Annotated in this window: 45 protein-coding genes and 1 riboswitch (1 of these 46 only partly in view); of the genes, 7 read left to right on the top strand and 38 right to left on the bottom strand. The window is 32.9% G+C overall.

The genetic code is table 11. The annotated features are described in order from the left end of the window. The first annotated feature begins 84 nt into the window (after positions 1-84). On the top strand, positions 85-1,896 hold the full coding sequence (pepF, locus tag CN946_RS01315) for an oligoendopeptidase F (RefSeq protein ID WP_098859569.1): 1,812 nt from the start codon (positions 85-87) through the stop codon (positions 1,894-1,896). Positions 1,897-1,948: 52 nt separating this feature from the next. On the opposite strand, the gene CN946_RS01310 is transcribed toward pepF, so the two are convergent. The 5 genes from CN946_RS01310 to CN946_RS01290 form a co-directional block, all read right to left on the bottom strand. Continuing rightward, on the bottom strand, positions 1,949-3,337 hold the full coding sequence (locus tag CN946_RS01310; protein ID WP_098859568.1) for an APC family permease: 1,389 nt from the start codon (positions 3,335-3,337) through the stop codon (positions 1,949-1,951). 252 nt (positions 3,338-3,589) lie between these two features. Then, a complete protein-coding gene (locus CN946_RS01305) occupies positions 3,590-4,237 on the bottom strand; it encodes a nitroreductase family protein (RefSeq protein WP_098428996.1) in 648 nt (215 codons plus the stop codon). 11 nt (positions 4,238-4,248) lie between these two features. After that, complete coding sequence (locus CN946_RS01300; protein ID WP_098859567.1) at positions 4,249-6,084, bottom strand: ABC transporter ATP-binding protein; 1,836 nt, start codon at positions 6,082-6,084, stop codon at positions 4,249-4,251. After that, the gene (locus CN946_RS01295; protein ID WP_286133780.1) at positions 6,065-7,804 is read right to left on the bottom strand and encodes an ABC transporter ATP-binding protein; all 1,740 of its coding nucleotides are present in this window, start codon (positions 7,802-7,804) and stop codon (positions 6,065-6,067) included. The genes CN946_RS01300 and CN946_RS01295 overlap by 20 nt, the downstream gene beginning before the upstream one ends. A gap of 145 nt (positions 7,805-7,949) precedes the next feature. Further along, complete coding sequence (locus CN946_RS01290; protein WP_098859565.1) at positions 7,950-9,731, bottom strand: M3 family oligoendopeptidase; 1,782 nt, start codon at positions 9,729-9,731, stop codon at positions 7,950-7,952. 626 nt (positions 9,732-10,357) lie between these two features. On the opposite strand from CN946_RS01290, the gene CN946_RS01285 reads away from it, so the two are divergent. Continuing rightward, positions 10,358-10,918 (top strand): 3D domain-containing protein, encoded by a 561-nt coding sequence (locus tag CN946_RS01285; RefSeq protein ID WP_025671360.1) that lies wholly within the window; start codon positions 10,358-10,360, stop codon positions 10,916-10,918. Between the two features lie 13 nt (positions 10,919-10,931). Here CN946_RS01285 and CN946_RS01280 read toward each other — a convergent pair whose 3' ends face one another. After that, complete coding sequence (locus CN946_RS01280) at positions 10,932-11,213, bottom strand: hypothetical protein (RefSeq protein WP_098859564.1); 282 nt, start codon at positions 11,211-11,213, stop codon at positions 10,932-10,934. Positions 11,214-11,378: 165 nt separating this feature from the next. Between CN946_RS01280 and CN946_RS23710 the strand changes: the two genes are divergently transcribed. Further along, positions 11,379-11,513, top strand: a complete 135-nt coding sequence (locus CN946_RS23710) for a hypothetical protein (protein WP_091021372.1) — start codon at positions 11,379-11,381, stop codon at positions 11,511-11,513. Between the two features lie 388 nt (positions 11,514-11,901). Here the strand turns inward: CN946_RS23710 and thrB are convergent, their stop codons facing one another. From thrB to CN946_RS01235, 8 genes are all read right to left on the bottom strand, one after another. Further along, positions 11,902-12,810, bottom strand: a complete 909-nt coding sequence (thrB, locus tag CN946_RS01270) for a homoserine kinase (protein ID WP_098859563.1) — start codon at positions 12,808-12,810, stop codon at positions 11,902-11,904. After that, positions 12,807-13,865, bottom strand: coding sequence for a threonine synthase (gene thrC, locus CN946_RS01265; protein WP_098859562.1), 1,059 nt, complete (start codon positions 13,863-13,865; stop codon positions 12,807-12,809). The genes thrB and thrC overlap by 4 nt, the downstream gene beginning before the upstream one ends. Then, positions 13,858-15,162 carry a homoserine dehydrogenase gene (locus tag CN946_RS01260; protein ID WP_098859561.1) on the bottom strand — a complete coding sequence of 435 codons (1,305 nt, stop codon included), beginning with the start codon at positions 15,160-15,162 and terminating at the stop codon, positions 13,858-13,860. Before CN946_RS01260 ends, thrC begins: the two co-directional genes overlap by 8 nt. A gap of 132 nt (positions 15,163-15,294) precedes the next feature. After that, entirely contained in the window at positions 15,295-16,200 is a 906-nt protein-coding gene (gene metA / locus CN946_RS01255; RefSeq protein WP_098859560.1) for a homoserine O-acetyltransferase MetA, read from the bottom strand. 129 nt (positions 16,201-16,329) lie between these two features. Continuing rightward, complete coding sequence (gene metH / locus CN946_RS01250; RefSeq protein ID WP_098859559.1) at positions 16,330-19,707, bottom strand: methionine synthase; 3,378 nt, start codon at positions 19,705-19,707, stop codon at positions 16,330-16,332. Continuing rightward, entirely contained in the window at positions 19,704-21,530 is a 1,827-nt protein-coding gene (locus tag CN946_RS01245) for a bifunctional homocysteine S-methyltransferase/methylenetetrahydrofolate reductase (protein ID WP_098859558.1), read from the bottom strand. The genes metH and CN946_RS01245 overlap by 4 nt, the downstream gene beginning before the upstream one ends. Before the next feature lie 81 nt (positions 21,531-21,611). Beyond that, positions 21,612-21,715, bottom strand: a riboswitch (SAM riboswitch). Positions 21,716-21,827: 112 nt separating this feature from the next. Beyond that, complete coding sequence (locus CN946_RS01240) at positions 21,828-23,693, bottom strand: terpene cyclase/mutase family protein (protein ID WP_098859557.1); 1,866 nt, start codon at positions 23,691-23,693, stop codon at positions 21,828-21,830. Between the two features lie 14 nt (positions 23,694-23,707). Beyond that, positions 23,708-24,016, bottom strand: a complete 309-nt coding sequence (locus tag CN946_RS01235) for a hypothetical protein (RefSeq protein ID WP_098859556.1) — start codon at positions 24,014-24,016, stop codon at positions 23,708-23,710. A gap of 244 nt (positions 24,017-24,260) precedes the next feature. Here CN946_RS01235 and CN946_RS01230 point away from each other — a divergent pair, with 244 nt between their 5' ends. Beyond that, complete coding sequence (locus tag CN946_RS01230) at positions 24,261-24,704, top strand: hypothetical protein (RefSeq protein WP_286133779.1); 444 nt, start codon at positions 24,261-24,263, stop codon at positions 24,702-24,704. 198 nt (positions 24,705-24,902) lie between these two features. Here the strand turns inward: CN946_RS01230 and CN946_RS01225 are convergent, their stop codons facing one another. The 12 genes from CN946_RS01225 to CN946_RS01170 form a co-directional block, all read right to left on the bottom strand. Further along, positions 24,903-25,151 (bottom strand): DUF3892 domain-containing protein, encoded by a 249-nt coding sequence (locus CN946_RS01225; RefSeq protein ID WP_483295362.1) that lies wholly within the window; start codon positions 25,149-25,151, stop codon positions 24,903-24,905. A gap of 376 nt (positions 25,152-25,527) precedes the next feature. Further along, positions 25,528-25,935 carry a LysR substrate-binding domain-containing protein gene (locus tag CN946_RS01220; RefSeq protein ID WP_176547162.1) on the bottom strand — a complete coding sequence of 136 codons (408 nt, stop codon included), beginning with the start codon at positions 25,933-25,935 and terminating at the stop codon, positions 25,528-25,530. Next, positions 25,929-26,258, bottom strand: coding sequence for a LysR family transcriptional regulator (locus CN946_RS01215; protein WP_098859553.1), 330 nt, complete (start codon positions 26,256-26,258; stop codon positions 25,929-25,931). Before CN946_RS01215 ends, CN946_RS01220 begins: the two co-directional genes overlap by 7 nt. Before the next feature lie 339 nt (positions 26,259-26,597). After that, positions 26,598-27,302 (bottom strand): HAD family hydrolase, encoded by a 705-nt coding sequence (locus tag CN946_RS01210; protein WP_098859552.1) that lies wholly within the window; start codon positions 27,300-27,302, stop codon positions 26,598-26,600. A gap of 338 nt (positions 27,303-27,640) precedes the next feature. Then, on the bottom strand, positions 27,641-27,829 hold the full coding sequence (locus CN946_RS01205) for a hypothetical protein (RefSeq protein WP_098859551.1): 189 nt from the start codon (positions 27,827-27,829) through the stop codon (positions 27,641-27,643). Positions 27,830-27,940: 111 nt separating this feature from the next. Continuing rightward, positions 27,941-28,510: a dihydrofolate reductase family protein gene (locus CN946_RS01200; RefSeq protein ID WP_098859550.1), complete on the bottom strand. Its 570-nt coding sequence runs from the start codon at positions 28,508-28,510 to the stop codon at positions 27,941-27,943. Between the two features lie 455 nt (positions 28,511-28,965). Then, positions 28,966-29,925, bottom strand: a complete 960-nt coding sequence (gene hutG, locus CN946_RS01195) for a formimidoylglutamase (RefSeq protein WP_098859549.1) — start codon at positions 29,923-29,925, stop codon at positions 28,966-28,968. Beyond that, positions 29,906-31,129, bottom strand: coding sequence for an imidazolonepropionase (gene hutI, locus CN946_RS01190; protein ID WP_218012626.1), 1,224 nt, complete (start codon positions 31,127-31,129; stop codon positions 29,906-29,908). The genes hutG and hutI overlap by 20 nt, the downstream gene beginning before the upstream one ends. 54 nt (positions 31,130-31,183) lie before the next feature. After that, positions 31,184-32,842: a urocanate hydratase gene (gene hutU / locus CN946_RS01185; RefSeq protein WP_098859547.1), complete on the bottom strand. Its 1,659-nt coding sequence runs from the start codon at positions 32,840-32,842 to the stop codon at positions 31,184-31,186. A gap of 17 nt (positions 32,843-32,859) precedes the next feature. Next, on the bottom strand, positions 32,860-34,368 hold the full coding sequence (gene hutH / locus CN946_RS01180) for a histidine ammonia-lyase (protein WP_098859546.1): 1,509 nt from the start codon (positions 34,366-34,368) through the stop codon (positions 32,860-32,862). Positions 34,369-34,476: 108 nt separating this feature from the next. Further along, positions 34,477-34,908, bottom strand: coding sequence for a histidine utilization transcription antiterminator HutP (gene hutP, locus CN946_RS01175; protein WP_098859545.1), 432 nt, complete (start codon positions 34,906-34,908; stop codon positions 34,477-34,479). 236 nt (positions 34,909-35,144) lie between these two features. Next, complete coding sequence (locus CN946_RS01170) at positions 35,145-35,579, bottom strand: VOC family protein (RefSeq protein WP_098859544.1); 435 nt, start codon at positions 35,577-35,579, stop codon at positions 35,145-35,147. 336 nt (positions 35,580-35,915) lie between these two features. On the opposite strand from CN946_RS01170, the gene CN946_RS01165 reads away from it, so the two are divergent. Further along, the gene (locus CN946_RS01165; RefSeq protein WP_098859543.1) at positions 35,916-36,848 is read left to right on the top strand and encodes a glycine-rich domain-containing protein; all 933 of its coding nucleotides are present in this window, start codon (positions 35,916-35,918) and stop codon (positions 36,846-36,848) included. 104 nt (positions 36,849-36,952) lie between these two features. Here the strand turns inward: CN946_RS01165 and CN946_RS01160 are convergent, their stop codons facing one another. The 8 genes from CN946_RS01160 to CN946_RS01130 all read right to left on the bottom strand — a co-directional run bounded on the left by CN946_RS01160 (position 36,953) and on the right by CN946_RS01130 (position 44,576). Continuing rightward, a complete protein-coding gene (locus CN946_RS01160; protein WP_098859542.1) occupies positions 36,953-37,363 on the bottom strand; it encodes a phosphate-starvation-inducible protein PsiE in 411 nt (136 codons plus the stop codon). A gap of 78 nt (positions 37,364-37,441) precedes the next feature. Next, positions 37,442-37,786: a Na-translocating system protein MpsC family protein gene (locus tag CN946_RS01155; RefSeq protein ID WP_097977583.1), complete on the bottom strand. Its 345-nt coding sequence runs from the start codon at positions 37,784-37,786 to the stop codon at positions 37,442-37,444. A 388-nt stretch (positions 37,787-38,174) separates the two neighbouring features. Next, positions 38,175-38,909 carry an SIMPL domain-containing protein gene (locus tag CN946_RS01150; RefSeq protein WP_141546840.1) on the bottom strand — a complete coding sequence of 245 codons (735 nt, stop codon included), beginning with the start codon at positions 38,907-38,909 and terminating at the stop codon, positions 38,175-38,177. Between the two features lie 176 nt (positions 38,910-39,085). Continuing rightward, a complete protein-coding gene (locus CN946_RS23265; RefSeq protein ID WP_176547161.1) occupies positions 39,086-39,226 on the bottom strand; it encodes a hypothetical protein in 141 nt (46 codons plus the stop codon). Positions 39,227-39,533: 307 nt separating this feature from the next. Next, positions 39,534-40,505, bottom strand: coding sequence for a DUF4822 domain-containing protein (locus CN946_RS01145; protein ID WP_098859540.1), 972 nt, complete (start codon positions 40,503-40,505; stop codon positions 39,534-39,536). Between the two features lie 67 nt (positions 40,506-40,572). Continuing rightward, entirely contained in the window at positions 40,573-41,247 is a 675-nt protein-coding gene (locus CN946_RS01140) for an ankyrin repeat domain-containing protein (RefSeq protein ID WP_098859539.1), read from the bottom strand. Between the two features lie 360 nt (positions 41,248-41,607). Further along, positions 41,608-43,242 carry a peptide ABC transporter substrate-binding protein gene (locus CN946_RS01135; RefSeq protein ID WP_286133778.1) on the bottom strand — a complete coding sequence of 545 codons (1,635 nt, stop codon included), beginning with the start codon at positions 43,240-43,242 and terminating at the stop codon, positions 41,608-41,610. Positions 43,243-43,391: 149 nt separating this feature from the next. Continuing rightward, positions 43,392-44,576, bottom strand: a complete 1,185-nt coding sequence (locus CN946_RS01130) for an amidohydrolase (RefSeq protein ID WP_098859538.1) — start codon at positions 44,574-44,576, stop codon at positions 43,392-43,394. 166 nt (positions 44,577-44,742) lie between these two features. Here CN946_RS01130 and CN946_RS01125 point away from each other — a divergent pair, with 166 nt between their 5' ends. After that, entirely contained in the window at positions 44,743-45,666 is a 924-nt protein-coding gene (locus tag CN946_RS01125; RefSeq protein ID WP_098859537.1) for a S66 peptidase family protein, read from the top strand. A 129-nt stretch (positions 45,667-45,795) separates the two neighbouring features. On the opposite strand, the gene CN946_RS01120 is transcribed toward CN946_RS01125, so the two are convergent. After that, complete coding sequence (locus CN946_RS01120; protein WP_098859536.1) at positions 45,796-46,482, bottom strand: response regulator transcription factor; 687 nt, start codon at positions 46,480-46,482, stop codon at positions 45,796-45,798. Then, a complete protein-coding gene (locus CN946_RS01115) occupies positions 46,479-47,927 on the bottom strand; it encodes a sensor histidine kinase (protein ID WP_098859535.1) in 1,449 nt (482 codons plus the stop codon). The genes CN946_RS01120 and CN946_RS01115 overlap by 4 nt, the downstream gene beginning before the upstream one ends. A 257-nt stretch (positions 47,928-48,184) precedes the next feature. Between CN946_RS01115 and CN946_RS01110 the strand changes: the two genes are divergently transcribed. Further along, positions 48,185-48,907 (top strand): nuclease-related domain-containing protein, encoded by a 723-nt coding sequence (locus tag CN946_RS01110; protein WP_098859534.1) that lies wholly within the window; start codon positions 48,185-48,187, stop codon positions 48,905-48,907. Between the two features lie 977 nt (positions 48,908-49,884). Here the strand turns inward: CN946_RS01110 and CN946_RS01105 are convergent. Both CN946_RS01105 and CN946_RS01100 read right to left on the bottom strand, forming a co-directional pair. Continuing rightward, positions 49,885-54,045 carry a S8 family serine peptidase gene (locus tag CN946_RS01105; protein ID WP_176547160.1) on the bottom strand — a complete coding sequence of 1,387 codons (4,161 nt, stop codon included), beginning with the start codon at positions 54,043-54,045 and terminating at the stop codon, positions 49,885-49,887. A gap of 931 nt (positions 54,046-54,976) precedes the next feature. Then, on the bottom strand, positions 54,977-57,671 hold the 3' portion of the coding sequence (locus CN946_RS01100; protein WP_286133782.1) for a S8 family serine peptidase. It continues 1,328 nt past the right edge of the window; 2,695 of the gene's 4,023 nt are visible here — the last part of the coding sequence; its start codon lies beyond the right edge, outside the window; the stop codon is at positions 54,977-54,979.

Genomic DNA, 57,671 nt, shown 5'->3' with positions numbered 1-57,671 from the left:
AATTTTATCGAATAATTTCACCATTAAAATGTTTTTATACAGTATAATAGACTCGTACCAACTACTACTAAAGGAGGCAATTTGATGGAAAAAATGTTAGTAAAACGTTTAACACGTGCTGAGGTTCCAACAGAAATGACATGGAAATTAGAGGACTTATATCCGACTCGTGCAGAGTGGTTAGTTGCTTTAGAACTAATTGAAAATGATTTAATAGAGGCAAAATCGTTGAAAGGTTCTGTCCTAAAATCTGCTGAATCTTTAAAAAAGGCATTATTAACTTATGAATCTATTATGCTTCAATTAATTCGTTGTGGTACATATGTAAGCTTACGTCAATCAGGAGATGGCTCAGATTCTCAAAATCAATCTGATAGTTTACAATTTTCAAGCTTAAGTACAAAAGCAAATACTACTTTAACGTTTATTCAGTCAGAGCTTTTACATTTAAATAATGAAATGTTAGAAGCATTTATTAAGGAAGAAAATGAAATTGAGGTTTTTAAATTATTATTAGAAGAAATTATTGCATCTAAAAAACATAAATTACTCCCTGAAACTGAAGAGGCTTTAGCTGCGCTTGGTGAAGTTACTTCTGCCCCATATCGAATTTACCAAACTAGTAAGGCCGCTGATCTAGAATTCGATTCATTTGAAGATGAAAATGGAAAAGAATTAGAAAATTCGTTTGCCATGTTTGAAAACTTATATGAATTCTCTCCAAATCATACAGTGCGTAAACAAGCGTATGAATCTTTTACTAAAACTCTTGCCCAATACAAAAATACATATGCTTCGATCTATGCTACTCAAGTAAAAAAAGAAGTCGCTTTAAGTAAATTACGTAATTATGAATCAGTTACGCAAATGCTACTTGAAGATCATAAAGTATCTTTAGAAATGTATCATAATCAATTAAATATCATCTTTAAGGAACTATCACCACATATGCGTAGACTAGCTAACTTAAAGAAAAAACAACTTGGACTTGAGACAATTCATTTTTATGACTTAAAAGCACCACTAGATCCAGATTTCAACCCAAGTACTACATATGAAGAAGCAAAAGAAACGATTTTAAAATCACTAGAAATTATGGGACCTGACTATGTTTCGATTATGGAAAAAGCGTATAATGAGCGCTGGATTGATTATTCCGATAATGTTGGAAAATCAACAGGTGCATTTTGCTCTAGTCCATATGGTGTGCATCCATATATTTTAATTAGCTGGCAGGATACTATGAGAAATGCATTTGTACTTGCTCATGAGCTTGGACATGCTGGTCATTTCTATTATGCAAATAAATATCAACGTGCTGTAAATACTCGCCCTTCTATGTATTTCGTTGAAGCACCATCGACTTTTAACGAGATGTTATTAGGCCAATATTTATTAAAACAAACGAATGATCCAAAAATGAAGCGTTGGGTCATCCTTCAATTACTAGGTACTTATTATCATAATTTTGTGACTCATTTACTTGAAGGTGAGTTCCAAAGAAGAGTTTATGAAATTGCTGAAAAAGGTACGCCTCTTACAGCGACAACATTCTGTGAAGTTAAAGGTAATGTTCTGAAAGAATTTTGGGGAGATTCTGTTGAAATAGATGAAGGTGCAAGTTTAACTTGGATGCGCCAGCCTCATTATTATATGGGACTTTATCCATATACTTATTCTGCTGGATTGACTGCATCTACTGCTATTTCACGAAGAATTGAATCAGAGGGTCAACCTGTTATTGATTCATGGATTGAAGTATTAAAAACAGGTGGATCGAAAAAACCTGTTGAACTTTTAAAAATGGCTGGCGTAGATCTAACAACAAGTGCACCAATCAAAGAAGCTGTTGATTATGTTGGTTCATTAGTGACTGAATTAGAGTCTCTTTTCTAAAAATATCAAAAAAACCTAAATTATTTTAATATAAATAATTTAGGTTTTTTTATTAGTTTTTCATTTGTTTCTTATTACCTTTTGTTCCATTACTGTAAAGAATAAATCCAATACATCCGAATAAAATCGGTCCAAGTACGATTGGTAAATATTCTAATAATGTAGTATCTGGAGCTGGAATAAGTGTTAATCCAATTGTTCCAACTACTGAAATCATTCCAATGAGTGCAACGAATATAGCTAGTGAATTGCTTTTAATTTTAAACGGTCTGTTTATTTTTTTATCAGTCATACGAAGTTTAAGATATGCACTAATTAGAAATAGATAAGGAATAAAAAATGCCAATGTCGACATTAAAATTAGCATATTTAATGCCTTTGAGACACTTGGTACAAAAGCAGAAAGAATTAAAATGAATGTAACTGCAACTGCTTGACCTAATATTAAAATTGATGGCATACCATCTTTATTTTCTTTTAATAAATTTTTAGGAAGAACATCCTTTGCACTTTCAGCAATCATCACACTAGGATTCAAAATTAAAAATGAAAGAGATCCTACAAATGCTAATAAAAAGCAGATTCCTAAAATTTGAGAAAGTGAAAAATTCAGTCCAAATTGTGAAGTTATTTTATCCGCAAATAAGTATAGTGCAGTCGCAGTTTGATCAGATGAAATTGTAATGACAAACTGGAATGCAACTGTTGCCAGTATATAGACTAATGCAATAATAATTGATGTAATAAAAATTGCTCTCGGAAATGTTTTTTGTGGGTTTCTTACATTCCCCGCAATTGTTCCTAGCATTTCTGCCCCTGAAAAACCAAACATTAATGTTGATAAAAACATAATCGTTCCAAAAGACAAATTATTTGGCATGATTGTACTTTGTGTAAAGTGAGTAGCGCTTGGTTGACCGCTAATCATACTATAAAATCCGAAGCCAAATATTAAAATTGCTGGAACTAATACTCCAAGTGGTGCGCCGATCGATGCAAGCCTTCCGCTCATTTTAGTACCTTTTAATGTTAGTAAAGTAACAATCCAAAATATAACACTAGATATAATAGCTGTTTTCATAGGATGACTTGCCATTTGTGGCTGGTTAATTCCATATGCAATCGCAATTGTAGTAGTTAATAAAAGTGACGGATAATATGTAAAATTAGCAATCCAAAAAAACCACGAACATAAAAATGAAGCTTTTTCTCCAAAAGCTCTTCGAACCCAAACACCCATACCGCCTTGATTTGGATAGGTTGTAGATAATTCAGCTACAATCAATCCGATTGGAATAAAATAAATTAACGCTGCAACAATCCAATAAAATATAGCTGAAGGACCAATTGTTGAAGCGAAAGCAATATTACGTAATCCTAAAATAGCATTTATACTTAAAAATGATAAACCCATAACACCTAATTTTTTAGTCGAATCCATGATGATACTGCACCTTTCAATAAAAAAATCTTCAATTTATTAATCACTTGAGTAATTATACAAATATATTAATATAAATTCAAACGTTATTTTATACTAGTATAATATTTTGAATTGATGTAAAATTTCATCTTTAACGGATGGGGTATTGATCAAGTTTAGAACTCCGTTAATAGAGTCAATATCTAATTGATTCTTCTATAAAAACACAAAAAAACCCACGAGTAATTTCCTCGTGGGCTACTTAATTTTTCAATCAACGTAACGAATAATTTCTGCAACTTCTTTACGTGCAAGTTTTTTCGCTGGTTCTGATGGATATCCAAGTGAAATGACCATGTTAATTTCGCGGTTTTCCTGAATATCTAAATACGTTCTAAGTTTATCTTGAGCTAATAGTACCGGACCTGTCATTGGACATGTTCCTAAGCCTAATGCATGTGCAGCTAACATTAAGTTTTGCGATGCTAAGCAGCTACTCTTAATTCCTTCTTCTTTCCAAACTTCATTTTCAACAAAACCAATTGGATCAAATATTTTAGTTCTGAATTTTGATTCATAAGGTGTTGCTAAACAAATAATTAAAACTGGTGCTTCTCTAAATGCTGTTGCATAAGGACCAAAAGAACGAACTAATAATTTCCCCTCTTTTTCTAATCCTTTTTCCTTGGCTTTTTCAGCAACTTCATGTAGAGAATCCCAAGTCATCTCTTCAATTTTTTTAATTTTGTCAGTGTTTTTAATAATGATAAACTCCCAAGTTTGTGAGTTTGTATCACTTGGAGCATAACGTGCGCAATCAATAATTTCTTCGATTATTTCATTTGATACTGCTTGATCAGTAAATTTTCGAATACTTCTTCTTCCGTGAATAATTTCTTTAAACGAATTGTAATCCATGCTTCCACCCTTTATTGTATATGCTGATCTTCATTCATCCCTTGATGTTTTACTAATTCATAGTAAAAACCTTGTTTATCAATTAATTCTTCATGTGAACCTCTCTCTATACACATTCCATTTTTCAAAACAAGTATTTGATTAGCATTTTTAATTGTATTAAGTCGATGAGCTATGACAAAGCTTGTTCGGCCTTGCATTAGTCTTTGTAAAGCTTCTTGAATTTTAATTTCAGTAATTGTATCAATACTACTTGTTGCTTCATCTAAAATTAAAATTGCAGGATTTGCTAGAATAGCTCGAGCAATTGAGAGAAGTTGCTTTTGACCTTGACTAATTTGCTGATCATCTTGTTGTAAAATTGTATCATATCCTTTTGAAGATTTCATAATAAAACTATGTGCATTGGCAAGCTTTGCAGCCTCTTCTACTTCTTCATCTGTTGCATCTAAACGACCATATCGAATATTTTCTCGAATTGTTCCTTTAAATAAAAATGAATCTTGTAAAACAAATGCCATTTGCTGTCTCAAGTTTTTTCTAGAATATTCACCAATACTTACATTATCTATGAGTATATCACCACTATTGATTTGATAAAAGCGTGAAAGTAAATTTACTACTGTAGTTTTACCTGCACCAGTTGGTCCGATTAAGGCAATTTTCTCACCTTGTGATACTTTGAATGAAACATCTGTTAATGTATTTGAATTCTTCCCATAAGAAAAATTTACATTTTTAAATTCAACTTCACCTTGAATAACTTTTTGATCGTTAATAATATGGGATTCATCAATCGCTTCAATATCCTCATCGATGATGGAGAATACTCTTTCAGCTCCAGCGATCGCAGAAAGTAATGTATTAAACTGATTTGATAAATCGTTTAATGGACGAGTAAATTGTCTTGAATACTCAGTAAAAACAACGATTGTTCCAATCGAGATATGACCCTTATAGGCAAAATAGCCACCAATACCTGCAATGATTGCAAAGCTTACATTGTTTAATACATTCATGAATTTAGGAATAAATCCGGCAAAGATAAATGCCCAAAATCCTGAGTTTTTCAATTTTTCATTTTTATTTAAAAAATCTCGAATCATTTTATCTTCTTGAGAGAAAGTCTTAATGATTCTTTGGCCGGAAACTGTTTCTTCGATAAATCCATTTAACTCACCTAAGTTACGTTGTTGGATTTTATAAAGTTGGCCAGTACGGTGCGTTATCCATTTTATACCAATTATTAAAATTGGAACAATTGATAAAGTCAATAAAGTTAAAATTGGACTATACCAAAGCATTACTGAAACAGTACCGACTAAAGTTAAAACACTTGAAAATACTTGGATTACTGATGTATTTAAAGTCGAACTTACATTTTCCAAGTCATTTGTTACACGGCTCATTAACTCTCCGTGTTGTCTCTTTTCAAAAAATGACATTGGTAATTTATGAAACATATTAAATAATTCTGTTCTCATTTTTGTTACAGTGTTTTGTGCAATATCAATCATCCAAAAATTTTGTAAAAACAAAGATGCTGAATAACCTAAGTAAATAAACACTAAAGCAACAATTAACCAACTTAAACCACTTAAATTATCTTTTAGAATATAATGGTCGATTGAATAGCCAACTAATATAGGTCCTAATAAACCGAGTACAGAGCTTACTAAAACCATAGAAAGTACGACAACTAATTTACCTTTCATTAATGCTAGGTAGGACCATATTCTTTTTAATGTTGAGGAAACGTTATCTGCTCGAGACGCTTCCTTTTTCTTCTTATCCTTTGATAATTGTAAGTGGTTATATTGGAAAGGTTTAGTTAGCTCCTTTAACATTATGAATTTCCTCCTTTCCATATTGTGAATAGTAGATTGCTTTATATAGTTTTGAACTCTTTAATAATGATTCGTGTGTACCCTCTTCTACAAGTTCACCTTCATCTATAATTAATATTTTATCTGCATTTTTAGCAGTGCTGATTTTTTGAGTGATGATTAATGTGGTACACTCGTAATTTTTTAAGGCTTCAATCAAGCTAGCTTCGGTTTTTAAATCTAATGCACTAGTACTATCATCAAGTAATAAGATACTTGGTTTACGAAGAATTGCTCTTGCAATCGAAAGTCTTTGTTTTTGCCCACCTGAAAGGTTAACTCCTTTTTGACCAATTAAACTTTCATATCCATTTGAAAAATCCAGAATTGAATCGTGAATTTGTGCATGTTTAGCAGCTAAATAAACTTCCTCATCTGATGCACTTTCTCTACCCATTAGTAAATTTTCTTTGATTGTTCCTGTAAATAGTAGAGCCTCTTGTGGTACATATCCAATTTGTCCTCTTAGTTGCTTACTATTTATTTTACGTATATCTTGATCATCAATTAAAATTGTTCCAGAATTAACATCGTATAAGCGAGGGATTAATTGGAATAAAGATGTTTTTCCAGAACCTGTTGAACCCAAGATTGCAATTGTTTGTTCGGGGTATGCAACAAATGATATATTTTTTAGCACTTCTTTTTCAGAATTTGGATAACTAAAAGAAACTTGATGGAATTGAATTTTTCCTTCTAAACGATTTGCTAGTTGATTTCCTTCATTCTTTTCTACAAAGTCTTCTTCAATCGTTAATATTTCATCGATTCGTTCAGAAGAAGCTCTCATTCTTGAAAACGCACTAATAATAAATGAAAAGACAGTAAATGATGAAGTAATACGGGAAATATAATTTACGATTGCAACAATATCTCCAATATTCGTTTCGTGTGAATGAACTTTACTATTTCCAAACCACAATACGATCAGAATGGAAGCATTCATAAATAGAAGCATGACTGGCATCGTAATTTCCATTGTTCGTAATGCAACAGAGGTTTTTTGTTTTAAATTTTGATTTATATGTTGAAATCGATTATTTTCATGGTCATTTCGTACAAAGGCTTTAATTAATTTCATTCCTACTAAATTTTCTCTTAGCACACTATTTACAATATCCACATTATCTTGAACATTCTTAAATAGCCTTCTACCTTTTTTAACCATCCAATTTAGGAATATGAATAAGAAAGGTAAAATTAAAAATAGTATAAATGAAAGCTTCCAATTCAAAATTAATGCCATTACGACACTACCAGTTACGATTAATGGTGCTCTCAAAATAATTCTTAAGCTCATAAAAACTGCACTTTGTAATTGTGATACGTCATTTGTCAATCTAGTAATGATTGATGAAGTTGGTAAATAACTAAACGTCGTAAATGAAAAAGTTTGAACTTTCTCAAATAATGTTTTCCTTAACGTAAATGAATAGCTTTGAGCAATATGAGTAGCATAAAAAGTATTTAATACTCCTCCAATAAAAGCAACGATCGATAACACGATCATGACGATTCCCCATTTTGTAACATAAGCCATGTCTTTGTGAACTATTCCATTGTTAATGATATTAGATAAAATATATGGTTGAAATAATTCAACTACTAACTCTAAAAGTAAAAAGACGATTGCTGCAAAAATAGATATTTTATATGGTTTTAAAAATTTAAAACTATTCACTTTAGTCACTCCCCTACTAAAGAGGTAATGATTAGAAACCCCTCCGTATTTTCTTATCTTTTTTTAATAAAACTACAAAAACCTTAATAAAATCATTTAAAACAGGAAAAGAACTCGTAATTAAACGAGTCCTCATAAAAAGTTATCATTCAGTGATCGATAAAAATTCTTCAACGTCTTTAAGAGATAGTTTTACTGCCTTCTCCCAGAAATCACGTTTTGTTAAATCTACACCTAAATGTTTTTGAGCTAATTCTTCAACTGTCATAGAAGCTGTATCTTTTAAAAGAGCAATATATTTCTGTTCATAGCTCTTGCCTTCTTCCAATGCTTTTGCATAAATTCCTAATGAGAATAAGTATCCAAAAGTGTATGGGAAGTTATAAAACGGCACACCTGTAATATAAAAGTGTAGCTTTGATGCCCAAAAATGTGGATGATACTCTTCTAAAGCTCCACAATACGCTTCTTTTTGAGCTTCTTCCATTAGTTCATTTATTTTATTTTTACTTACGACACCATTTTTACGCTCTTCATAAAAACGCGTTTCAAACAGGAAGCGAGCATGAATATTCATATAAAATGCAACACTACGTTGAATTTTATCTTCTAAAAGAGCTAAACGCTCCTGATCGGAACTCGCATTTTTAACAGCTGCATCAGCTACGATCATTTCTGCAAATGTAGAAGCTGTTTCAGCAACATTCATTGCATAATATTTATTAAGTGTATGAACATCTTTCATCGCAAATGAATGGAAAGCATGCCCTAATTCATGTGCTAATGTCGAAACATTCGAAGGTGTACCTGAATACGTCATGAAAATACGAGATTGGCTACTTTCAGGAAATCCTGTACAGAAACCTCCTGGACGTTTGCCCGCACGATCCTCTGCTTCAATCCAAGAGTCTTCAAACGCCATCTTTGTAAAACTAGTTAATTCATCACCAAACTTACCAAATTGATCCAATATAAATTCTGCACCTTCAGAATATGAAACGGTAGAATCAATATCAGCCACAGGTGCATCTAAATCATACCAACTTAATTTCTCTACGCCTAGTAATTTAGCTTTTCTTTCTAAATATTCAACAAATGGAGCTTTATTGTCGATTATCGCACCCCACATTGAATCAAGTGTTTCCTGACTCATACGATTAATTGATAATGGTTCTTTTAATACATTATTCCATCCACGTTGTCCATATACACTTAAACGGAAACCTGCAAGATGGTTTAATATTTTTGCGAAATAATCTGACTCTTCACCCCATGTTTCTTCCCATTTTTCAAAAATCTCTTTACGCTCATTGCGTCCCTTAGAAGAAAATAGATTTGATGCTTGACCAACAGATAAAAGTTTATCATCATGTTCGATCTGCATTTTTCCAACAACAGTATCGTACATTTGGCCCCAACCATGATATCCGTCAACTGAAAGGGCAGTAATTAATGCCTCTTGTTCAACTGATAATAATTCACTAGCATTTTGACGACGCTCATTTAATGCGAAAGAAATTTCCTTATACTCATCAGTTTCTAAAATATCTTTCCAAACAGAATCTTCAATTTTAGTTAATTGACTATGGAATCTTGTTAAAGAAGTAGAAAATGTTGCATAAAGCTGTGTTAAAGTTCCTCTTAATAAATTAGCCTTTTGATCAGCCATATTTTGAGCTTGTAAACAGCTAACAAATCCACCAGCTTGCGATAATTTTTTTCCTATTACTTCAATATTACCTATGATATCAGCTAATTCCTCAACTTCATCACTACTTTTAGGAGCAGAAAACAAAGAAACCTGTCTTTCAATTCTTTCTACTAAATTAGTAATTTCTTTTATGTATGAAGCGAATACAGGAGATTCACTGCCTCCTTTAAAGAAAACATCTAAATCCCATGTAAGTGAATATGTATTTGTTGACATACGACCCCACCTTTTGGTTTTATAAGTACATTTGTTATTATACATTATTCAAAATATTTAGTCTAATCATACTACTTTTTACCAATTTTAAATCCTACACAAGCTTGTTGAATTTTGGTGTAATCGTACATTTTGTCTATTTAATAGTAAGTAATGTTTAGCATGATTCATTCTGAAGGTAGTTTTTAGTAAATTTCAGTAGATTTTGAAACTAAAATTCAGGATTATTTAACCTTAAATATGAAGTAAATATTACAAAACCTCACTAATTGTTACATAGTTTTTAATTCTAAATTAATAAAAACCATCTCAATTGTCCTAAAAAAATATGTTTTTCTAGACTATTTAATACCATATTGAAAAGTTTTTACTGTTTAACTTTCTCCCTATTAACTTTTCAATTCATCGCTTCAGCCCTTTAAAATCAAGTATCTTGGCCCATAAATCAGCAATGAACATTCTTAAATGGGAAATTTGTCGAATTAACCTGTAGCTATTTTGCAGAATTTATAGAAAATTATAAAAAAAGGTAATATATTTGTAATATAAAATAAAACTACTGAAATCTTACTGTCACATTCCCATGGTAAAGTATTATACATAGAAGATGGACAGGAGCGGGAAATATGAAAAAATTAATGACATGTTTTGTTACTACTGTTATTCTAACAATGGGATTTACGACAAATACATACGCAGCAACTTACAAAGTTAAATCTGGAGATACCTTATCTGCTATCGCAAAAAAACAAAAGGTAACAGTTTCTCAGATTAAATCTTGGAACCATTTAAAATCAGACCTAATTAAAGTAAATCAAGTATTGCAAATTAAACCAGCAACTAAGAAAAAAACGACAACAACTAAAAAAACAACAGCTAAAGCTGCTACACCTTATAAAGTAATTAAAATGAAAGCTACAGCTTACACTGGTAGCTGTAAAGGGTGTAGTGGTAAAACAGCTACTGGAATAGATTTAAAAAAGAATCCAAAAGCAAAAGTTATTTCTGTGGATCCAAAAGTAATTCCACTAGGTTCTAAAGTATATGTAGAAGGCTACGGCTATGCAATTGCTGGAGATACTGGCGGTTCACTAAAAGGAAATAAAATTGATGTATTTATCCCAAGTCAGAAAAACGCCCAAAAATGGGGAGTTAAAACAGTTACTGTAAAAGTTTATAAAAAATAAGAAAAACGAGCCCTTAATTCGGGCTCGTTTTTCTATTTCTAATTCCATTCGGATTTAAATCAAATAATCGCCAATCTAATTTATATAAGAATTCATTTCTCTTTTCCTCATTTGATCGAATCTCTAGCATCTCTAATTTTACGATTAATTTTCGAATACTTTTTCTTTGAGAAATTTCCAATGCATAGATTTTGTATGGTTCAAACCAAGGTTCCTTTTTTAATAAGTAAATTTTCCCTTGAATTAATTCATCATCTTCCTCATTAAAAGGATAACCAAAAAACTTTTTTGGCAAATAATCAAAGAACCAGTCACCCCCTATCCCTTATATTACCAATAATTTTATCATTTCTTTATTTCAATAAAAATAACGATTTAATGACATAATCTTTTAAAAGCATATTTTCTGTCTTACAAATAAATAATAAAATTAAATATTTTGTTTTGGAGATGAAACCACATGAAAGATAAACGCTTTACGATAACCGGAACCGACATTAACGAAGTGAAAAGAAAAAATGCAAATTCTGGTTTAACTTATAATCAAGTTAAACAATTACTTGCAGAAAAATATATGAAAGAACGAGAAAAATAAAGAATTATTGATTCCTTATTCTAATTTATTGTTAGTTCTTGTGATTTTCGCTTAATTTATTTATAGATGATGCTCTTATTTGCTGTATTAGTGATTTTATTTGCAGATTCGAATTTTTTAATTGCAGTTTAGTAATTTTTATTTTCAGTTTCACATAATTTAATTGCAGCTCTACCCTTTTTATTTACACTTTAGATTTAATTGCAGTTCCACTGATTTTAATTGCACTTCCCTCCTTTTTATTTGCACTTTAGATTTAATTGCAGTTTCACAATTTTTATTTGCACTTTCACTGATTTTAATTGCAGTTCCACCCTATTTTATTTGCACTTCAGATTTATCCGAAAAATAAGAAACCACTCAACTATCCTTAGTTGAGTGGTTTCTTTTAATTCGAATGGATTGAATGTTTAACTGTTGCACCTTTGTTTTCTATTTTTATTTCACTTACATCACAATTTGGAAATAAACCTGTAAAATAGTCAATTGCTTCAGTGCAACCTTCGATCGAAACAAATGCTAATACTGTTGGACCGGCACCACTTAATACAAATCCATGAACATATTCAGGTAATTCGATTTGTTTTAGGGTGTCTAGCTCTTTTACAATTTTGCATCGATATGGTTCGTGAAATAGATCTCGTTTCATCATATCGCCTGCTAATGCCCAATTTTCCGTTAAGAGTGCTAAAACTAATATATTACTATAGCTGCTAGATTGAATAGCGTCCTTATAAGGAATCGTTGAGGGTAATATATTTCTTGCATGGACAGTTTCTAATTCGTATTTTGGTATAATTGCTACTACTGACACTTTATTTAATGTCGAGTTTTGGATATATGCTTTTCCATCTATAAAAGTCCCAATAACTAAGCCGCCATAAAGTGATGCTCCGACATTATCCATATGACCTTCAATTGAAGTTGCGATTCTAAGCTGTTCTTCTAAAGATAATTGAAGATTACAAAGTTCATTTGCTAGAATAATGCCACCTACTATTGCTGAGGCACTACTTCCTAAACCTCTTGTTAACGGAATATTACTTTCAAGCTTTAAATGACATGTTGGCAAAGATTTATGATTTACTTTTGCAACATCAATTGCTGTTTTTAAGATTAAATTTGTCTGATCAAGTGGTATTTCTTTCAAATATTCACTAAATCCCTCACAGCTATATTGATCATGTTCATATACTTCAATAGTTAAGTATCGATCTAAAGCAATACCAATTGAATCAAAACCAGGTCCCACATTTGCAGTGCTTGCAGGAACTGTTATTTGTAAAAGTTTTTTCATATCGAAACCACACCTTGTAAATGATCTAATACAATTTTTTCTTCATTTGGTAACAATATTGGTTCAATTTTACTTGATTGTATTGCGATATCTGGATCCTTTAATCCATTACCTGTTAAAATGGCTACTACTTTTGAGCCTTTTTTGATTACACCAGACTGTACTTGTTTAAATATTCCAGCAATACTTGCACATGAACCTGGTTCTGCAAATATGCCTTCTTTTGACGCAATCCATTTATAAGCTTGTAGAATTTCTTCATCTGATACACTATCAATTGCTCCGTTTGACTGTTCAATTGCATTTACTGCGTGCTCCCAGCTTGCTGGGTTACCAATACGAATAGCTGTTGCAATTGTTTCGGGATTATCAATCTTTTTATTATTAACAATTGGTGCTGCACCTTCTGCTTGAAAACCATGCATTTTAGGTAATTGATAACCTTTTGATAATTTGTATTCATTAAATCCTTTCCAATAAGCTGTAATATTCCCTGCATTTCCAACTGGAATTGCTAATATATCTGGAGCTTCTTCCAATTGCTCACAAATTTCAAAGGCAGCTGTTTTCTGGCCCTCGATTCGATATGGGTTTACGGAATTTACTAGGGTGATTGGTTCAGACTCACTAATTTTCCTTACCATTTGTAATGCGTGATCAAAATTTCCATCGATACTAATTATATGTGCTCCATACATGACAGCCTGCGCAAGTTTACCATATGCAATTTTGCCATTAGGAATTATAACAAAACATTTCATACCAGCTCTTGCAGCATAAGCAGCAGCGGCAGCAGATGTATTACCTGTTGATGCACAAATAATTGCTGAACTTCCTGCTTCCTTTGCTTTAGCAACTGCCATTACCATCCCACGATCTTTAAATGAACCTGTTGGGTTTAGCCCTTCTAACTTAACAAATAATTCAATTCCCCACTCCTTTGATAAGTGAGGTAAAAATAATAATGGTGTATTTCCTTCATTTAAAGTTAATTTTGGTGTTTCTTCATTGATTGGTAAGAAATTTGAATATTTTTCAATTAATCCTTTATACATCAAGATCTTCACCTGCAATTCGATAATAGCTACGTACTTCATCGACTACCTCAGATGTTTCTAAATTTTCCAATACTTTTTTGTATGCTGAATATGAAGCATGGTGTGTTACTAAGATGATTTCAGCAAGACCTTTATGCTTTAATGGAACTTGAATAATTTTCTCAAAACTTATATCAGATTCTGTAAAAATTGAAGTAATTTCAGCGAACGAACCTAATTGATCTTTTACTGTAAAGCGGAAGAAAGATTTAAAATAAATTTCATGATCTTCCTTAATTTCTTTTGGATATTGTGGTAAAACAGCACTTGTACCGTTTACACCAAGTCGCATATTTTTCATTACTGCAACTAAGTCTGATACGATTGCAGTTGCAGTTGGTAAACTACCAGCACCTGGGCCATAGAACATCGTTTCTCCTACAGCTTCCCCATATACATAAACTGCATTAAATTCATTGCTAACTGATGCTAATGGATGATTATGGGCAATTAAAGTTGGTCCAACACTAACTTCAATTCGATTATCGTTTCTTTTCGCATAACCGATTAATTTCATTGTATAACCAAAGTATTTAGCAAAATCGATGTCTTCTGAAGATACTGAACTAATTCCACGTACTTGCACATCTTCTAGTTCAACATCCATTGAAAAACCTAATTTAGCTAAAATTGTCATTTTTCTCGCAGCATCTAGTCCTTCAACATCAGATGTTGGATCTGCTTCTGCAAAGCCGAGTTCCTGAGCTTCTTTTAACACATCCTCATATGCTTTTCCTTCATTGCTCATCTTTGTAAGAATAAAGTTTGTCGTTCCATTTACAATTCCCATTAGCTTAGTTACACGGTCTGCAGCTAATCCATCTACTAAACTACGAATAATCGGAATACCACCAGCAACACTAGCTTCATAGAATAAATCGCATTTATTCTCATTTGCTACACGGAGTAATTCAGTACCATATAAAGCCATTAAATCTTTATTAGCTGTGACTACATGCTTTTTATTACGAAGAGCATGGAGTATGTATTGTCTAGCATCTTCAATTCCACCCATTACCTCTACTACAACATCTACTTCTGCATCATCTAAAATTTCATATGCATCTGTTGTTAATAAATCCTTTTGAATTGAAATTGAGCGTTCCTTTTCAAGATCCTTAACAAGAACCTTCTTTACTTGAACAGAACAACCGATTTGATGGGCTAATCTATCCTGATGATCTTCAACAATTTTTACAACACCACTTCCAACAGTTCCTAGTCCTAATAGGCCGATAGATATACAGTCTTTCATATGATCTCCTCCGTTAAAATTTGATATTATTTCCATTATGGGAATGTTTTATGAAAATAGCAAACATTTTTTTAAATTTTCCAATTATTTTTATTTAGTATTTGACGAAATTATGAAACTTAAAATAAAAAATTATAAATTGTAAGGGGTTTCTTGATAAACGTAATAATTTAACCAATTCGAGAAAAGTAGATTAGCATGGCTTCTCCAACGTACAATAGGTGGTTTTTCAGGATTGTCATTAAGGAAATAGTTTTTTGGAATAGTAATTTCCGCTCCTCTTTGTACATCTCTTTCATATTCTGATTTTAAAGTATTAATACAATATTCATGATGTCCAGTTGCGAAAATTTGTTTTCCATCCTCACTAGTAACAAGATGAACACCTGCATCATCTGATAGACTTAAAATCTTCAAATCTCCTATTTGATCGATATCTTCCTTCCTAACTTCAGTGTGTCTTGAATGCGGTACATAATACTCATCATCAAAGCCACGTACTAGTTTCACAAAACGATCCTCTACTGAGTGAGGGAAAACACCAAACATTTTTTTATTTAAAGTGTATTTTGGAACTCCGTAGTGATGATAAAGACCTGCTTGTGCACCCCAACATATATGCAATGTAGATGTTACATTTTCAGTTGTGAAATCCATGATTTCTTTAAGTTCCGACCAATATTCAACTTCTTCAAAGTCCAATGTCTCAACAGGAGCACCGGTAATAATAAAGCCATCATATTTTGTATTTTGAATTTGTGAAATGGTTTTATAAAAGCTTGAAACATGCTCTTCTGAAACATTTTTTGGCTTGTATGATTCAGTACCGATTAAATCGATATCTACTTGTAAAGGTGAATTTGCAATTAAACGTAATAATTGCGTTTCGGTTTCAATTTTAGTTGGCATTAAGTTTAAAATCCCTATTTGAAGCGGTCTTATATCTTGTGACTCCGCTCGATCTTTTGTCATATAAAAAACATTTTCTTTCGTTAGAATTTCCGTAGCAGGTAGATCTTTGTTGATAATTACAGGCATTTTTTCCACTCCTCTTTTTTCTTAAGAAAAAGGTAGTAGATTGATGCATGAACTATTTCTACTACCTATTTGAAATATCTAAACTAAATTATGGTTTTATTGAATCAAATGAATAATTATTCTCACTTTTTAAACTGAAAAATATCTTCCATCTTTATGCGAGAATACCATTGCAGTTACAGATGCTTCTGGTAGCATCATAAATCCTTCTGTCAGATTAATCCCAATTTCATTTGGGTTAATTAACTTAAATAGCTTTTCTTGATCCTCAAGATTTGGACACGCAGGATAACCAAATGAAACCCTGATTCCTTGATATCTTGCTTTAAAGCGCTCAGACATCGTGAAATCCGGACGATCTGGGAATCCCCATTTTTCTCTCATCAACATATGTGTTTTTTCAGCTAAACCTTCTGCTAATTCTAGGGCTAATGAGAATAAAACGTGACTTTTTAAATACTCCCCTTCTTGTTTCAATCTTTCAGCAATATTTCTTACTCGTGGTCCCGATGTTACAGAGAAGAATCCAACATAATCCATCTCTTCACCAACAGGATTTAAAAAGTCGCTTATACAAAGATTTGGTTCTTTTCTTTGTCTAGGAAATTGAAAACGTTCAATCGGTTTTTTCGTTTCAGAGTCATAGATAATGACATTATTGCCATCACTTTGAGCAGGGAAAAATTGATAGATTACTTGGCAGTCAAAATATTCATTTCCATCTTTTAAGAATTCTTGAACTAACTCGTATAATTCTTGGCCACGTTCTTGATTTTCCCATTTACCTTTTACACCCAAATGATGTCCTATTAGCATTTGATAATTAATAAAAGGTGCCACTTGAGCTACTGGAATATTTTTAATGACCGTTTTACTTAATGATGAAGGAACTAGGCAATCTGATTTTTGTATTGCTGATCTCTTTGTACTAACTTCAGGAACAGGCAATTCAATAACATTGTCTATTTTTTTAATTGCCTTTTTCTTTTCTTCTAATACTTTTAATTGATCTGGATTAACAATCTTATTTGCTAAATCTAAACCAGTCATTGCATCATTTGAGTAAACAACTAATCCATCGTAAATTGGCTGAATACGGTTTTCAGTAAATTTTCTAGTTAATGCAGCGCCACCAACTAATATTGGTGTATTAATTCCTGCACTTTTTAAGTCACCAGCAGTAATAACCATTTGTTGAGCAGACTTTACTAATAAGCCTGATAAACCAATAATGTCTGGTTTATTTTCACGTATCTTTGTAATTAAATCATCTGGTCGAATATTAATGCCTAAGTTGACAACATCAAAGCCATTATTCGTCAAAATAATATCAACTAAATTTTTTCCGATATCATGAACATCACCTTTAACAGTTGCTAAAATGACTTTACCTTTTCTAGAGCTTTCCGTTTTCTCCATAAATTGCTCTAAAAAGTTTACAGATGCCTTCATTACTTCTGCACTTTGTAATACTTCAGCTACGATAAGCTCATTATTATTGAAAAGTCTTCCAACCTCATCCATCCCGGTCATAAGTGGGCCATTAATAATGTTTAACGGTATGTCACCACGGTCGAGACAAGCTTGCAGATCTTCTATTAATCCTTGCTTTGAACCTTCAATTACACACGCAGCTAATCTTTCTTCAATCGGAAGCTGTTCTTTCGGTTTTTCTTCTTTCTTTACTGAATTTCTAAAATGCTCAACAAATTTATCTAATGTTTCTTGAGACGTATGGAATAATAAATTCTCAGCAAGCTCGCGTTCTTCTGCAGGAATTGAAGCAAATCGTTCTAATTTCTCAGTATTTACAATCGCATAATCAAGACCAGCTTTTGTAGAATGATATAAGAAAACTGCATTTAACACTTCACGACCAGCATTTGGTAATCCGAATGAAATATTACTTAAACCTAAAATCGTTAAACATTCCGGAAATTCATCTTTAATTAATTTAATGCCATCAATGGTCGCTTTTGCAGAACCGATATACTGCGTATCACCTGTTCCAACAGGGAAAACAAGCGGATCAAAGATGATGTCTGTCGCACGAATTTTGTATTTTTCAGTTAATAATTGATAACTTCTTTTTGCAATTTCTAATTTTCTTTCTGCCGATACAGCCATCCCATCTTCATCAATCGTACCAACTACAACTGCAGCACCATATTTATGAATGAAAGGTAAAATCTTTTCAAATCGTTCCTCCCCATCTTCAAGATTAATCGAATTAATGATCGCTTTACCTTGAATATAAGTTAGTGCTAATTCAATTACTTTTTCATCAGTTGAATCAATCATGATTGGTACTTTTACTTTATTAACTAATTGCTTAACGAAATTTTCTATATCTTCAACTTCATCTCGATCAGGATCTGCCATACATACGTCGATGACATGCGCACCTTTTTTCACTTGAGCTCTCGCAATTTCTGAAGCTTCTTCAAATTTCCCGTCAGCTATTAAATTTTTAAATTTACGAGATCCAATAACGTTAGTTCTTTCACCGACGAAAAGTGGTCTCATACTATCGTCATAGCGAAGTGATTCTAAACCACTAACCGCATGATCCTCTCTTTTTTTAGGTTGACGAGGAGTTATTCCATTTACCGCTTCTTTCATTGCCCTAATATGTTCAGGAGTTGTTCCACAACAACCACCTATAATGTTAATCCATCCTTGTTCAGCGAAATCACGTACTTTGTGTGCTAATGATTCTGGTGATTCATGATAATGTCCATCTTCATCTGGTAAACCAGCATTTGGATAACATGAAACAAATGTCTCAGATAGTTCTGACAATGAACGAACATGATCCCTCATAAACTCAGGTCCTGTTGCACAGTTCAATCCAATTGAAATAGGAGAAATATGTTCAATGGCTAAATAGAAAGCATCAATTGTTTGACCTGCTAATGTTGTCCCCATTGGTTCAATCGTTCCGGAAATCATAACGGGTAATTTTATATTTAATTCGTTAAATGCGTTACTAATCCCAATACAAGCAGCTTTAACATTTCTCATATCTTGACAAGTTTCAACTAATAAAACGTCTACACCACCTTTAATTAATCCAGTTGCTTGTCGATTATATGCAGTAATTAATTCATCAAAAGTCACACCACCTGTAACACTGATTGCTTTTGTTGTTGGCCCCATCGCACCTGCAACATATACATCTTTACCCGACGCTTCAACAGCTTGCTTTGCAATCCTTGCTGCAATTTCATTTAATTCAATATCTAAATGCTGTAAATTATAATCGGATAATACAATATTTGTTGCTCCAAAAGTGTTCGTTTCGATTATGTCAGACCCAGCAAATATATACTCCTCATGAATTTCTTGTATAACATCTGGTCTTGTAACAACTAAATATTCATTACAGCCCTCGTATTCTTCTCCACCAAAGTCATCTGCTGTTAAGTTTCTTTGCTGGATCATCGTTCCCATTGCTCCATCAAGAAGTAATATTTTTTCTTTTAATGCTACGTCTAAAGTTTTCATAGTTGAATCTCCTCTTTATTGCTGCTTTTAGTAAATTGAATTAAGTCCTGAGTTATTTCATACTTCAAAAATGGAGTGATAAAATAAATGCCGTTAAATTTATCCTTAATATAATCAATAAGCTCTTTTGCAATTTTTTTACCTTCATCAACTGCTCTCTCTGGTTCAACTGATGAAATTCTGTTTCTTACCTCTTCGGATAAAGTAATTCCTGGAACTTCATAATGAATAAAATCAGCATTCTTCTTACTAACAAGTGGCATAATTCCAATAAAAATTGGCTGTTTAATATGACGTGTTGCCTCATATAACTTATCAATCGTTTCAAAATCATAAATTGGCTGAGTTAAAAAATAATCTGCTCCCGCTTCAACCTTTTTCTCAAGCCTTTTAATTGCGGCATCAAATTTTCGAACATTCGGGTTAAAAGCAGCTGCAACAGAAAACCTCGTTCCATTTCCTAAACTTTTACCGGAATAAAGCCTACCATCGTTCATTTCCTTAATCATTCGAATTAGTTCAAGTGAGGCTACATCATATACTGAAGTTGCACCCGGAAAATCTCCTACCCTTGCTGGATCACCTGTTATAGCAAGAACTTCATTTAATCCTAATGTTGATAGCCCCATTAAATGAGATTGAAGTCCAATCATATTACGATCTCTACAAGTTAAATGCGTCAAAACTGGAACATCCAATCTTTGAAGCAGTGAGGCCATCGCCACGTTCGAAATTCTAGGTGAAGCTAGTGGATTATCTGCTAGCGTAATTGCATCAGCCCCTGCGCTATGTAATGCTTTCGCCCCTTCAAAAAACTTTCTAGTTTGTAATGTTTTTGGCGGATCTAGTTCTGCAATGATCGTCGTTCTCTTTTTTGCCTTTTCTGCTAAAGTTTCATTCTTTTGTTCTTCTTGCTTAGGGATTGTAATTTTAATTGTTCTGTTTTTCACTTCTTTTTTTGTAACAGGCTGTAAAATTTCAATCTTACTTCGTAAAGCAGCGATATGAGCTGGTGTAGTACCACAACATCCACCGATTAGTCTTACACCTTGTTCAATAAATGGTTTTGCCATATCTTCAAAATATTCTGGATTCGATTTGTATACGTATTTTCCCTCATTGTATAGCGGTAATCCTGAATTAGGAAATGCCGATAAGTAACCATTTGTTGGTAATGAAACGGTATTTAATGACTCCAACATATGAAGTGGTCCTAGATGACAATTGATTCCAACAACATCTGCACCCAAATCGATTAAATTAGGAAGAATTTTTTCAATATATTGGCCACTTTGCATGATGCCAATTTCTTGTAGTGTTACTTGCGCAATAATTGGTAAATCCGTTCTTCCTCTTAATAGATTTACAGCATCATATAATTCATTTTCATCATAAAATGTTTCAAGCATGATACCATCTACGCCTTCTTCTAGTAACGCTGAAGCTTGCTCAAGTAGCATCATCTCTCGTTCTAAAGGTGTCGTAAAAGTAGAACCTACATATTTCATTCCACCTATACCACCAATTACTAAAGCTCTTCCTTTTGAAGCCGCTCTAGCATTTCTAACAGCCATTTGATTAATTTGCTTAACCAGCTTTTCCAAACCATATTGTCTCAGTTTTCCAGCATTCGCACCGTACGAATTTGTTTGAATCACTTCTGCGCCAGCATCTATATATTGTTCATGTATATGAATGATTCGATCACGCTCAGTAATATTCAGTTCTTCAAAACAACTGTGAAGTCCGCCAGAATACAAAAGCGTTCCCATTGCACCATCACCTAAAACAATTCCATCTTTTAACTTTTCCAATAAGCCCATTCAATCACTTCCCGTTTATATAAAATAAAAAACGTCATTCTCTCAAAAAAAATGAGAGAATGACGTTTAAGTACAGATCACGCCTTATCTCTCATGTTTTAAACATGCTGGATTTAGCACTTTTTAGCTTTCGCTAAAGTTGCCGGGTTTCAAAGGGCCAGTCCCTCCACCACTCTCGATAAGGATTATTTAGTTATATTTAATATAAATCAGTTTACTATATTTATATGATAAAGAAAAGACATTTATGGAAAGATTTCCAAAAATAAATTTATTTTGTTTACATAATAGTATTATTTAACTATTTTTATAGTGTGCTAGTGCTAATAGCGGATAAATTTCATTATAGCTATGATAGTGAATATAAAACTGACCAGGTAATCCTAATCCAGTTGGATAAGTTAATGATTTATTTGTTAATTCACTTTGAGTAGTTAAAAATTTAATCGCTTTTCTAATTACTTCATCTTCTTTATTACGAATTAAAAGTAATGTATCAACTGCCCACGCTGTTTGACTAGGTGTACTATATTTTAATGGAATATATTTATTTTTTACAGGTGCAAGACCTGATTCACCCCAACCTCCATCTTCATTTTGAATACTAACTAACCATTTCTCCGCTTTTTTAATTGCCTCATGATTTTTAGGAATTCCCACGGCTCGAAGACCAGTAATCGCTGCCCAAGTCCCATAAATATAACAAATACCCCATCTACCATACCAACTACCATTTGTTTTTTGGTTTTTTAAAAGCCAATTAACCGCCTTTTTCACAATCGGATCATCGTTTGAAATCGTCGTATAGTGTCCAATAAATTCTAATATTCGTCCAGTTAAATCTGGAGTAGAAGGATCGATGATTGCATCTTTTGCATTTTCAATTGGTAAAAATGTTAACCACTTATTTGTTACATTTTTTTCGAATGCTCCCCATCCACCATCGTCATTTTGAAGTCCAAGTAAAAAATGAACTCCCTTCAACCAACTTTCATGAATTGTGGATTGATCCAAAGCACTTCTTGCAAGCGCCCTTAAAACTGCTCCTGTATCATCATTATCTGGGATAAAAGAATTAACATCAGAAAAACCCCAACCGCCAGGACTTAAGTTTTTAGCATGAACCTTCCAGTCACCATTCATATTTTGTTGTTTCTTTATCAGGTATTTTATTGATTTCGAAACAATCGGATCACTTACCTGGTGACCAGCTTCTTGAATTGCATATGACAATAATGCAGTATCCCAAACTTTTGATGGCGAATTTTGAATATGAAGTCCCGCTTCAGTATTGGCTGCATATGAAAGAAGTCCTTGTAGAGCATTTTGAATGACAGATGAAGCTGCTTCATAGCCTAAAGCCATTAAAGCATAAATCATATAAAATGTAGAACTAGCATAGCTAAAAAAAGTTCCATTTGTTTCAATACGATCCAGAATAAATCTTTCAGCCTTTTCATATCCTTTCTGGTGAAAATAGAGAGGATATGAAGCTAGCTTCTTACCTTCTTCAAGTAAAAATTGATAAAAACTTCCTCGCTCTTCGTAAAACCATTCTACCTCACTAGTTTCCAGAAGATGATCGATAGTTAGATCCTCATCCAATTTCACTTTAAATCGCTTATTTATACAAAGAATCATTGGAACTAAATGAACTCGAGCATAATTACTTAGATCAAATAAACTTAACGGCATTTTATCCGGTAGCAAAAAATAACTCATTGGAAAGTAAAATAATTTAGGATATTCAATCAAACCATGAGTAGCTAGAATCATTTTTAACATAAAATGCGTTTTTTTAATTCCACCGTTTTCACGTATAAATTTTTCAGCTTTCTTCATACTTGAATGTTCTTTTGAATACTTTTTTGAGATTAATAGAGCTATGTAAGCTTGTACTGTTGCATTTATGTTTCCATCTTTTTCATCTTCGTATAATTTCCAAGCTCCATTAGGATGTTGAAGATTGATGATACGATCGATAATCCCATCAATCACCTTTTGATTTTTGTATTCAAGATCATTCAATAATAAAATCATAAAACTATCCGTTATTATTGAACCTTCAAAACAAAATTCCCAAGAACCATCTTCATCTTGTTTTGCTCTTAGCCGTTTGATCCGCTCTTCAATATTTCGTAAAACAATATTTTCGAGGTCCATTTTACCACCTCAGTTCAATTTTTTTCTGCCTGATGGTATTTTTCCATTCTTGTTGAATGCTCAATTTCAATTTCAATTTCAATTTCTTCAAGATCATCAATTTCTTCTGATACCTCAATTTCTATTTTTTTACTAAAATAAACAATTGAAATAATAAATGCTAAAAGGCTAAAAGGTAAAACAATTATGTTAAATCCGAACCAAGTAAATGAATGTAAAATATGAAAATAGCTACCTAGTAACAAGCAATAAATAAGTAATAACAGATCGATAACAATTACACCGCAAAATGATTTTACTATTTTTAATAATAAAGGATTCAACTAGATCACACTCCATTACTAATCTATGATTTAAATGTGAAAAAATGAATTATTCTGTGTAATTTGTACCTGTTACTTGGAAAAAACAACATTTTATAGTGGGAATTTCAGGGGAAATAAATTATTTACTATAAACTTTTTTCTCTAAAGTATTTAAAAAATTGAAGAATCTATTAAATGTCTAATCAGAAACTATTAAAACTGAATATAGTGAGAGTATTGATAGAAAGGAGTGTTTTTTACTATGGCAGCAGAATTTGAAGATTTCAAAGCTTTAAAAGAAGAAATTCAAGAGGTGCTTGCAGCAGCTAATCAAGATGGTTCAATCAATTTTAATTTTTTCAACATTGAACTTAAAGATGTCCGTTTCCAGCTCGAGCAAAGAGCAGAAGGCGGAGGTCAGATCAATAGAAATGTTGGAATGAACGCAAATCAAGGTGGACAAAACGCTAGAAATAATAGTCAAACTGCGAATACCAATTCTCAATTTGCAGATGGTAATGGAAGAAGTGGCATTGCAGGACAAAATAATGATGAATTAGGAGGACAGCAAGGAGTAAAAGTTAGAGACAGTAGACTTAATAGAAGCAGAATTCGAACTAATTCCGAGCATAACGAAGGAGGAGCAATGGAAGCAGCGAGCGCTGAACAATTCCAATTACCAAGAATAAGAAATCTTGGCAGTTAATCTAAAGTACTTGTTGGTTAATCTTAAAGTCTAAGAATGGTCTATCAATTTTAAATAGCAAAAATTTGGACAAGTTATATTTCTTCTTATAGCTCGAAATAGTATGAATAAAACTATTTAAATTATTTTCTTGTTTTTCAAAATTGACAATGTAAAAAGCTCAGTAATTTGTACTGAGCTTTCTTTTTTATCCATATTTTAAAATTCTGGTAAATTACTCAAATTATTCTCTGCTATACCATCCGGTTCACTTCTGAGTATGTCACGACCATACTTATGAATTACATCTACATGTGCTAAATTTCCACTTTTTGCTTCCTGCAAAGCTTGAAGATAATCTAGTTCACGATTAAAACTTGTTCTGAAGCCAATTAAATCACCATCTTCATTTTTACGAACAGCAACAATATGCTCCTTGTCCTGATTTACTGAATCCTCTACCATCATTTGTTCGTCATCACTTTGATTTCTATACATTTCATATGCTTCTTCAAATCGATCTTGAGTCACTTTTGTATCCTCCTTTTATCATTAGTTTTGCCATTGATGGAGGATGTAAAACTAATTAGTCCTAGATGAAGGATAATATTATCTTTTATAAAAAAGAACTGATTTTACATTTAAATATTTACTGATTACTATCTTTTTATTAATTATACTTTTTTAAAATGTTCTATAAAATCTTCAAGAAACTCATTATACAAATTCGATAAACCTTTTGTTTCTAAATAGATTAGCCAAAAATCAAGTTCGAATAATCGCATCTGTTTATCCTTCAGTGGGATTATTTTCAAATCTCCATTTAATACCATTGGAAAATTCTTTAGTGCAAAGTCGTGAAGATATATAAAGCATCACTTTCTTTTACTAGCTTAAAAAGCATGCTAGTCCTATTTGAACTAATTATCACTTGCTCTGGGTTTATTTTCGTAAATTTTAAAATCTGGTTATAATCAGATGTTTCATAAGTTACTAATTTAGTATTTTTTAGATCACTTGGAGTTACAAAGTCTAATGTATAAAAGGGTGAGTTTCTTCCAACTGCTATACATATATGTCCTTTGTAAATGTGCTTATAAGAAATATTTTTACCTTTTTTCAACTCATCAACGGTTGCAGAGATAAGCGCAAAATCAAAATCTTCCTTATTAAAATTCTCAATAATCTTTGTAGGATTTTGTTCAATTAATTCAAAGGTTAAATCTTCATTTTCTAGTTTAAGCTTTACCAAAAATTCTTGAAGTATATAAAAAAAGCAGGTGCAATTTTTACTTTTAAATGCATTTGATAACTGTTTTTATAAATGTTCAGTTTTTTATTCATTTCATCTATAGTTTTCAGAACTGAATTTGCTGTTGAAACCACTATTTCACCTTCAAAAGTTGGCGTAATACTTTTTTTGGATCGATTAAAAATTTTTATTCCAAGCTCGTTTTCAAGTTGGGTAATAGATTGACTCAAACCTGGAGTAGATATAAATAGTTTTTCTGCTGCTTTTGTAATAGACTTTTCAATTTCGACAGTGACAATATGCTCCATTTGTTCAAAATTCATATTTATCCTCCGCAAATAATTTTTTTAAAAGTTCAATATGTAGGTAACTGCCCTTTTATTTCTTTTTCTGATACTAAATCCGGATTATCATTGTAATCTATGTTGACACTAAAGTTATTCATATTTGAATTCCCCAAAGATGTTTATTTATTATTAAGATATCATATTATCCAAATGCTAGTTCAATTATCACTCATAAGTAAAATAGAGGATGATCCATTAAAGATCATCCTCCATTTGTTGTTGAACTATTGCATGAATAAGTTCAACAGCATGATTAAATATTCGAAAGAGATGTTAATTGAACTAACGATAACTAAAATGGACTAAAAACAATCCTCAAAGTTTTACCAAATTACCAAATAAAAGTAATTTTATTTCAACTAAAGACTTAATACTATCTATTTTGTGATTATGTTCAATTTCGTCATAAGACCATGAATCTCTAATTATATGAATTGCTTTCATTCCTGCATCTAAAGCAGGTACAATGTCACTTCTTAGAGAGTTTCCGATCATTACTGGATTACTTAATTTTTCATTTAACTCAACATAGGTATTTATATCTTTTTTACTTGTAATAAATACGTTGTCAAAATGTTGCAATAGGCCAGTCTCCATTACTCGCTTAGTTTGAACGTCTTTTTCACCCAAAGTCAATATAGTCATACTTGCTACATCTTTGTGATTTGATAATTCTTCTATTATAAATGTGTCACTTTGCAGTGGAATATTTACTTTAAATATCGTTTTTGCTAATGATTGTAATTGATCATTGACAATACTTGATATTTCTATATTAAATCGTGTTGCCCATAAATCTAAAGTGGATTCCCATGCATAAGGATATCGGGCTTTACTGAAACCCATCTCTTTAATTAGTTCCAGATCGATTTTATTAAAAACTTCTTTAATGTCATTTATTATTACTTTTTCATCTAGCGCTTGATGTACTAGATTCGAACATAAATCTACATTATGCCGAAATGCGGCTTGGGTTTGAATTAATGTATCGTCTAAATCAAAAACTAAATCATATTTCATAATTATTTTACTCACTTTCCAACTGAACCATATTGTTATTAATTTTCACATACGCCTATTGATTCGGCTTTTCTAATTATATATGCTAATTTGCAAAGTGTCCTTAATTTATTCTTAAAATAATATAAAAGTAAACCAATAGTTTGTTTTGGCAAATTACAGTAAAATTTTATTTACATTCATTTTGCTAATATTCTTTTAGCAAAAAAGAGGAAGATCCTAAGATCATCCTCTTTTTGTTGTTCTATTAATAAATGCTTCAGCTACATAAGTTATCAATACCTAAGTAAAAATTAATTTATTGATAATATAAATAAATAGTAACAAAGTAAAATACATTAAGATTTCTTTAGTTTTCCATTATCAACAAATAAAACAATGATAAAAACATAGAGGACAGACAAAATTAACATAATGAAATCGGCTAAATGAAAAAAGTATTGTAAATATGAAAAAACGATAATAAATAAGAAGACATGAAGACCCTCGAGATCTTTTTTACCTTCTTCTTTGACTTCATCACTCATAGCTTGTCACCTCATAGAAGAGAACGTTATATTCAACTAAGATATCGGTCAAACATACCTCGCATCTTCTGTAAAGTCATTCCCCAAATATAAATGTTGCTCTTAACAAACTTATTCTTCATTTAAATGATATGTTACCTGCACAACTCCAGAAGAAAACGTTCTTGTGTTTATCATGATTAAATTCTTTCTCTGTTTAATATCAACAAATAATGGTTTTCCTTCTCCCAATATAACAGGATGTATTGATAATCTAAATTCATCTACTAGCCCTAAATTTATAAATGATGTAATAAGGCTTGATCCTCCATACAACCAGATGTCTTTGCCGGGCTTTTCCTTCAATTTATTTACTTCTTCAATTATATTTTCATTTATAAATGTTGCATTATTTTCATCTGTTGATTGAGTTCTGGAAAACACATATTTTTCCTTGCTATGAACTAAACTCCACATTTCTTTATCAGATTCAGAGTCATCTATATTTGGAATATAATTTCCCCACAAATCATAGCTTTTTCGACCATATAAAATCGTATCAATTTGATTCAAGAAATTTGTGAATTCCATTTCAGGATCCATTATGCACCAATCAATTTCTCCGTTTTTCCCTTCTATATAACCATCTAATGTAACCGCTAGATCTAAAATTATTTTTCTTTGTTTTATGCTATTTGACAAAGCCGTTCCTCCTAATTCGTTTAGACATTTTTTAATCTTATACTTCTCTCTAATAACGAAATCGAATATTTGTTCTTATTTTAATTATAACAAGCATGCTTGGTGCTATCAAATATCGATATTTTGGTTTAAAAGAACTAAAAACTTCATGATTTGTTATTTTAGAACGTTTGTTCAAAGTTTATTTGCACTTTGGTTAATTTTAACCTGATTTGCAGTGTTACAAGTTTTATTTGCAGTCACTCTTATCTTTTTTGCACCTCGATCCTTATTTGCAGCCCAGGCACTCTTATTTGCACTGTTTAATCTTTTATTTACAGTCTCACATCTTTTATTTGCACTTCGACCCTTATTTGCAGCTCACAAGCTCTTATTTACACCTCAACCTTTATCTCCCCCCTGCCTATAAAAAACAAAAAAAACTCGCAAACAACAAAGTTTACGAGTTTCACATTTTACTTATTTAACAACTTAACCTTCTCAACAAGAAAGTTTAAGATAACATGTGCTGCGATTCTGCTTGTCATGTCACGGAAATCGATTGTTGGGTCAAGCTCAACAATGTCCATTCCACAAACTTTAGGATGTGATGCTAGATAACAGATGCCATCTAATAGAGTTTGACTGTCCATTCCTCCAGGTCCAATTGCTGGGCAACCAGGAGCAAAGGCTTGGTCTAATACGTCCATATCTAGGCTAATATAAATTGCATCTACTTTGTCTACTAAATGGTTGATGCTCTCTTTAATAACTTTTGAGATTCCTAATTCACGAACATCACGCATTGAATAGATTGTTACTCCGTTATTAACACCGAATTCAGTGTATGGAGCACTATTTGAGAAATTTCTGATTCCAATTTGAACTAAGTGTTCACCTTTTAGAATGCCTTCGTCAATCAAGCTTCGGAAAGGTGTACCGTTTGAACGTCCACCATCTTCAGTATTTCTTAAGTCATGATGAGCATCAAATTGGATAACTCCTACTGTTCCTCGTTCTTTTGCAAAAGCTGAAATGCTTGGAAAGCTAATTCCGTGATCCCCACCTAAAATGATTGGCATCGTTTCTTTGTATTGACCTAGCAATTCAGAGATTGTTGATTTAATACGATTTCTAGACTCTTCAAAATCAGTCACATGCATCGTAATATCACCAAAATCAGTTACCTTATAATCTTTTAAATCAATTTGGTCTTCAATATGATAAGTGCTGTAGCTACTTAGCATTTTTCGAATTGAAGCAGGTGCGAAGCTTGCGCCTGAATGACTAATTGATGTTTTAGATAATGGCACACCGATAATTGAGAAATTTGATGCTTCTGTTCCATTCCATGCAGAGATGATTTCATTGGCTTTTGTTACTTTTGAATCAATGAAAATTGCATCCCCTGCTTTTTTAAGATGTGAAAGCGACATCGTGTTCACCCCTACTTACTACTAATTTACCATTCTTAAATACTGATTCTACATGATTTACACCAAAATGGTAAGGTACATAAGTATAGTTTGGTACATTCCAAATAACGACATCTGCCTTACGACCAATTATTAATTTACCAGCTTGGTCTCCACGTTTAATCGCATGTGATGAGTTAATCGTAACGGCATTCCAAATTTCTTCAGGCGTCATTTTTAGTTTAAGCATTGCGATTGTCATGATTAATTGTAAATTTTCAGTCGGGCAGCTTCCTGGGTTGAAGTCAGTTGCTAATGAAACTGCTACGTTATTTTCAATCATCGCTCGTGCAGGTGCAAATTCAGGTTTATTTAAATAGAAAGTAGTTCCCGGTAAAATGACACCAATTGTGTTGCTCTTACCAAGCATTTCTACACCTTTTTCAGATGCTCCACATAGATGATCAGCAGAAATAGCGCCAATTTCAGCTGCCATTTCAGTGCCACCTAGGGGATCGATTTCATCAGCATGAATTTTAACATTAAAGCCTTGTTCTTTTGCTTTTAATAAAAATTCTCTTGATTGTTCTACTGAAAATACACCTGTTTCAGCGAATACATCTACAAATTCAGCAAGTTCTTCTTCTTTAATTACATCTAATAAAGAAAGCATTTTTTCTAAGAAAGCTTCTTCATTTCCTTTATACTCCTTTGGTACTGCATGCGCACCTAAGAAAGTTGAAACTAAATCAATATCATGCTCGGCTTGTAATTCTTTAGCAACTCGAAGTTGTTTTAATTCAGTTTCTTCATCAAGTCCATAACCACTTTTAGCTTCAACTGTTGTTACACCGAATGAAAGCATTCTGTTTAAGTGATGAATCGTTTTCTTTTTTAAATCTTTATGAGAAGATAATTTAGTTTGACCTACAGTAGAATGGATCCCGCCACCCATTTCTAATATTTCTAAATAAGAAGCACCTTGTAATTTCAAACTAACTTCATGCTCACGTGATCCTCCAAAGACCACGTGAGTATGAGGGTCAACTAATCCTGGAGTGACTAGTTTTCCCTGGCAATCAATTACTTCTTTTGCATCAATTTTCTGTTCGTTCATTTGTCCGATATAAATAATTTGCCCATCTTTCCATGCAATTTCTGCATTTTCTAGAACAGGTAGATTACTCATGTCTTTTCCATGAATTGGACCATCACCATGATCCATTGTTAATAATTGACCAATATTTGTTAATAGAATATCTGCTTTCAATTCTAACACCTACTTCATCATTGGGATGTTTACGCCTTTTGCTTTCGCAGTTTCAACAGCTAAATCATAACCTGCATCAACGTGACGAACTACACCCATTCCTGGATCTGAAGTTAATACTCTTTCGATACGTTTTGCAGCTGCATCAGTACCGTCAGCAACGATTACCATACCTGCATGTAAAGAGTACCCCATACCTACTCCACCACCGTGGTGTACACTTACCCAGCTCGCGCCATTTACACCATTAATAAGTGCATTTAGGATTGGCCAGTCAGCTACTGCATCACTACCATCTTTCATGCTTTCTGTTTCACGATTTGGAGATGCTACTGATCCACAATCTAAGTGGTCACGACCGATTACGATTGGAGCCTTTAATTCGCCATTTTTAACCATTTCGTTAATGATTCTACCGAATTTAGCACGCTCACCGTAGCCTAACCAACAAATACGTGATGGTAAACCTTGGAACGCAACCTTTTCACGAGCCATACGGATCCAGTTACATAAATGCTCGTTATCAGCAAATTCACGTAAAATTACTTCGTCTGTTTTGTAAATATCTTCTGGATCACCAGAAAGTGCTACCCAACGGAAAGGACCTTTACCTTCACAGAATAATGGACGAATAAATGCAGGTACGAAACCTGGGAAATCAAATGCATTTTTAACGCCTTCATCTAATGCAACTTGACGAATATTATTACCGTAATCAAATGCGAGTGCACCTCGTTGTTGCATCGCTAAAATTGCTTCAACATGAACTGCCATACTATGTTTTGCACGTTTAATTACTTCATCTGGATTTTGGGCACGAAGTTTCTTTCCTTCTTCCATTGTCATTCCGATTGGTAAATAACCATTTAATGGATCATGTGCTGAAGTTTGATCAGTAATTAAATCTGGTACAAAATTACGTTCAACTAATTGAGGTAAAATTTCAGCAGCATTACCTACTAATCCGATTGCTAAAGCTCTTCCTTCGTTTTTAGCTTCAGTAGCAAGTTGTAATGCTTCCTCTAAATCGTGAGTCAATACATCACAATATCTAGTGTCAATACGACGTTGAATTCTAGTTTCATCTACATCAATACCGATTACAACTCCACCATTCATTGTTACAGCTAGAGGTTGAGCTCCACCCATACCACCAAGACCTGCAGTAATTGTAATTGTACCTTTTAAGCTTCCATCGAAATGTTGTTTAGCAGCTTCACCAAATGTTTCATAAGTACCTTGTAAGATTCCTTGTGTACCGATGTAAATCCAGCTACCAGCAGTCATTTGACCGTACATCATTAAACCTTTTTCATCTAATTCACGGAAGTGTTCCCAAGTTGCCCACTTTGGAACTAAGTTTGAGTTTGCTAATAAAACTCGTGGTGCATCTTCGTGAGATTTAAATACTGCAACTGGTTTACCTGATTGAACTAATAATGTTTCATCGCTCTCTAATTTCTTTAATGATTCAATAATTGCATCAAAGCTTTCCCAGTTTCTTGCTGCTTTACCGATTCCACCGTATACAACTAAATCTTCTGGTCTTTCTGCTACTTCTTCGTCTAAGTTGTTTAATAACATACGAAGTGCTGCTTCTTGAATCCAACCTTTAGTGTTTAATTCAGTACCTCTTGGAGCTTTTAAAGATCCTTTTGTGATTTCCATTTTATTTCCACCTCTTCTTATATTTGTGTTTGTTTTGTATAGTTTTTTGCTATGAAATTTTCTTTTAAATAAGTTGTTAATTTTTCAATGTCTTTTGAGAATACGCGATCTCTAGTAATTGATGGAACTGTTTTACGTGCATCTTCCATAAACTTTCTAGTTGTTTCAGACATTTTTTCAATTCCTTTGTATTCAACGCCTTGCATTGCACAAATACATTCGATTGCTAAAACTCTTCTAGCATTTTGAAGAATTTGGTATGCATGACGTGCACCGATTGTACCCATACTTACATGGTCTTCTTGGTTTGCTGAAGAAGGAATTGAGTCAACACTTGCTGGATGTGCTAATGTTTTATTTTCAGAAACTAAAGCAGCCGCCACATATTGCATAATCATTGCACCAGACTGTAATCCTGGTTCTGGACTTAAAAATGGTGGTAAATCATTTAATTGCGGGTTAACTAAACGCTCAATACGTCTTTCTGAAATATTCGCTAACTCAGCAACACCTAATTTAAAGAAGTCCATTGCAAATGCGATTGGTTGACCATGGAAATTCCCACCAGAGAATACATCATCACCGAATAATAATGGATTATCAGTAGCTGCATTCATTTCGATTTCTAATTTTTCTTTTGCATAGTTCAGAACTTGCCAGCTTGCTCCATGAACTTGAGGGATACATCTTAATGTATAAGCGTCTTGAACTCGGATTTCACCTTGTCTTGTCGTTAATTGACTTGTTGCTAAAATATTGCGGTAACGTTCTGCTACTTCAATTTGTTCTTTATAACCACGAGCAATATGAATTCTTTCATCGAAAACATCTGTAATACCATTTAATGCTTCAAATGTAATAGATGAAATTAATTCACTTTGATAAGCTAATTCTTCACCTTCAAGATAAGTAAGAATTCCCATTGCTGTCATTGCTTGAGTACCATTAATTAAAGCTAAACCTTCTTTAGCTTCTAGAGTAATTGGTAAAATTCCTTCTTTTGCTAAAGCTTCTGCTGTTTCCATACGTTTTCCTTTATAGAAAACTTCACCTTCACCAAGTAAAACTAGCGCTAAGTGAGATAAAGGAGCTAAGTCTCCGCTTGCACCTAATGATCCTTGAGATGGGATAACTGGGTGAATTTGAGCATTAATTAATGAAAGTAATTTTTCAACTACTACTAAACGTACACCAGAGTGACCTTTTAACATTGTATTTGCACGAAGTACTAACATCGCTCTTGAAACTAATTCAGGGAACGGTTCACCAACACCACATGCATGTGAAGCTATTAAGTTATATTGAAGTGTTGAAACATTTTCTTTTTCAATTAATACATCACTAAATTTACCAAAACCTGTTGTAATACCATAAACAACTTTGCCATTATTTACGATTTCTTCAACCTTTTCTCTACATGCTTTTACTGCAACTAAGCTCTCTTCTCCTGCTTTTACATATGCCTTATCGAATAAAATACTTTTCATTTGTTCCATTGTTAAGCTATTACCAGTTAAAGTTACCATTAAAAAAACACCTCCGAATTTTGTCAAAAAAAGCACAGAAAGAGGCTATGAGACGTAAATAGTAACTTACGAATCATAGCCCCCTATCATCTAATAAACTATGGGCGATTATATGTGATTAATGCCAAGTCCTGCTGATTCATGCTCCGATCCTTTAATTGGAGCACCAATCGTTCCGTATAGTGCAACTGCTATCCAGTCGCCCTCGTTCACGTTTTTATAAGGCTTTCCTCTAACAACAGCAAATCTCAGTCCTACTGTTCTAAGAACATCACCTAATTGAACATGACCTCTTGTTACGCCTTGAATTGCTTCAAGTGTTGCATGATATAATGAATGAACTTCTCTATATAGAGCTCCATTGATTACACCATTTTGTTTGGCAGCGGTTTCAATCGCAGCAACGACCTTTTGGGAATCCATTGTACCGACCTTACCTACACACCATACTACGTTTTCATTCTTCATTAATTCTTCTTCATGATCGGTCAAAGCGAGCATCATAGCTGTTCGACCAATTCGTTGACTTTGCTCTGCCATATCGCTAATACCTCTTACTTACTTTCTCTAATAAACTAGTATCTGATTACATTATATGCCAACAATTAGTAAACTTCAATATATTCAGATTATTATTTTTAAAAAATATTTTTTTATTAAAATTTGTGTAAATATTCAAAATATTTAACGGTATATTATTATTCAAAAAAACTTATCCATTTCTCATTTATTAATAATAAAAATAACATGTTGAATAACGTATAAATCACAGGTTGTTAAGATTTTTTTCTTAACACTAGCTGCCATGTAACACCAAAACAATCAGTCACCCATGTAACCTTACTAAAATCATTCATCTCTACTGGCCCCATAAGTACTTTCCCATCACTCTTCAAGCCACCAAAAATTAAATCAAACTCCGCATCGTCATTGCATTCTAAGTAAAAGGAAACTGCCCAAGTAAATTCAGGACAATGTTCTTTTTCCATATCCAAAACCATAAAAGACTGCCCTAAAATTTCAATGATGCCATTCATGATTTTCCCCTCTACACCTCGGTCTTCTTTCGTAAATCTTCGAAGAGAAACGAGTTTTGAATTCGGAAAAATACGAACATAATAATTCATAGCTTCTTCCGCATTGCCACTAAACGTAAGAAATGGAGTAATCCTTTGCCCTGATACAACAGGTATTACTTGTTCTTTTGTCATCTCCTGAAACCCTCCAAACAAATTGTAATTACCTAAAAAAACAAACCAGATCAAAATCATCTTTCTCCGCTGGAGATTTGGTCTTAAAAAAATGTAAATAATAAATAGATTGTACCATATTTTTACAACAGCAAAAAACTTCGCAGTTAATTGAAATAAATGCGAAGTTAATAAATAATGATCATACTATTAATGATATAAACGTCTGCCAATTGGTCCCTGTCCCCTAATCTTATACAAGGTGTTAATAGCCAAAGTATTTCCTTATCTTAACAATTTTCTTCTTTTGTTAATTTTTTAATTATATAATTGTATTAAAAATAAAAGGAGGTTAATATGAAAAAATTTTTCGAAACAATTTTTAAAAGGAATTTAAATAATGATAATGCATACTATAACGTTCTTTATAATCAGTGTAATACAAACAACTTAAAAGTAAAATCCAACTTCGCTAATTTATCGTTCGTTTCTAGACTAGAAAAAGCATGGAAAATGGGTTTCCTAGCTAATGTTAAAGAAAGAGTTATGGAAAAAGAAGATTGGAGCAATGAAAAGTATTCCTTTATGGAAAGAGAATTAAAGCGCTTTTTCTTAATGGCAGCAATCTTTGAAAACGTTCCAATGTATAGTCAAGAAGTTGATAAAATCTGGCACGAAATGATTTTATTTACGAAAAGCTATCATAACTTCTGCAAGGCTTTTTGTGATGAAATGGTACACCATGAACCAAATGTTCATAAAGATGGTGTAACCATAACCGATAGAAGCGATGCTAGGGCTGTTTATAATTTGTTATATAATACTTTGTTTGAAACGACATCTGTAAATACTTATGTCTTAGGAAATTTAGTTGTTAATTATAAAAACACTAAAGTTCAAGAATATTTATCGAGTAAAACAATTCAAACAAATAGTTTCGTTTCACATTTAAACTCGCAAACTAAAAATAATTTTTTAAATGAGTTTACTAGAATTCAAAAAAATTCAGTAGAAAAAGAAAATGAAGAAGCAAGAACTAAACACCAATCACAAAAATCTTACCCAAGTTCAGCTATTCGTTCAGCTTCTAACAAAAAATCAGATGATGGTCATATTAATTCAACATTTTTAGCTACAAACTCTTTTTTTGCATTAAATGAAAGTTCAATTGATTGTTCAAACAAGAGTGATAGTCATCATAATAACTCACACTCTTCATGCTCTAGTTCATCACATTCCTCATGTTCTAGTTCTCACTCTTCGTGTTCTAGTTCAAGTTGTTCAAGTTGATCTATTAATACTGTCCACCAAGTATATTTACATTAACTCAACCTTAAGGTTGGGTTAAACTGCTTTATTTTTAGTTAACTTTTTCTGCTCTTAATTAATGTAAATTATCCATTTCTCATTTCCCCAAAAGGTAAAATAATATAGCTAATTGTAAGCACTAAAATTATAATTGCTAACCAAAAATTATGAGCCGATTCTCCATTATTTACAATAATAAAACGAATAGTAGCAGTAATCCCTATATATAGAAGATAGCGTATTGGAAAATGATAATTTTCTTTGAAATATTGAACAATAATTGATATAAATCCAAAATATAAGAAAAATATTAAAACTTTACTAAAAATCTGATGAACATTTTTATTTCGCAATAAAATATCGTTAAAAATATAATAAAGTTCTCTGAAAAGGAAATACGCAAGAATCAAGCTCAGTAATAATAAAGATATATTTAATAACATTTGATAAAGCTTGATCAACAATTTTCGATTTTTAAACCAACTCGTTCCAATCATTTGTCTCCCCCGGTTTTTTGTCCCATATAATAAGCTTTTTTAAATACAATTGATAAACACTAATCATTTTCGCTTCTTCTATATAATATTGCGATCAAATACAAAAACCGAAATGCCTATATTTTCTTCAACTTTCATATCTGAAAATAGATGGACTAATTTTGCGCCCACAAGTTCTTCTAAACCTTCTGGTGGGTTATTTAAATATAATTCTTGAATCATTTTTGTTCGTGCAGTATGAACCATTTCTGCCCCGTTCATTGTTCCGGAAATAAATTTTTCAGTTGGAGTTAAATTACCATATAAAGTTGAAACAGCCATGTTTTCAACGAACACTGTATGAATTCGCTCTGGACCTTTTCCAAACAAATCTTTCCGAAGTTTTCTCATCATATCATTAAATTCATGTATTTTTTTTGACATTACTTATTCGCCTCAATTTCAATTTTTAAATGTTATAGCTTATCTTTGCACAGTATTCTTTAACCTATTTACTTAGACGATGAATATTATCTTAGTTTCTAATACATTTTTCACAAAATAACTTCACTTCCCACTCTATTGAAAAAAAAATTCCACCAGGAAGACAATTAGCCGATTCATAGGCTTACTGTCTTCTTGGTGGAATAGTTAATTAGCAAAAAAATTTACTAAAATACCAATCCAATTTAAGTTAAATGAATTTAATAGATCCATAACAAATAGATTATTATGTTTCCATATCATCCGGATTTATTATATCTCTATATTTTTAAATTAACAATCAAAATGTTAATTTTATATATTTCTGTCTAATTCGAATTTTAAACGTTTAATAATTTACATAATTAAACATTGCCTGCACTGAAGCAGTTATTTTTATTTGACCCTCTTGAATTGGTGTAGTTGGACCGCTGAATGCTGCTGAAGTCATTGTTAATGATGACATCGGCCGTACAACTTGAATCCCTTCTTCAGCCAACCAAATTGGTATGTTATTAATCGATAACCCTAGGGATTTCGCGATGTTTTCGGCATTCATTTTTGCATTTAAAGTGGCCTTTTGTAATGCTTCTCCGTAATACGGTTCGGGATTAGATACTTCGAATGTAAGATTTCGTACTTCATTTGCTCCATTTTCAACTGCAACATCAATCACTTTCCCAATATTTGCAAGATCCTTTACGATAACTTTTAAAATATGGCTCACCCGATATCCTTTAAAAATTTGTTGAGAATCTTGGTAATCAACAATTCGGTCGATTGTATACGAATTCGTTTCAATTTCGTCCTGTTTAATTCCTATACCTTTTAATGCTTCTATAATCTTATTCGAAATGATTGCATTCTCTGTTTGAGCCGTTTGTACTTTCATATCTTCTACTACTGATCCTAATAGTACAAACGACTGATCGGGCTTTACTGATACTTCACCTTTTCCTGTTGCTTTAATCGTATAATTAGTATTCATATTGCGTGATTGGAAAGCACTTTGATATTGAGGGGTTGAATAATCATATCGCATACCTGTTAAGTTATAATTATTTAATGGATAAATCGTCCTCACATCCTTTTAAGATGAAAAATATTGTATTTGTGCCCATTTATTGTATGTATTGAGGGGGTTTTCTGTGATTAGTTCGACTATTGTTATGAGTATATAATCAAAAAAGCTTGTAAACTTCGGGAAAATCCCACTGTCTACAAGCTTTTGCAATTTATATTTACTCAATTATATACGGATTAACAATGATGTTTTCTCTCATCGTTTATTTTTGATTCTTCTTCATCTAAGATATCGTCATAGTCTTTTTGTTTCCCAATTTCTATTGGTACTTCATATTCTGGTACACTGCCATTGTAATATATAGAATTGCTTTCCATTTGAATTCCCCTTTTTAAATGATCGATTGGAAGTTGTCAGATAATAATTTCGTTTTAAATATGTGAAAATCAATCCACATTTTAATTAAACAAGATAATACCGTTCAATACTATTGGGGGAATTTTATCATTTTCATCCAAAAAAGAATGCTAAAAATACCAATAATTTAGCTAATTCTAGGTATGAGTACCTTCGAAATCAAGTATTAAGATACTAATTGTATTGGGGTAATTTTGATATAAACTTTAAAAATCTAACATTTTTAACAAAAAAAGGAATGGATTTCTCCATCCTTTTTTTAGTTTATTAGAAACTAAACATTGGTTTAAAATTGCCTTTATAAGGTTCATGCTCAACAAATACAGTTATATCCTTACCATCTTTGTCTTTACCTGTTCTTTTGTAAGTAAATTTATTATTATTAAGCTCAGTCAATTCAAGAACAGCACCATACTTATTTGCTCCGATTGAAACATGTGCTCTAATTTTATTTTCGTGGGCAATATCGAAATATCCATAGTCACCACGGCTTTTACCTGTTTCAAGATTGAAAAATTCATATTTATTAGAGAATCCATCAAATTTTGCAAGACTAATAAAATTCATATTATATTTCGTTACGTCATTTCCTTGTTCATCTAATACTTTTGTACCATTCCAAAGTGTTCTACCTAATATTTTATCTCCATCAACTTTTTTTACAATCTCGCCTGTTTTAGAATCTAATTTTTTATCAGGATCTGTAAAAGAAAGCTGTTTTTCTTTATAAGGAACATGTTCAACATATACCTCTACATCATTACCGTTTGCATCTTTCCCCATTCTTTTATAAGTAAATACGTTTTTATTAAGTTTTGTCATATCGACTACAGCTTGGTAATTCATTGATTCAGAAATTAAAATTCGTTTTTTACCATCATTTGTAATAAAGAATGTTCCTTTATCCCCACGACTTTCACCTGTTTTTGCATCAAAAAATTCGTATCTTCCCGATTTTGCATCATATTTAGCAAGTCCAATAAAATTTGCGTTCTCTTTTGTTAAATCATGATGATTTTTATCATAAACTCTTGTACCTTGCCAGTTTGTACTACTTAAAATATTAGCCATTACCTGGCCTTTTGTTAATTTGTTCTTTACTTTTTTGGGAGCTTTGTATACTCTTTCTTGCTTTTGTTTACCATGCTCTACTTGTGCGTTAGCAGCTGTATTGCAACCTGTTACTACTAATGTTAATCCTAGTAATATAGATGAAATTGTTTTTGTTTTATTATTCATTTTAATTGTCTCCTCAATGTTCATTTTATCGTTTTTTATATGTTCTCCATTTATTCAAAAACTTACCTTATTTAGCACCTGCTTCTAGCAAAATCTCTTCGATTTCTTTATAACCTCTTTCATGTGCATGCTGTAAAGGGCTAACATTTTCACGATCAGACAAATTAACATCTGCTCCATTCTCAATAAGCAATTGTACTGTTTGCTGTTGTTTTTCACTTCCATCGTTCAAAATAATTGCTTCCAAAAGGGCCGTCCAACCTAAATTATTAACATGATTAACATCAATCTCAGTATTAGTTAGAAGTTCATTGACCACATTTACATATCCATGTTCTGAAGCGGGAATCAATGCTGTTCCACCATACCGATTCGTAATGGTTGGGTCAGCACCAGCTTTTATTGTAAGTTTTAGAATATCAATAAAGCCTTCAGCACCGGCATATAAAAAGGGATTGTTTTTCATATGATCTCGAATATTCACATCTGCGCCTGCATCAATCAGTACTTTTGCAGTTTTGATATCATTATGATAAGTTGCAATCATCGTGGCAGTTTGTCCATTAGAATTCTGTGCATTAATATTCGCACCATTCTCAATCAACTTCTTAACGATATCAGTTTCTCCTCGTTTAGCTGCTTGAAATAACTGTTCGTTCACTTTTTCTTCCCCCTTAGCAAATGAGGCACATCCATTTAGCAAAAGTATGCAGCTGGTTATTACTGCAAGTAACTTCCACATAAAATATAACGTCCTCCTTTTCCATTCCTAATCACCATGAAAATATCACTTTATTCCTGGGAAATTTTCCTCCAATCTTGCATATAAGTTAGACCATTGTTGGTATGAAATCTATGTTAATCCTTAAATGAAAACTCCTTCTAAACAAATTATTAAAAAAGTATAAAATTTTTAATAATATTTCTTTATAAATCGGCCATGTTTTTTGAACTAAAAAAAGACTGCCTAATTAGTAATTAGACAGTCATAAGTATTAGCTATTTTCTATTGTTTTGTAAGATCCTTCAAATGAAATTTGTGATAATTAATCTTTATTTTTCGTATTTCATATAGTTTATCTCAAAATAAACTATATGCATTTTATTTTTTTATGTACGCCCATTTGTAGGAGTTTTTCACCCCATACGGATGATTGTAAACATTTTTTACATACGATTTTTCCAAATAAGCCACACCATTCTGATACATAGGTGAAATAGCTGCATCCTTTCCAAGCAATTGCTCTTCAGCATCTGCTAAAGCCTTCCATCGTTCTTTCGGATCTTGTAGGAGTGTCGTTTTTGCTTTTGTAATCAATTCATCATACTTTGGATTCGAGTACGCTATGTTATTGTTCGTCACCCATTTATCCAAGAATGTCATCGGATCAGGATAATCCGGTCCCCATCCTGCAAGAGAAATATCGTACTGGAGCTTATCTTCCATCGCAAATTTAGTCTGTGCAGGTTGCATTTTGATGTTCACTGTTAAACCAGGTAGATTTTTTTCAAGTTCATATTTCATATACTGGGAAATTTTCTTATTATTATCGTCTTCTGCAATTAGAAACTCTAAAGCTACGCTTTGTTTTCCAAGCTCCTGCTTGGCTTTTTCCCAATACTCCTTTGCCATCGCAATATTTGTTTTATTGAAGTCCCCTGTAGTATCGTCGAAATCCTTCCCATCCGGACCATACGCCAAATGTCTGGCTACAAAATAGTAAGCTGGTGTAGACCCATTATTTAAGAGTACGTCCGTAATCCCTTTTTTGTCGTAGCCCATATCGATCGCTTTACGTGCATTCACATTTTTTAAAATAGGATTTTGGTTATTTAGCTTTAAGTAAATAAGCCTTCCTTCTTGTGCTGTTTTAAATTCTTTATCGTCTTTATACTTGTCCACATATTCAGCTGTTAGACTGACCCTATCAATTGCTCCCGTCTGATATAGATTAATAGCTGTGGAGTTATCCTTCGCAATATTAAACTTGATTTCATCCAGGTTTACTTTCTTTTTATCCCAATATTCCGTGTTTTTCTCAAGCTTAAAGCTTTGTTCGTGCTTCCATTCACTCATTTTGAACGGACCGTCATAAACAACTGTGTTCGCTTCCAAACCATATTTCTTGCCCTGCTCCTTTACAACCTTTTCATTAATAGGCATGAAAGGGGCAAGTGTGGTCAAACTTAGAAAATACGGCACTGGATTATCGAGCTGTACTTCTAACGTATGATCATCGATAGCCTTTACTCCCAATTGATCAACAGGTAGTTGCTTTTCATTTATCTTCTTAGCGTTTTTAACATCATACATTATGTAGGCATATTCTGAAGCTGTTGTCGGATCCAAAGTGCGTTTCCAAGCATATTCAAAATCATGCGCCGTCACTGGATCGCCATTAGACCATTTTGCATCACGCAGTTTAAAAAGATAAGTCTTTCTATCTTTACTCACTGTATAGGATTTTGCAATTCCAGGTACTGGCTGGCTATCTTTTCCTTGTCTGTATAGCCCCTCCATAACATTATTTAGTACACTGAGTGTTACAGAGTCTTCCACAAGGGATGAATCCATTGAAGAAAGCTCAGATGTTTCAACTAAACGCAGCACTTGTTTTGTGTGTTGTTTATCCAAGCCCTCAGCTGTTGATGCCTTTTCTTTTTGGGGGGCACATCCTGGAAGTGTAATGCCCATGATTAGTAGTAGAGCGGTTAATCGTTTAGATCGTTTATTCAATGAAATCCTCCTCAATATTTAATATATATAATAGTTATAATATTCTGTATATTAAACGAATTACCTCTTTAAATGTTCAATTTATCGAACAGAAAAACAAACTTAGTAGTTTTCTAAAGACATTAGTTGCTTGAAAGTTCGTTACGCGCTTATTCCTTACTTAAAAGATTACATGCTGCATTCAGAAACATGTTAACACCAATAACAAGGGATTCTTCATCGATTGTAAACCTTGGATGATGGTGTGGAAACGTACTTTCACTGTCCACTGATCCTGAACCAATTTTAAAAAAGCAACCGTCCGTTTTTTGTAAAAAAGCAGAAAAGTCTTCCCCTCCCATAGATGGTTTGATATACGAAATAGATTCATTGCCATATTCTTCAATTGCTGTTTGTTCTATTACTTTTGTGACAGCATCATGATTAATAACTGGTCTGTACCCATAACGGTAATGACAGGAATAGCTTGCTCCATGGGCCTCGCAAATTCCTTTTACAATTTGTTCAATTCGCACCTCAGCATCATATCGCAACTTTTCCTCAAAGCAACGGACGGTTCCAACAATATCAGCAATTTCGGGAATGATATTATCAGCCGTTCCTGCGTGAAATTGGGTAACAGACAGAACCCTTTTCGCAAATGCATCGGTTTTCCGCGAAACAATATGCTGTAAATTCGTTATAATTTGCGCTCCGATTGCAATACTGTCCACAGTATCTTCTGGATGCGCGGCATGTCCGCCTTTGCCTTTAATTTTAATATGGAATGCATCAGGGGCTGCCATCATCGGTCCGTAAACGATACCGATTTTGCCTACTTCCAAACCGGACATGAGATGCAAGCCAATCACATAGTCTACTCCATTCATAACTCCCGCTTGCACCATTTCCTCCGCTCCACCCGGATATTGTTCCTCGGCGTGCTGGAACAGGAAACGGATTTCCCCACTAATCTCATTTTTATGCTTTGCCAAAATTTCAGCCGCTCCAAGTAAAATGGCCGTATGCCCGTCATGGCCGCAAGCATGCATCACACCCGGGACTGTTGAGGCGAACTCCAATCTGTTTTCTTCAACAATCGGCAGGGCATCCATATCGGCGCGAATAGCCAGCGTTTTACCAGGCTTTCCACCAACTAGTCTTGCCATCACACTATATACCGTCGGACGTGAGAGCTCCAGATTTCCAAATGATTGCAATGTATCAAATACAAATTGAGAGGTTTTTTCCTCTTGAAATGAAAGCTCTGGATATTTGTGTAGATGTCTTCTCCACTGCACTAGCTTTTCTTTTGAAATCTCTGCTTTAAATTCTACATTTTCTAAGGATTTCACTTAAACCACTCCCTTGCTAGTATTCAATTGTTAATTTCTCTTTCGTACAAGTAATCCCTTCCTAATTTAAGTAAATATATTTTTTAAAATTACAGCCTAAGATGAGGAATTTCCTGCTAGATATAGAATATATAAAGGAAGATATTTTCAAGTGGGAGGGATCATTATGCAAAAACCGAATGCGTTAAAAATAGGAGATACAGTGATGATAATTGCACCATCAAGTCCGCCAAACATTGAAAATGTGATGAAGATGAAGCTAAAAATTGAACAAGCCGGCCTCAATGTCCTTATCGGAAAAGGGGTAACTGAAAAACGAGGCTACCTTGCGGGAAGTGATACAAATAGAGTGTCGGACTTACATGATGCCTTCTCTGACTCTGAAGTAAAGGCGGTACTGTGTGCAACCGGAGGATATGGAAGCGGAAGATTGCTACAAGACATAGACTTTGAGCACATCAAAAACAATCCGAAAATCTTTTGGGGATACAGTGACATTACTGCTCTGCATATTGCTTTGCAACAAAAAGCAAATCTAGTGACGTTCCATGGGCCTATGATGCAAGAGTGTGGTGTAGATAATGTCCCACCAAAGACATTAGCGTCTTTCAAGCAATTATTAGAACCGCTCAGTCTCACCTTCACCGCTTCTGAAGTAGATACATACCCTGCATTTTCACATTCTGTCACTGCCCCGATGACCGGTGGCAATCTAACAGTTTTAACAAGCACTATCGGTACACCCTATGAAGTGGATACAAAAGGAAAGATTTTATTTATTGAAGACATTCAAGAAGAACCCTACCGTATTGATCGCATGATTAATCAATTACGATTAGCAAATAAGCTTCAGGAATGTAAAGGGATTATCCTAGGAAATTTCAATGATTGCGGACCGAAAAAACGCCTAAACTCCCTAACTATAGCGGACATTGTAAATGATCATATCGTCCCGCTTGGATTGACTGTTTTAAGCGGATTTCCTATCGGTCATTGTTCACCAAATTACGGTGTCCCTTTTGGAGTCCCTGTCACGATGAACGGTGCCGATCAATCGATTTCATTTGAACCTGGAATTCAAATATACTAAAGAGTGTCGACCACAATAGTGAATGTAACCAACATTTAATATTCATGTGTTGTACTATTTTTATAGAAGTAAATCCCACCTGCTCACCCAGGTGGGATATCAAACAAGTGTGATGGTTTAAAAATTTCGTTATACATTAAATCGATATCCCGCTCCCCAAACTGTTTCCAAGAACTTAGGGTTTGCAGGATCTCTTTCTATCTTTTCACGTAGTCTACTAATATGGACAGTTACAGTTGAAACGTCTGCAGCTGATTCGAGGCCCCAAACCTTTTCATAGAGCTGTTCTTTACTTAAAACTTGGTTCGGGTTCATTACAAAAAATACCATTAAATCAAATTCTTTAGTAGTAAATGGTACTTCTACTTCGTTAATAAAAACTTTACGAGCTGAACGATCGATTGATATTCCATGAACGAAAATTGTTTTTGAAACGGTATTGTTCCCTGCCAGCCTTTCATATCGGGATAAATGTGCCTTTACTCTTGCAACTAGTTCACTTGGGCTAAATGGCTTTGTAATGTAATCGTCTGCACCTAAACCGAGGCCTCTAATTTTATCAATATCCTCTTTTTTAGCAGATACAAATAAAATAGGAATATTTTTTACTGCACGTATTTCTTTACAAATTTCAAAACCATTTTTTCCTGGCAGCATAATATCCAATATAATTAAATCATAATTACCTTTTAGTGCATGTTGAAGGCCTTCATCGCCATTATGTTGAATATCTACACGAAAATCATTTATTTCTAAATAATCTCTTTGTAATTCTGCAATGCTTATATCATCTTCAATCAGTAATATTTCTTTCAATTTCTCTCACCTTTCTTTAAGGAAAAGAATATACTTGTCCCTTTATCTATCTCGCTAGCTGCCCAGATTTTCCCTCCGTGCTCTTCAACAATTTGTTTTGCAATTGCTAGTCCTAAACCACTACCTCCAGTTTGTGAATTTCTTGATTGTTCTGCACGGTAAAATCGTTCGAAAATAAATGGTAAAGCTGTAGAATCAATACCTTGACCATTATCTGTTACTTCAACAATTACTTCATTTAACTGTTCATTTAATGAAAATGAAATTTTCTTTTCTTCTTTGTTCATATATTTCACACAATTGCTTACTAAGTTTGACAACACTCTTTTTAATTTTTCTCGATCCGCTGTAACATGGATTGATTCATTTGCCTGACTAAATTCTATTTTGATGCCTTGCTGCAGTAAATCCAAATAAATTTCATCTATATAGCTTCCTATATATTTATTCATTTCGACATTTTCAAAGTGAAATGGTTCCTTCTTTAAATCCAGTTTAGAAAATAAGAACAATTCATCGATTAATGAATCCATATCCTTTGCTTTAGAGTAAACTGTTGATAAATATTTTTCCATTTTCTCTGGAGTATTTGCTACCCCATCTTTTATCCCTTCCACATATCCAATTATTGAAGTAATCGGTGTTTTCAAATCATGCGAAATATTGGACAATAGCTCTTTACGATTTTCCTCATATTGTATTTGGAGATTGATCGATTCTTTTAATTTGATTCTCATTTCCTCAAACGCTTTATTTAATACACCGATTTCATCATTTGAGCTTGAATCAATTTCAAAATTCAAATCTCCAACTTTAATTTTTTCTGCACCATTTTTAAGTTTTGAGATTGGCTTAATAATACTTCGGGAAACTAAATAGTTTAGCATTCCGATGATTATGATAAATAAAAAAAGCAATAAACCTAGTAAAATTGGAAAAAGATTACGAATTACCTCGGCATATGAGCTTGCCTTCTTTAAGACAAAAATACTCCCTTGGCTTTGATTGGGAAAATAAAAATCAAATTTCACATACGTAAAAAACAAATCATTAATTTTAATCGTATCTCGAGTATTAATATTCGTTTCCTCAAACCCAGGTAGCGCTTTTTCCAACACTTTTTTATCTAATGACGGGGAAGCGTACTCAATATATGTTCCATTTCGAACTACAATAAAGATATTCTTATGCTCTATACTTTTAAGTTCCTTCTTATTAAGTAACTGCTGAGGATTATGTTTAGCAAGTAGCTTCAAATCAAGAAACACACTTTCTTCAACTGTAGTCAAAGGCTTTTGTACATAGGTCTTTTTGTAAAGATTTTCTACTGACTTTACGTCTCCTGTTATTGCAAAAATTATTAAAAAACCTGCTGCTAATAATAATGTGATTGAAAAAAGAATCACCCCAATATAAGACAACAGAAACCTCATTTTAATTGACATTTCTTTCACTCGCTCGGTAATAAAATTTTATTTAGTTTATCTTTATTCTTAGCATGCTTGCTACTTTCGTAAACTACACACTCTAAAAATAAAAGATTGTTTCAATTGAAATTAAGTGAACTATATCATATAAATCTTAAAAAAGTGTAAAATTTGTGTGAAATAAGTCTAAACAACACATAATTCATAAAATTATTAAAAAATCTTCAAATAATCAGTTTCATACGTATGTAAAATAGATTAAAAGGAGGTGGAACATGAAAAATCAAAAAGAAAGATTTGAATCAAATGATCTAATGATTTATCAAATATTAAATGGAAGGAGCAAACTATCTGATGAGGATTTAGCATACTTTTCTTATCTAGAAAAAGGGTTCAAGGGTGAAAAGAAATTTGATGAATGGACTTCAAAACTATCAGATAATTGGCTTTTCCTTAACGATTTATTGTTCGAATGTAACAAATCCGAATTTCAAATTGATTCGATTGGTATAAACGGAGAAACTATCTATTTATTTGAAGTAAAAAATTTTGAAGGAGATTATTATATAGAAGGAGATCGATGGTATAAAACCCCAAAAAACGAAATAAAAAATCCTTACGAACAACTTAAAAGAACCGAATCCATGTTACGAAAATTACTAAATGAACACAAGATTCATTTTAAAATAAAACCTTATTTAGTTTTTGTAAACCCCGAATTTTTTTTGTATCATGCTCCTATGAACCTACCCATTATTTTTCCTTCACAATTAAATCGCCTAATAAATGAATTAAACATGCAACATTTCAAATTAAATGTTAATCATTTCAAACTCACCAAAGCTTTATTATCACTTCATAAAACAGAGTCAAAATACTCTCAATATCCAATATATCACTATGATCAACTAGAAAAGGGGATCATTTGTGTAAACTGTATGCGTATAGATCCGAAGTTAAAAACTGGAAACTGCTCTGTAAAGCGTGTGACTATGTAGAAGATCTTCCCAATGGAATATTAAGAAGTATTGACGAACTTAAATTACTTTTTCCAGATAGAAAAATTACAACTAATGCGGTTTATGATTGGTGTGGAATTTATAAATCAAAAAAAGGAATTTGGAAAGTACTACGTGAAAATTTCACTAAGAATGGACATGGAAAATATAGTTATTTTGTTTAGAGACTATAGCTTGTACTCATTATTGTGAGTGCATTTTTTTATTTTAGCTACTTTTGAATCCTTGATGGGTGGAGTATTTTCTTATTTTTGCTTTATTTACTAACTCATGGTCCTTTATGAGTTAGTATCTTTGATTTTTTTGCTATTTTACTTACTCATGAACTCCTTATGAGTAACCATTTTTCATCTTTTTACTATTTTACTTACTCATGAACTCCTTATGAGTAACCATTTTTCATTTTTTTGCGTTTTTACTTACTCATGAGCACCTTATGAGTAAGTATATTTCTTATTTTTTCGTTTTTACTTACTCATGAACTCCTTATGAGTAACCAGATTTCATCTTTTTGCTATTTTACTTACTCATAAACGCCTTATGAGTAACCATATTTCATCTTTTTGCTATTTTACTTACTCATGATCTTTTTATGAGTAACCAGATTTCATTTTTTTGCTATTTTACTTACTCATGAACGCCTTATGAGTAACCAGATTTCATCTTTTTGCTATATTACTTACTCATGAACTCCTTATGAGTAACCACATTTCTTATTTTTGCTATATTACTTACTCATGAACGCCTTATGAGTAACCAAATTTCATCTTTTTGCTATTTTACTTACTCATGATCGCCTTATGAGTAACCATTTTTCATCTTTTCGCTATTTTACTTACTCATGATCGCCTTATGAGTAACCTATTTTCTTATTTTGGAGCTTTACTTACTCATGAACGCCTTATGAGTACAAAAAAACCACCAGCATAGAAGCTAGTGGCCAAAATCTACAAAACTTATCCTAATGGTTTAATATAATCATCAATCGTTTTCCCTTTATATTTTGTAACTGGTTTGATTTTTCCAGATACGTCAGGGTTTTGCATTAGATAGTTTCTCTTAACAAAATCAAGATCTTTGAAATCAACTTTTCCGTCGAAGTTGATATCTGCATTTCGATCATTTGTATTTAGTTTGCTAGTGATGTAGACTGCGTCAAGTATATCAACAACATTGTCATTGTTAACGTCTCCAGCTTTCATTGTAGCGTAGTAGAAATACTTTAATTTTCCTGCATCCATTGCATCGTACGAATCTACCATTTCATTAACATTTACATGTCTTTCGAAATGTCCTGGTATTTTGATGACGATTTCGTAAGATTGATCTAGTAATGGCAGATTAGGTACTGAGAATCTAGCAGCACTGTTAATCGTTGCGTCATAACGTTTTCCATCTTTGCTACCAATAATGAATACTTCTGCTCCTACTTTTGAATAATCCATCTTTGGATCTAACCAAATAGAATTACTTGGAATAAATCCATCTGGCAGGAATCCACCTTCAAGAATTGAATAAGATGGAATAATATTAACTCCTTGGCCAAATTTATTGTTTATTGTCATTTGTGGTTGACCTAAAATATTCGCTTTAGCAGTTTGGAAGCTTAATTGTTGAACCCATTTTGTATATAGGTTTGGCTTATCTTTAACTTTTAAAGTAATCGTAGCCACTGGCATATTTGAATTAATTCCTGTTGAAGGAGTAGGGCCATCTAAACTTGTCGTTAATTTAAGCCAGTTATTAGATGTATCGGTTTTTTGATCTTGAGCAGTTAGGTTAGCTGTTAACCCTAAAGCTTTTGCTGCATTAACATATTCGCTACTAATTTCTGTACTTTGGTATTCAAATACATCTTTAGGATAAGCAAGTGTAAACTCACCACCCATTAGGTTTTTAATATTATGTTCGCTTAAAGTTACTTTAATAGTATCACCGTATTTTGCGTCAAATTTGTCAGTTGTTAATTTGATGTAAGGTTGTCCTTTTTTAACCAAAGTGTATGTTTGACTTGGGTGATTTTGTATACCGTTTGTTGCAAGGTCTTGGCCAAATAAAGTCATTGTTGAGAAATTTTTCTCTGCTTGGATTTTTCTTGTGTATTCAAAGTTTCCATTGCTATCAACGACTAGTGGTACATTACCAATAGGGTTTTGTGCACCAGTTACTTTAACTGTATTTTTAGATTGGTCAGTATTATCACCGTTTTTGTTAAATTGATCAATACTTGAATCTGAAATATTACCAGTAATTTTTAGACCTGCATCATCAACTTCATAAACTCCACCTGGGATATTCATTTTCATCGTTGGTAGTGTATTATCAATGACAACTTGCTGTGACTTTTTAAATACTTTTCCTTCTTCGTTTGTTCCAACAATTTCAATCTCATATCTTCCTGGAGAAGCAAGTGCTCTTGTTACGTGAACTGGTTGATCTGGATTCCCTGTGAACGGGAAGTAAAGACCATTAAATCCACCATCTAAACCATATGTCATACCTTCATTATATCCGCCGTCAAATGAGTCAATCATCCCTAATTCTTCACCAGTATCCGCATTCTTTAATAAAACGTCAACTGTTTCCATGCGACTATTCAGTGAGAATGCAATTCCAGTAGCTCCAGAGATTGCGAATGGTAAATCTCTTCTTGTATTAAAAGCTTTTGTTGTTAATAGAACATCTTTAATACCTTGCTCCATTTTATTTAAGCCAAATGGAATTTGATAGACTTCATTTTGATCTTCTTTATTCGTAAAGGTAATGTACCCTTCATAAATGCCTAATTCAGCTGTTTTTGGAACTGTTAAGATAGGTTTGAATTTTGACATACCATGTACTTTAGCTCTAACTTCAGTTGGTACAGCTAAAGAAATACCATTTTTTACTGCGTCCTTATCGTAACTGCTAACGTTATTATATTGAACTTTTACGTCAAATACCTTATCTTTATCTGAGTTGTTTGTCAGTTCAATTGTCTTTTTGTCTGTATAATCCTCATCTGTTGATACAATAGCACCGTAGCTTAAATCGCCAGCCGTCTCTTGAATCATCATTTTATTTCCATTTTCATCAAGCGTTGGTGCTTCATCCTTCACACCAATTTGAATAGAAGAATGTACTGCTTCATCTGCATCAATTCTTCCTGATCCTTCTTCAAAAACACTGTATGATCCATTTAAAGCATCTGCTGAATTCATTAATGCTAACTTAACTTGCTCAGGAGTGTAGTCAGGATGAGCTTGTAAAATTAATGCAGCAGAACCGGTTACATGTGGTGCAGCCATCGAAGTACCATCAAATCTCGCATATGCATGTTCATAGTCTTCCTTATGCGCTACTCCATTGTAATAAGCTGGGATTGAAGAAAATACTGCTACTCCTGGTGCGGTAACCTCAGGCTTTATGTCATAATATCTTCTTGCTGGTCCTTTTGAACTAAAGTCAGCCAATTTATCTCCATCAGTATCAAAAGATCCAAAATCATTCATCATTACGTTTACATTTCCTTTAGTTAACATATTGACAAGGTTTTTACCTTGATCATTTGGAATACTAAAGGTTGGGATAAAGTCAAAATTGTTTCCGAAATAATAAGGAATATACGTTTCACCATCGATATTATTGAACATGATTACAGCCTTGGCGCCATTTGCCTTTGCATTCTTAATTTTTACATTTAAAGTTAAATCGCCACGCTCCATCAGTACAATCTTGTCTTTAACATTTTTACCATTGTAATCTGCAACTTGACCTTTACCTACATAAACAATTGGAAGGTTTAATCCCTTCAATGTATTTAGATTAGTATAATCTGAACCCATCATTCTCATATTATCCAATTTAGCTGTTTCAGTTGCTGATGTTGCGACTGCATTACTAGTTTGGACCGAAATAGGAGAACTGCTTGCGCCAACTGTAATACCAAGTGCAGATGAAGCTGGGCTACCAATCGTATACTGGTTAGGTCCAGCATTCCCAGCTGCAAGAACACATACAGTACCAGCTAGAGTAGCATTATTGATCGCAACTGCCAACGGATCAAGTGGATTGGCAACAGGTGCCCCTAATGATAGGTTAATAACATCCATCTTATCTTCTACAGCTTTTTCAATTCCTGCAAGAATCGTATTTGAAGATCCAGTACCATATGGTCCTAGAACTTTATAACCATAAAGTTCTACTTCTGGGGCTACACCTGTTATGGCGAAATCAGACTTATTTTTACCCGTTCCAGCGATAATACCAGATACATGTGTTCCATGAGCCGTATACCACGGTTCACCAGAAGTTGGATTTAATTCAGGTTGTCCAGATTTTTTCCAATCATCATAAGTTGATTCCATAGGATCTGAGTCGTTATTTACTAAATCATATCCTCCCTTATACACATCTTTTATATCAGGATGAGTATAATCGATACCTGTATCAATGACACCTACTTTAATACCTTTACCAGTGATACCTTCTTTGTGAAGTTTCTCAGCACCGATTTGTTCCATATTATTTAATTTAATCGAAGCATTGTTTGTCGGCTCACCATTTTGTTCTACGAATGGTTCTACCGTAATTTCTCGATCTTCATAAACAGCATTAACCGTATCTAATGTTAAAAGTTCTTTTACTTCATTAGCAGGTAGTGTCATTGCAACGCCGTTGAAGATGCTCTTGTATTCTCTATTTATACCAATCGATTTTAATTTTGCATTTCCATTTAATTGTTCTTTGAATTTTTTATGAGATTCCTCTACTTTATCTTTTGACTCCTGAATGGAAGCATTAAGGCCGCTCTTTTGATTGATTTTAAAATCAATTTCTGATGGAGCTTGTTTAAACTGAACAATTACATTTAAAGGTGTATCTACATTTAAATCTACATCAGGTGAGATCTTTAACCCTTCAGCATTATTATTTTCCTGCATGCTGTGAATCATTTCTCTATCTGCATTGGATATATTTTTAATATAACTATCGATATCCTTAATACTAGCATTAGAATCCGTAGAGTTTGTCACTGCGAAAGTTTTGTGGCCTGAAATTAAACTTGCTGAAAATAAACTAGAGGTGATTACTCCAGCAGTCATTACTTTGACAATTTTTTTGTTTTTATGATTCATCATCTGCACTCCCCTTTTTTGTACTTTTCTGAAAAATCTTACAATTATCATTATAATCAGACAAATTCTTAAAGTGTATTGGGGGAATTTCAGTTGATATTAATCTTCAATTTTCTACAAAAATTACATTTATTCCCAATAAATCTTGTTATATTTCGCGATGATCATCTCTAAAATTTAGTAGATTTCAAAAGTAGAACATTAACCTTTTATCCTAATCTATTAAGTAAAGTCGGAATAGTCTTTTAATTATTTTCATATTGGCTTCTTTATGAAAATAAAAAGGTAAAAAATCACAAAAAGATGGTTTTTGTTGTTTTTTGTAAGATTTTTTCAGCTAAAAATTGTGGGATTTGTAGGAATTTATTACAAAATACATATATTTTTTATTAAAATCATTACCAAAAAAAAAGCTATACTCCTTTTTGAAGTATAGCTTCATAGATTTGCTTTAAGAAATTAGATTAATCTAGTCATATTCTCTTGAACTACTCACCACTTAACACCCTTACAGGTTGTTTGAAGTGGGAGATTCTTGGGAACAAAGCATACTTACTAGTGATTCTTTACCAGCAGAGGTTACTTTTATTTACCAAGCTAACCCCGTAGTTCCTACGGTTTGGTATCACCTAGCGCTAGGTGAAACGTACTCAGCCTGTTTTTTACTGAGGGGTATTACAGTTGTTCTATTTGCGACTCTTGAATGCTTCAGGCGAATGACAACCACCAGACGAGTTCTATTTACGCAACAAGCACTACACTTGAATTCATTCTTTTTCTACGGAATTTACATTATCTATTGTAGAGAATAGTAGCAAAAGAAGAAAGCATTTTGGCTAACGCCAACCGTCATTCATCTCCCACCTATTACTGGTGTTATCAAACCTTCACGTAACCTTAGGAACGAGTCTTCTGTCGGATAATGATAAAATCAGTTTAATGTACTGATAATCTCGGTTAACGTTTTACCATTCGCATTTTGTTTAGGCGTTTTTTCAGCTTTTACAGTAGGATTTTCTTTTAGATAATTATTTACAATATAATTCATATCTTTCATATCAACAATTCCGTCAAAGTTGATATCTCCATTTCGATCCGATGTTTTCCAATGATCTCTCAAGTAAACTGCGTCATCAATATCGACTAAATTGTCTTTATTAACATCGCCAGCATTTGCAGGTTTGAATGAAATCATTTGTAGCTCTCCAATGCCGTCTTCACGGCCAATTGTGAATTTTTTTTCTAATGTAAAATGACCTGGAACGTCAAATCGTAAAGTTAATTCTTTACGATCAGAAGGTAATCCATCTATGGTAAACTTTGCATCCTTTGATACTTTCCCTTCATATGTGTTTCCATATTGGTCGATTACATTTACTTTAGCACCTAATGACGGATAATCAACATACGTAGTAAGTAGTTGTCCATATCCATCTCGGTAATAGACCCCTTCCCCGTTCATATATCCTGTCAATTGGGAGTATTTAGGCAATATTTTAAAAGAAGGATGTACTGAAACGGATGTTGTATTTGTGCCATTTTCAGCTGTGTAAATAGGATTTGTTACTGACATGTTAGTATATGTATCTATGAATTTATCTTCCTTCACTTTAGCCTTTACCTGTAATAATGGTAGTGTTGCAAATGATGGAATTTCTCCTGAAAGTGATTTAAGGGAAACTGTCATACCAGTACTAGTTTCTGTTGTTACCAATGAAACCTTATCTTTCAATTCATCCGAAACTTCAACTGATTCAATCGCAAGATAATCTTTGTTAAATTGATAATTCCATTTTGCTTCTTTCCAGTTTGATGAGTTATTTGCTTTTGTTGTAAAAATGATTGTATCACCTGTTTTGACTTGTTTTTTATCAGGAACAGTAGAAATATAGTTTATTCCTTTTTTAACAAACATGAATTCCTTTTGTATTGAAGAAAGTCCCGATCTGTCTTGACTATATAAAGTTACAGGCATGACTTGCTGGTTGACCTGGAAGTTTGTTGTAAAGTTGAAATTCCCCATTGGATCAACAGTATACGTCTGTGGGTAAGGTGTGCTCCCAATACGATAATTTAATCGATTATTGCCTTGTTTTACATCGAATCCTAGTGCTACTGCGTCTTCGATTTGCTTATCAAATACCTTACCATTGATTTGTATTTTTGGTGAAGTAGGATCAATTTCAACAATTCCATCTTGCAATTCTGTTTCAATTGTCGGCATCTCATTATCAATAATAAACGGTTTTTCTACAATCGTTTCTTTTCCTTGATAATCCGTAAACACAAATTTAAGTTTATATGAACCCGGTTCTGCCATTTTAGTTTCATAGGAAATTGGGTCCTTTTTATTATCAGTAAACGGATAATAATTTCCACTAAAGCTAAAGGTTGTAGGCGTATTTTCTCCAATCATCGCCCCGTCATAATTCCCTACAAATCCAAGGTCTTCTCCAGTTTTTGCATTTTCTAAAAACAAATCAATCGATTTCATAAAAGAATTTAATGAAAAATTCCCTCCTAGATAAGTTGTACTTCCATTTCCTTGGATTGTTGTCATATTATTGGCAATATTGATATTACCGACACCTTCTTTTACTTTTCGGATGCCAAATGGAATTTGATAAGTATCATCTGGGTTATTTCTATTTGTAAAAGCAACATAGCCCTCGTATCCACCATTTACCGCAGAAGTAGGGATTTTAATTTGTGCTGTTACGCTTTCTTTCCCTCCTGGTTTCAATGTTATAGAAGGAGCTGTTTCTAATACTACACCATTTGAAACTGCGTCATTGGACATTCTTGTTGTCTGATAGCTTACTTTTACATCATAGATTTGTTCTTGTTTGCTATTATTTTTTATATCAATTTCTTTCGTTGCAGTGATCTCATTATCACTTGCATAATGTGAACCAAAGCTCAATGCTCCTGTAATTTCTTTAATTTTTCTTTCTTTGTCGTTTACGTTCAAGGTAATTGTGTCATCTTGTACTTCAAAAGTGGAGGTAGCATGAACAGCTTCATATGCGTCTACTCGACCTGCCCCTGCTTCGTACACGCTAAGATTTCCAGTAATTGCATCGGCAGTATTCATTAAAGTACTTTTTACATCCTCTGGAGAAAGTTTAGGATTAGCTTGCAGCATTAAAGCAGCAATTCCTACAACATGCGGCGTAGCCATTGAAGTGCCAGACAACTTTTCGTAAGCATATTGATAGTTTCCTAGATAGTCTTTTCCTCGGTAATGATCTGACACAGTAGACATGATTGTACCACCTGGTGCAAGGATTTCTGGCTTGATATCGTAAGTATTTAAGGTCGGTCCACGTGAACTGAAAGAGGATATCGTATCATCAGTAGCCATATATTTTTCTTTTATTTCATTAAATGTAAATGAAACGGGCCCTGTTTTTAATAGTTCCTTCACTTCTTTTCCTTGTTGACCTGACATAATTTGAGTTGGAATATATTCAGGTATTTCAGTCAGTCTATCACTAATATATCCAGAACCATATTTGTCAAAGATGAATATAGCTTTAGCTCCATTTATTTTTGCATTGGCTACCATTTGACTAACTTGTATACCTCCTCCCGTTGAAACGAAAGCGATTTTGTCTTTGACATTA

The organism is Bacillus sp. AFS053548, assembly GCF_002575105.1.
Lineage (GTDB): Bacteria > Bacillota > Bacilli > Bacillales > Bacillaceae_G > Gottfriedia.
The sequence above is the reverse complement of the archived record's forward strand: the minus strand, read 5'-3'. Positions and strand labels throughout refer to the sequence as shown.

Coding starts and splice junctions, on each gene's coding strand:
- pepF (WP_098859569.1), top strand. CDS start 85: ATGGAAAAAATGTTAGTAAAACGTTTAACACGTGCTGAGGTTCCAACA.
- CN946_RS01310 (WP_098859568.1), bottom strand. CDS start 3,337: ATGGATTCGACTAAAAAATTAGGTGTTATGGGTTTATCATTTTTAAGT.
- CN946_RS01305 (WP_098428996.1), bottom strand. CDS start 4,237: ATGGATTACAATTCGTTTAAAGAAATTATTCACGGAAGAAGAAGTATT.
- CN946_RS01300 (WP_098859567.1), bottom strand. CDS start 6,084: ATGTTAAAGGAGCTAACTAAACCTTTCCAATATAACCACTTACAATTA.
- CN946_RS01290 (WP_098859565.1), bottom strand. CDS start 9,731: ATGTCAACAAATACATATTCACTTACATGGGATTTAGATGTTTTCTTT.
- CN946_RS01285 (WP_025671360.1), top strand. CDS start 10,358: ATGAAAAAATTAATGACATGTTTTGTTACTACTGTTATTCTAACAATG.
- CN946_RS23710 (WP_091021372.1), top strand. CDS start 11,379: ATGAAAGATAAACGCTTTACGATAACCGGAACCGACATTAACGAAGTG.
- thrB (WP_098859563.1), bottom strand. CDS start 12,810: ATGAAAAAACTTTTACAAATAACAGTTCCTGCAAGCACTGCAAATGTG.
- thrC (WP_098859562.1), bottom strand. CDS start 13,865: ATGTATAAAGGATTAATTGAAAAATATTCAAATTTCTTACCAATCAAT.
- CN946_RS01260 (WP_098859561.1), bottom strand. CDS start 15,162: ATGAAAGACTGTATATCTATCGGCCTATTAGGACTAGGAACTGTTGGA.
- metA (WP_098859560.1), bottom strand. CDS start 16,200: ATGCCTGTAATTATCAACAAAGATCTACCTGCTACGGAAATTCTAACG.
- metH (WP_098859559.1), bottom strand. CDS start 19,707: ATGAAAACTTTAGACGTAGCATTAAAAGAAAAAATATTACTTCTTGAT.
- CN946_RS01245 (WP_098859558.1), bottom strand. CDS start 21,530: ATGGGCTTATTGGAAAAGTTAAAAGATGGAATTGTTTTAGGTGATGGT.
- CN946_RS01240 (WP_098859557.1), bottom strand. CDS start 23,693: ATGGACCTCGAAAATATTGTTTTACGAAATATTGAAGAGCGGATCAAA.
- CN946_RS01230 (WP_286133779.1), top strand. CDS start 24,261: ATGGCAGCAGAATTTGAAGATTTCAAAGCTTTAAAAGAAGAAATTCAA.
- CN946_RS01225 (WP_483295362.1), bottom strand. CDS start 25,151: ATGATGGTAGAGGATTCAGTAAATCAGGACAAGGAGCATATTGTTGCT.
- CN946_RS01215 (WP_098859553.1), bottom strand. CDS start 26,258: ATGAATTTTGAACAAATGGAGCATATTGTCACTGTCGAAATTGAAAAG.
- CN946_RS01210 (WP_098859552.1), bottom strand. CDS start 27,302: ATGAAATATGATTTAGTTTTTGATTTAGACGATACATTAATTCAAACC.
- CN946_RS01205 (WP_098859551.1), bottom strand. CDS start 27,829: ATGAGTGATGAAGTCAAAGAAGAAGGTAAAAAAGATCTCGAGGGTCTT.
- hutG (WP_098859549.1), bottom strand. CDS start 29,925: ATGTCGCTTTCACATCTTAAAAAAGCAGGGGATGCAATTTTCATTGAT.
- hutI (WP_218012626.1), bottom strand. CDS start 31,129: ATGGATCATGGTGATGGTCCAATTCATGGAAAAGACATGAGTAATCTA.
- hutU (WP_098859547.1), bottom strand. CDS start 32,842: ATGGAAATCACAAAAGGATCTTTAAAAGCTCCAAGAGGTACTGAATTA.
- hutH (WP_098859546.1), bottom strand. CDS start 34,368: ATGGTAACTTTAACTGGTAATAGCTTAACAATGGAACAAATGAAAAGT.
- hutP (WP_098859545.1), bottom strand. CDS start 34,908: ATGGCAGAGCAAAGTCAACGAATTGGTCGAACAGCTATGATGCTCGCT.
- CN946_RS01170 (WP_098859544.1), bottom strand. CDS start 35,579: ATGACAAAAGAACAAGTAATACCTGTTGTATCAGGGCAAAGGATTACT.
- CN946_RS01165 (WP_098859543.1), top strand. CDS start 35,916: ATGAAAAAATTTTTCGAAACAATTTTTAAAAGGAATTTAAATAATGAT.
- CN946_RS01160 (WP_098859542.1), bottom strand. CDS start 37,363: ATGATTGGAACGAGTTGGTTTAAAAATCGAAAATTGTTGATCAAGCTT.
- CN946_RS01155 (WP_097977583.1), bottom strand. CDS start 37,786: ATGTCAAAAAAAATACATGAATTTAATGATATGATGAGAAAACTTCGG.
- CN946_RS23265 (WP_176547161.1), bottom strand. CDS start 39,226: ATGGAAAGCAATTCTATATATTACAATGGCAGTGTACCAGAATATGAA.
- CN946_RS01145 (WP_098859540.1), bottom strand. CDS start 40,505: ATGAATAATAAAACAAAAACAATTTCATCTATATTACTAGGATTAACA.
- CN946_RS01140 (WP_098859539.1), bottom strand. CDS start 41,247: ATGTGGAAGTTACTTGCAGTAATAACCAGCTGCATACTTTTGCTAAAT.
- CN946_RS01125 (WP_098859537.1), top strand. CDS start 44,743: ATGCAAAAACCGAATGCGTTAAAAATAGGAGATACAGTGATGATAATT.
- CN946_RS01115 (WP_098859535.1), bottom strand. CDS start 47,927: ATGTCAATTAAAATGAGGTTTCTGTTGTCTTATATTGGGGTGATTCTT.
- CN946_RS01110 (WP_098859534.1), top strand. CDS start 48,185: ATGAAAAATCAAAAAGAAAGATTTGAATCAAATGATCTAATGATTTAT.
- CN946_RS01105 (WP_176547160.1), bottom strand. CDS start 54,045: ATGAATCATAAAAACAAAAAAATTGTCAAAGTAATGACTGCTGGAGTA.